The 52497-nt window shown below is 69.6% G+C and carries 60 protein-coding genes and 1 tRNA gene (1 of these 61 running past the window's edge); 25 read left to right on the forward strand and 36 right to left on the reverse strand.

Annotated features, from left to right (window positions below; all coding sequences use genetic code 11):
• A protein-coding gene (locus tag ACO2Q1_RS06275; protein ID WP_423328684.1) for a potassium channel family protein crosses the window boundary here: on the reverse strand, positions 1–654 show its 5' portion. It extends 162 nt beyond the left edge of the window; only the first 654 of its 816 coding nucleotides appear in the window; it begins with the start codon at positions 652–654; its stop codon lies beyond the left edge, outside the window.
• A gap of 60 nt (positions 655–714) precedes the next feature.
• On the opposite strand from ACO2Q1_RS06275, the gene dapF reads away from it, so the two are divergent.
• Complete coding sequence (gene dapF, locus ACO2Q1_RS06280; protein ID WP_423328685.1) at positions 715–1551, forward strand: diaminopimelate epimerase; 837 nt, start codon at positions 715–717, stop codon at positions 1549–1551.
• 185 nt (positions 1552–1736) lie between these two features.
• Here dapF and ACO2Q1_RS06285 read toward each other — a convergent pair whose 3' ends face one another.
• Positions 1737–2051: a hypothetical protein gene (locus ACO2Q1_RS06285; protein ID WP_423328686.1), complete on the reverse strand. Its 315-nt coding sequence runs from the start codon at positions 2049–2051 to the stop codon at positions 1737–1739.
• 138 nt (positions 2052–2189) lie between these two features.
• Positions 2190–2924: a ribonuclease PH gene (gene rph, locus ACO2Q1_RS06290; RefSeq protein WP_423328687.1), complete on the reverse strand. Its 735-nt coding sequence runs from the start codon at positions 2922–2924 to the stop codon at positions 2190–2192.
• A gap of 45 nt (positions 2925–2969) precedes the next feature.
• Between rph and ACO2Q1_RS06295 the strand changes: the two genes are divergently transcribed.
• From ACO2Q1_RS06295 to grpE, 3 genes are read left to right on the forward strand one after another with little or no spacing between them, the layout of a single operon-like run.
• Complete coding sequence (locus ACO2Q1_RS06295; RefSeq protein ID WP_423328688.1) at positions 2970–3527, forward strand: GNAT family N-acetyltransferase; 558 nt, start codon at positions 2970–2972, stop codon at positions 3525–3527.
• Positions 3524–4615, forward strand: coding sequence for a heat-inducible transcriptional repressor HrcA (gene hrcA / locus ACO2Q1_RS06300; protein WP_423328689.1), 1092 nt, complete (start codon positions 3524–3526; stop codon positions 4613–4615). The genes ACO2Q1_RS06295 and hrcA overlap by 4 nt, the downstream gene beginning before the upstream one ends.
• Before the next feature lie 53 nt (positions 4616–4668).
• On the forward strand, positions 4669–5280 hold the full coding sequence (gene grpE, locus ACO2Q1_RS06305; RefSeq protein ID WP_423328770.1) for a nucleotide exchange factor GrpE: 612 nt from the start codon (positions 4669–4671) through the stop codon (positions 5278–5280).
• Positions 5281–5287: 7 nt separating this feature from the next.
• On the opposite strand, the gene ACO2Q1_RS06310 is transcribed toward grpE, so the two are convergent.
• The 4 genes from ACO2Q1_RS06310 to ACO2Q1_RS06325 form a co-directional block, all read right to left on the reverse strand.
• A complete protein-coding gene (locus ACO2Q1_RS06310) occupies positions 5288–7540 on the reverse strand; it encodes a S8 family peptidase (RefSeq protein WP_423328690.1) in 2253 nt (750 codons plus the stop codon).
• 69 nt (positions 7541–7609) lie between these two features.
• On the reverse strand, positions 7610–8524 hold the full coding sequence (locus tag ACO2Q1_RS06315) for a dienelactone hydrolase family protein (RefSeq protein ID WP_423328691.1): 915 nt from the start codon (positions 8522–8524) through the stop codon (positions 7610–7612).
• A 58-nt stretch (positions 8525–8582) separates the two neighbouring features.
• Positions 8583–9227 carry an alpha-ketoglutarate-dependent dioxygenase AlkB gene (locus ACO2Q1_RS06320; protein ID WP_423328692.1) on the reverse strand — a complete coding sequence of 215 codons (645 nt, stop codon included), beginning with the start codon at positions 9225–9227 and terminating at the stop codon, positions 8583–8585.
• A gap of 17 nt (positions 9228–9244) precedes the next feature.
• Entirely contained in the window at positions 9245–9676 is a 432-nt protein-coding gene (locus tag ACO2Q1_RS06325) for a hypothetical protein (RefSeq protein ID WP_423328693.1), read from the reverse strand.
• A 359-nt stretch (positions 9677–10035) separates the two neighbouring features.
• Here ACO2Q1_RS06325 and dnaK point away from each other — a divergent pair, with 359 nt between their 5' ends.
• From dnaK to ACO2Q1_RS06345, 4 genes are all read left to right on the forward strand, one after another.
• Positions 10036–11940: a molecular chaperone DnaK gene (gene dnaK, locus ACO2Q1_RS06330; RefSeq protein WP_423328694.1), complete on the forward strand. Its 1905-nt coding sequence runs from the start codon at positions 10036–10038 to the stop codon at positions 11938–11940.
• A gap of 299 nt (positions 11941–12239) precedes the next feature.
• Positions 12240–13433 (forward strand): molecular chaperone DnaJ, encoded by a 1194-nt coding sequence (gene dnaJ / locus ACO2Q1_RS06335; protein WP_423328695.1) that lies wholly within the window; start codon positions 12240–12242, stop codon positions 13431–13433.
• Positions 13434–13452: 19 nt separating this feature from the next.
• Entirely contained in the window at positions 13453–14202 is a 750-nt protein-coding gene (dapB, locus tag ACO2Q1_RS06340) for a 4-hydroxy-tetrahydrodipicolinate reductase (RefSeq protein ID WP_423328696.1), read from the forward strand.
• Positions 14203–14378: 176 nt separating this feature from the next.
• The gene (locus ACO2Q1_RS06345; RefSeq protein WP_423328697.1) at positions 14379–15335 is read left to right on the forward strand and encodes a DMT family transporter; all 957 of its coding nucleotides are present in this window, start codon (positions 14379–14381) and stop codon (positions 15333–15335) included.
• Positions 15336–15339: 4 nt separating this feature from the next.
• Here the strand turns inward: ACO2Q1_RS06345 and dut are convergent, their stop codons facing one another.
• Together dut and coaBC are read right to left on the reverse strand one after the other, a co-directional pair.
• Positions 15340–15798, reverse strand: coding sequence for a dUTP diphosphatase (dut, locus tag ACO2Q1_RS06350; RefSeq protein ID WP_423328698.1), 459 nt, complete (start codon positions 15796–15798; stop codon positions 15340–15342).
• A 32-nt stretch (positions 15799–15830) separates the two neighbouring features.
• Positions 15831–17054, reverse strand: a complete 1224-nt coding sequence (gene coaBC, locus ACO2Q1_RS06355; protein ID WP_423328699.1) for a bifunctional phosphopantothenoylcysteine decarboxylase/phosphopantothenate--cysteine ligase CoaBC — start codon at positions 17052–17054, stop codon at positions 15831–15833.
• Positions 17055–17189: 135 nt separating this feature from the next.
• Here coaBC and ACO2Q1_RS06360 point away from each other — a divergent pair, with 135 nt between their 5' ends.
• A complete protein-coding gene (locus ACO2Q1_RS06360; RefSeq protein ID WP_423328700.1) occupies positions 17190–17714 on the forward strand; it encodes an S-type pyocin family protein in 525 nt (174 codons plus the stop codon).
• A gap of 133 nt (positions 17715–17847) precedes the next feature.
• Here ACO2Q1_RS06360 and ACO2Q1_RS06365 read toward each other — a convergent pair whose 3' ends face one another.
• The 12 genes from ACO2Q1_RS06365 to ACO2Q1_RS06420 all read right to left on the reverse strand — a co-directional run bounded on the left by ACO2Q1_RS06365 (position 17848) and on the right by ACO2Q1_RS06420 (position 26931).
• Positions 17848–18279 (reverse strand): helix-turn-helix domain-containing protein, encoded by a 432-nt coding sequence (locus tag ACO2Q1_RS06365; protein WP_423328701.1) that lies wholly within the window; start codon positions 18277–18279, stop codon positions 17848–17850.
• 197 nt (positions 18280–18476) lie between these two features.
• Positions 18477–18944: a helix-turn-helix domain-containing protein gene (locus ACO2Q1_RS06370; RefSeq protein WP_423328702.1), complete on the reverse strand. Its 468-nt coding sequence runs from the start codon at positions 18942–18944 to the stop codon at positions 18477–18479.
• A 14-nt stretch (positions 18945–18958) separates the two neighbouring features.
• Positions 18959–20608 (reverse strand): apolipoprotein N-acyltransferase, encoded by a 1650-nt coding sequence (gene lnt, locus ACO2Q1_RS06375; RefSeq protein ID WP_423328703.1) that lies wholly within the window; start codon positions 20606–20608, stop codon positions 18959–18961.
• Positions 20598–21089, reverse strand: coding sequence for an rRNA maturation RNase YbeY (gene ybeY, locus ACO2Q1_RS06380; protein ID WP_423328704.1), 492 nt, complete (start codon positions 21087–21089; stop codon positions 20598–20600). Before ybeY ends, lnt begins: the two co-directional genes overlap by 11 nt.
• Entirely contained in the window at positions 21086–22108 is a 1023-nt protein-coding gene (locus ACO2Q1_RS06385; protein ID WP_423328705.1) for a PhoH family protein, read from the reverse strand. Before ACO2Q1_RS06385 ends, ybeY begins: the two co-directional genes overlap by 4 nt.
• A gap of 2 nt (positions 22109–22110) precedes the next feature.
• Entirely contained in the window at positions 22111–23541 is a 1431-nt protein-coding gene (gene miaB / locus ACO2Q1_RS06390) for a tRNA (N6-isopentenyl adenosine(37)-C2)-methylthiotransferase MiaB (RefSeq protein ID WP_423328706.1), read from the reverse strand.
• A 55-nt stretch (positions 23542–23596) separates the two neighbouring features.
• Complete coding sequence (locus tag ACO2Q1_RS06395) at positions 23597–24064, reverse strand: Fur family transcriptional regulator (protein WP_423328771.1); 468 nt, start codon at positions 24062–24064, stop codon at positions 23597–23599.
• Positions 24065–24087: 23 nt separating this feature from the next.
• The gene (rimI, locus tag ACO2Q1_RS06400; RefSeq protein WP_423328707.1) at positions 24088–24552 is read right to left on the reverse strand and encodes a ribosomal protein S18-alanine N-acetyltransferase; all 465 of its coding nucleotides are present in this window, start codon (positions 24550–24552) and stop codon (positions 24088–24090) included.
• Positions 24553–24557: 5 nt separating this feature from the next.
• Positions 24558–25235, reverse strand: a complete 678-nt coding sequence (gene tsaB, locus ACO2Q1_RS06405) for a tRNA (adenosine(37)-N6)-threonylcarbamoyltransferase complex dimerization subunit type 1 TsaB (protein ID WP_423328708.1) — start codon at positions 25233–25235, stop codon at positions 24558–24560.
• 31 nt (positions 25236–25266) lie between these two features.
• Positions 25267–25608: a helix-turn-helix domain-containing protein gene (locus ACO2Q1_RS06410; RefSeq protein WP_423328709.1), complete on the reverse strand. Its 342-nt coding sequence runs from the start codon at positions 25606–25608 to the stop codon at positions 25267–25269.
• 82 nt (positions 25609–25690) lie between these two features.
• On the reverse strand, positions 25691–26329 hold the full coding sequence (locus ACO2Q1_RS06415) for a helix-turn-helix domain-containing protein (RefSeq protein WP_423328710.1): 639 nt from the start codon (positions 26327–26329) through the stop codon (positions 25691–25693).
• Between the two features lie 41 nt (positions 26330–26370).
• Entirely contained in the window at positions 26371–26931 is a 561-nt protein-coding gene (locus ACO2Q1_RS06420; protein WP_423328711.1) for a NifU family protein, read from the reverse strand.
• 119 nt (positions 26932–27050) lie between these two features.
• Here ACO2Q1_RS06420 and ACO2Q1_RS06425 point away from each other — a divergent pair, with 119 nt between their 5' ends.
• Positions 27051–27410 (forward strand): hypothetical protein, encoded by a 360-nt coding sequence (locus tag ACO2Q1_RS06425; RefSeq protein WP_423328712.1) that lies wholly within the window; start codon positions 27051–27053, stop codon positions 27408–27410.
• A gap of 3 nt (positions 27411–27413) precedes the next feature.
• Here ACO2Q1_RS06425 and ACO2Q1_RS06430 read toward each other — a convergent pair whose 3' ends face one another.
• Together ACO2Q1_RS06430 and clpB are read right to left on the reverse strand one after the other, a co-directional pair.
• Complete coding sequence (locus tag ACO2Q1_RS06430) at positions 27414–27755, reverse strand: GIY-YIG nuclease family protein (protein ID WP_423328713.1); 342 nt, start codon at positions 27753–27755, stop codon at positions 27414–27416.
• Positions 27756–28426: 671 nt separating this feature from the next.
• Entirely contained in the window at positions 28427–31012 is a 2586-nt protein-coding gene (gene clpB / locus ACO2Q1_RS06435; RefSeq protein ID WP_423328714.1) for an ATP-dependent chaperone ClpB, read from the reverse strand.
• A gap of 175 nt (positions 31013–31187) precedes the next feature.
• On the opposite strand from clpB, the gene ACO2Q1_RS06440 reads away from it, so the two are divergent.
• Positions 31188–31832 carry a LysE family translocator gene (locus ACO2Q1_RS06440; RefSeq protein WP_423328715.1) on the forward strand — a complete coding sequence of 215 codons (645 nt, stop codon included), beginning with the start codon at positions 31188–31190 and terminating at the stop codon, positions 31830–31832.
• A gap of 6 nt (positions 31833–31838) precedes the next feature.
• Here the strand turns inward: ACO2Q1_RS06440 and ACO2Q1_RS06445 are convergent, their stop codons facing one another.
• Positions 31839–34103, reverse strand: coding sequence for a TonB-dependent receptor domain-containing protein (locus tag ACO2Q1_RS06445; protein WP_423328716.1), 2265 nt, complete (start codon positions 34101–34103; stop codon positions 31839–31841).
• Between the two features lie 296 nt (positions 34104–34399).
• Here ACO2Q1_RS06445 and ACO2Q1_RS06450 point away from each other — a divergent pair, with 296 nt between their 5' ends.
• From ACO2Q1_RS06450 to ACO2Q1_RS06460, 3 genes are all read left to right on the forward strand, one after another.
• Entirely contained in the window at positions 34400–36061 is a 1662-nt protein-coding gene (locus ACO2Q1_RS06450) for a serine hydrolase (protein WP_423328717.1), read from the forward strand.
• 71 nt (positions 36062–36132) lie between these two features.
• Entirely contained in the window at positions 36133–37086 is a 954-nt protein-coding gene (gene ftsY, locus ACO2Q1_RS06455) for a signal recognition particle-docking protein FtsY (RefSeq protein ID WP_423328718.1), read from the forward strand.
• 2 nt (positions 37087–37088) lie between these two features.
• The gene (locus ACO2Q1_RS06460; RefSeq protein ID WP_423328719.1) at positions 37089–37775 is read left to right on the forward strand and encodes an inner membrane-spanning protein YciB; all 687 of its coding nucleotides are present in this window, start codon (positions 37089–37091) and stop codon (positions 37773–37775) included.
• Positions 37776–37790: 15 nt separating this feature from the next.
• On the opposite strand, the gene mazF is transcribed toward ACO2Q1_RS06460, so the two are convergent.
• The 4 genes from mazF to ACO2Q1_RS06480 form a co-directional block, all read right to left on the reverse strand.
• Entirely contained in the window at positions 37791–38126 is a 336-nt protein-coding gene (gene mazF, locus ACO2Q1_RS06465) for an endoribonuclease MazF (RefSeq protein ID WP_423328720.1), read from the reverse strand.
• Positions 38120–38362: an AbrB/MazE/SpoVT family DNA-binding domain-containing protein gene (locus ACO2Q1_RS06470; RefSeq protein ID WP_423328721.1), complete on the reverse strand. Its 243-nt coding sequence runs from the start codon at positions 38360–38362 to the stop codon at positions 38120–38122. Before ACO2Q1_RS06470 ends, mazF begins: the two co-directional genes overlap by 7 nt.
• 174 nt (positions 38363–38536) lie before the next feature.
• Positions 38537–38611, reverse strand: a tRNA-Gly gene (locus tag ACO2Q1_RS06475).
• A gap of 62 nt (positions 38612–38673) precedes the next feature.
• On the reverse strand, positions 38674–39456 hold the full coding sequence (locus ACO2Q1_RS06480; protein WP_423328722.1) for an SDR family NAD(P)-dependent oxidoreductase: 783 nt from the start codon (positions 39454–39456) through the stop codon (positions 38674–38676).
• Positions 39457–39504: 48 nt separating this feature from the next.
• Here ACO2Q1_RS06480 and ACO2Q1_RS06485 point away from each other — a divergent pair, with 48 nt between their 5' ends.
• Entirely contained in the window at positions 39505–39915 is a 411-nt protein-coding gene (locus ACO2Q1_RS06485; RefSeq protein WP_423328723.1) for a YkvA family protein, read from the forward strand.
• Here ACO2Q1_RS06485 and ACO2Q1_RS06490 read toward each other — a convergent pair.
• Both ACO2Q1_RS06490 and ACO2Q1_RS06495 read right to left on the reverse strand, forming a co-directional pair.
• A complete protein-coding gene (locus ACO2Q1_RS06490) occupies positions 39909–40661 on the reverse strand; it encodes a 2OG-Fe(II) oxygenase (RefSeq protein WP_423328724.1) in 753 nt (250 codons plus the stop codon). The genes ACO2Q1_RS06485 and ACO2Q1_RS06490 overlap by 7 nt on opposite strands.
• Before the next feature lie 8 nt (positions 40662–40669).
• On the reverse strand, positions 40670–41671 hold the full coding sequence (locus tag ACO2Q1_RS06495; protein ID WP_423328725.1) for an NADPH:quinone oxidoreductase family protein: 1002 nt from the start codon (positions 41669–41671) through the stop codon (positions 40670–40672).
• Positions 41672–41788: 117 nt separating this feature from the next.
• Between ACO2Q1_RS06495 and ACO2Q1_RS06500 the strand changes: the two genes are divergently transcribed.
• Entirely contained in the window at positions 41789–42658 is an 870-nt protein-coding gene (locus tag ACO2Q1_RS06500; protein WP_423328726.1) for an isoaspartyl peptidase/L-asparaginase family protein, read from the forward strand.
• A 3-nt stretch (positions 42659–42661) separates the two neighbouring features.
• On the opposite strand, the gene ACO2Q1_RS06505 is transcribed toward ACO2Q1_RS06500, so the two are convergent.
• Entirely contained in the window at positions 42662–43495 is an 834-nt protein-coding gene (locus tag ACO2Q1_RS06505) for a S1 family peptidase (RefSeq protein ID WP_423328727.1), read from the reverse strand.
• A 4-nt stretch (positions 43496–43499) separates the two neighbouring features.
• On the reverse strand, positions 43500–43943 hold the full coding sequence (locus ACO2Q1_RS06510; protein ID WP_423328728.1) for a DUF350 domain-containing protein: 444 nt from the start codon (positions 43941–43943) through the stop codon (positions 43500–43502).
• A gap of 119 nt (positions 43944–44062) precedes the next feature.
• On the opposite strand from ACO2Q1_RS06510, the gene ACO2Q1_RS06515 reads away from it, so the two are divergent.
• Both ACO2Q1_RS06515 and ACO2Q1_RS06520 read left to right on the forward strand, forming a co-directional pair.
• Positions 44063–44500, forward strand: coding sequence for a (deoxy)nucleoside triphosphate pyrophosphohydrolase (locus tag ACO2Q1_RS06515; protein WP_423328729.1), 438 nt, complete (start codon positions 44063–44065; stop codon positions 44498–44500).
• A gap of 24 nt (positions 44501–44524) precedes the next feature.
• Complete coding sequence (locus ACO2Q1_RS06520) at positions 44525–44701, forward strand: Flp family type IVb pilin (protein WP_423328730.1); 177 nt, start codon at positions 44525–44527, stop codon at positions 44699–44701.
• Positions 44702–44721: 20 nt separating this feature from the next.
• Here the strand turns inward: ACO2Q1_RS06520 and ACO2Q1_RS06525 are convergent, their stop codons facing one another.
• Positions 44722–45612 (reverse strand): methyltransferase domain-containing protein, encoded by an 891-nt coding sequence (locus ACO2Q1_RS06525; RefSeq protein ID WP_423328731.1) that lies wholly within the window; start codon positions 45610–45612, stop codon positions 44722–44724.
• Here ACO2Q1_RS06525 and ACO2Q1_RS06530 point away from each other — a divergent pair.
• The 7 genes from ACO2Q1_RS06530 to ACO2Q1_RS06560 all read left to right on the forward strand — a co-directional run bounded on the left by ACO2Q1_RS06530 (position 45611) and on the right by ACO2Q1_RS06560 (position 49814).
• Complete coding sequence (locus tag ACO2Q1_RS06530) at positions 45611–46396, forward strand: ComF family protein (protein ID WP_423328732.1); 786 nt, start codon at positions 45611–45613, stop codon at positions 46394–46396. The genes ACO2Q1_RS06525 and ACO2Q1_RS06530 overlap by 2 nt on opposite strands.
• A gap of 33 nt (positions 46397–46429) precedes the next feature.
• On the forward strand, positions 46430–46687 hold the full coding sequence (gene grxC, locus ACO2Q1_RS06535; protein WP_423328733.1) for a glutaredoxin 3: 258 nt from the start codon (positions 46430–46432) through the stop codon (positions 46685–46687).
• A gap of 15 nt (positions 46688–46702) precedes the next feature.
• Positions 46703–47551, forward strand: a complete 849-nt coding sequence (locus tag ACO2Q1_RS06540; protein ID WP_423328734.1) for a carbon-nitrogen hydrolase family protein — start codon at positions 46703–46705, stop codon at positions 47549–47551.
• Positions 47548–47982, forward strand: coding sequence for a DUF1178 family protein (locus ACO2Q1_RS06545; protein WP_423328735.1), 435 nt, complete (start codon positions 47548–47550; stop codon positions 47980–47982). The genes ACO2Q1_RS06540 and ACO2Q1_RS06545 overlap by 4 nt, the downstream gene beginning before the upstream one ends.
• Positions 47983–47989: 7 nt before the next feature.
• On the forward strand, positions 47990–48775 hold the full coding sequence (locus ACO2Q1_RS06550) for an AraC family transcriptional regulator (RefSeq protein ID WP_423328736.1): 786 nt from the start codon (positions 47990–47992) through the stop codon (positions 48773–48775).
• 86 nt (positions 48776–48861) lie between these two features.
• Positions 48862–49338: a DUF6265 family protein gene (locus ACO2Q1_RS06555; RefSeq protein ID WP_423328737.1), complete on the forward strand. Its 477-nt coding sequence runs from the start codon at positions 48862–48864 to the stop codon at positions 49336–49338.
• The gene (locus ACO2Q1_RS06560; protein ID WP_423328738.1) at positions 49338–49814 is read left to right on the forward strand and encodes a GNAT family N-acetyltransferase; all 477 of its coding nucleotides are present in this window, start codon (positions 49338–49340) and stop codon (positions 49812–49814) included. The genes ACO2Q1_RS06555 and ACO2Q1_RS06560 overlap by 1 nt, the downstream gene beginning before the upstream one ends.
• Here ACO2Q1_RS06560 and ACO2Q1_RS06565 read toward each other — a convergent pair.
• The 3 genes from ACO2Q1_RS06565 to ACO2Q1_RS06575 form a co-directional block, all read right to left on the reverse strand.
• Entirely contained in the window at positions 49811–51280 is a 1470-nt protein-coding gene (locus ACO2Q1_RS06565; protein WP_423328739.1) for a carotenoid oxygenase family protein, read from the reverse strand. The two genes, ACO2Q1_RS06560 and ACO2Q1_RS06565, sit on opposite strands and share 4 nt — an antisense overlap.
• 24 nt (positions 51281–51304) lie before the next feature.
• The gene (locus ACO2Q1_RS06570; protein ID WP_423328740.1) at positions 51305–51724 is read right to left on the reverse strand and encodes a DUF2141 domain-containing protein; all 420 of its coding nucleotides are present in this window, start codon (positions 51722–51724) and stop codon (positions 51305–51307) included.
• A 488-nt stretch (positions 51725–52212) separates the two neighbouring features.
• On the reverse strand, positions 52213–52449 hold the full coding sequence (locus ACO2Q1_RS06575; RefSeq protein WP_423328741.1) for a zinc-finger domain-containing protein: 237 nt from the start codon (positions 52447–52449) through the stop codon (positions 52213–52215).
• Between the last annotated feature and the right edge of the window lie 48 nt (positions 52450–52497).

A 52497-nucleotide genomic window follows, 5' to 3' on the forward strand; every position in this document is an offset into this window, starting at 1 on the left:
GATGGCGATCGACAGCATCTTGCCGACCGACCCCGGCAGGGTGATGTCGCCGAACCCCGTCGTGGTCAGGGTGGCCACGGTGAAATAGAGGGCGTCGACATAGCCGGCGATGCCGTCATGGCCGAGGAAGGTGGCGTAGACGAAGCCGGTGACCACAAAGACGAAGGTGACCAGGCCGGACAGCGCGCGCACGACCGCCTCGACCCGGGTGTCGTCGTACTTGTGGCCGATGGTCCGCCAGAAGAATTCGGAGTTCAGCAGGGTCCACAGGCGCAGGATCCGCAGGAAGCCGAGATTGGCCAGCCAGGCCGGGAACAGCAGGGTCGCCAGGATGAACAGGTCCAGCCAGACGATCGGCCGTTTCAGCCAGTCGCGAATGTTCGTCCAGGCATAGCCGCGCGCGGCCAGGTCCGCCGCCAGCAGGGCGGCGATCAGATAGTCGGCGACATAATAGGCCCAGCCCGCCTGCTTCAGGATCGGGGCGGCGATGAAGAAGGCCACGATCAGCAGATCGACGATGATGACCGTCAGACGGAACCGGACGGCCGGCGGCTGGGAGCCGTGATAGAGATAGCGCAGGCGCGCCCGGAGCCTGAGGCCGTCCTCCTTTTCGGGAGGAGACGTGTCTGCGGCGGCGTCGGTCTTTCGGCCCATTGGCCAGCGATAGCGCGCCCGGCTCGCGCAGGGAACACCGCTCCGCTATATGCACGCGCGATGTCCCGTCCCTTCGTCAAGATGAACGGCGCCGGCAACGACTTCGTCGTGGTCCATGCGCTCGACCGGCCCTTCGCGCCGACGCCGGATCAGGTGCGCGCCCTGGCGAACCGCGAGACGGGCGAGGGCTTCGACCAGCTGATCGCCATCGAGCCCTCGCGGGACGGCGGCGACGCCTTCATGCGGGTGTGGAACGCCGACGGGGGAACGGTGGAGACCTGCGGCAACGCCCTGCGCTGCGTCGGCTGGATGCTGATGCAGGCCTCGGGCGCCGATCGCGCCGCCATCGACACCCTGGGCGGGCCGACGGTGGCGACCCGCGCCGGCGAGCATCGGATCACGGTGGATATGGGCGCGCCGCGTCTGGACTGGACCGAGATTCCGCTGGCCGAGGAGATGGACACCCGCAATATCGAGCTGCAGGTCGGTCCGATCGACGCGCCGATCCTGCATACGCCCGGCGCGGTCTCGATGGGCAATCCGCATGTGGTCTTCTTCGTGCCCGAGACCCCGTCCGACGCCTTCGTCACGGCCAACGGCTCGCTGATCGAGCACCACCCGCTGTTTCCCGAGGCGGTCAATGTCGGCTTCGCCCATGTGATCGCGCGCGATCACATCCGGCTGAGGGTCTGGGAGCGGGGCGCCGGCCTCACCCGGGCCTGCGGCACCGGGGCCTGTGCGGCTCTGGTCGCCTGCGCCCGCCGGGGCCTGACCGACCGCGCCGCCCGGGTCGAGGTGGACGGGGGCGACCTGTTCATCGACTGGGACGAGGCCACCGGCCACGTTCTGATGACCGGCCCGGTCGAGGTGGAGCGGACGGGCGTGCTGAATTTCTGAGGCCCTGCGACACGCTTCGCCCTCGTCATCCTCGGGCTTGTCCCGAGGATCCACTTGTCAGCCGCACAAGCGGTTGAAGCTTCTACCCGTTTCCGCCGTCGCGCTTCACCCCCGGCGCGAACTGATGGAGCCATGGGTCCTCGGGACAAGCCCGAGGATGACGGGTTGAAGGGCGGTCGGTCGGACTATCCCGCGCACTCCGCCGGCTTGCCGTTCGCCGGATACTGGGCGCATGACCGGTCGATCTCGGACTGGATCAGGTCGCAGGGGTTGGCGGCGTTGCAGGGCGGGCGGGTGGCCGGGCTGACGGCGATGCAGCGCCGGACCAGTGTGGCCGAGGCCGCCTCTCCGATCGCCTGGCGACAGGGGGTTTCGCTGATCTGGACCTGGGCCGGCGGGGACGGCGGCGTGGGCAGGCGCGCCTCGGGCTCCGGCGCCGCGACCGGCGCCTGGCAGGCGGCGAGGAGCATCAGTCCCGCGGCGAGGATCATCGGGCGCATGTCAGGTCTCCAGATAGGTTCCGTGCACAATGCGCCCGGTCGCCCAGAGCGCAAGCTTCTGTGCCCGGCGATCCTGCGCTCAAGCAGCGAGGCTCCGCGAGCCGAGCGTAGCGCCCGTGCGTCGCGCCCCGGCGCCGATCACCCCTTCAGCGCCGCCTCGACCGCCGCGCGCTGCTTGACGAACAGTTCGGCGCAGGCGGCGTCGGCCAGCTGGAACAGGCGGTCGAACTCGGCCCGGCTGAAGCCGCGCTTCTCGCCCGTGGCCTGGATTTCGACGATGGTCCCGGCGCCGGTCAGGACGAAGTTGCCGTCGGCCTCGGCCGAGGAATCCTCTTCATAGTCGAGGTCGGCGACCGGGGTGTCGGCGAAGACGCCGCAGGAGACGGCCGCCACCTGATCCAGGATCGGATCGGCGCTCAGCACGCCCTCCTGCTTCAGGTAGCCGAGCGCAGAGGCCATCGCCACCCAGGCGCCGGTGATCGAGGCGGTGCGGGTGCCGCCGTCGGCCTGGATGACGTCGCAGTCGATCAGCACCTGACGCTCGCCCAGGGCCTTGAGATCGATCACAGCGCGCAGGGAGCGGCCGATCAGTCGCTGGATCTCCTGGGTGCGGCCCGACTGCTTGCCCGCCGCCGCCTCACGACGGCCGCGCGTGTGGGTGGCGCGCGGCAGCATGCCGTACTCGGCGGTGACCCAGCCCTGGCCGGTGTTGCGCATCCAGCCCGGCACCTTTTCCTCGACCGAGGCGGTGACGAGCACCTTCGTATGGCCGAACGACACCAGGCAGGAGCCCTCGGCATAGCGATTGACGCCGGTTTCCAGCGTCACGTCGCGGATCTGATCGGGGGTGCGGCCGGACGGGCGGACGGTCATGCGGAGACTCCTTGAAGCGTTCGGCGCGCTGCTTATCCTGAAACCATGAGCCTGTCCCCCTCCGCCTCCAGGGTGAGCCTGCGTCCCGCCACGGTCGCCGACGCGCCGATGCTGGCCGACTGGGACCGCCAGCCCCACGTCATCGCCTGTTCCAGCGACCGGCCGGACCTCGAGGTCGCCTTCGACGACCGCGACTGGGTCGAGGAGATCGCGGCATCTTCGGACGTCAGCTTCTACTGGATCGCCGAGGCGGAGGGCCGTCCGATCGGTGTGATGCAGGTCTGCGACCCCCATCGGGAGCCGACGCACTACTGGGGCGAGATCGAGCCGGGCCTGGTCGCCATCGACATCTGGATCGGTCCGGCCGAGGCGCTGAACCGGGGCTATGGGACGCAGATGATGGGTCTGGCGCTCGACGCCGCCTTTGCCGATCCGGCCGTGACCGCCTGTGTCATCGACCCCCTGAACAGCAATGCGGACGCCCACCGCTTCTATCAGCGGCTGGGGTTCACGGTGGTCGGGCGCCGGATGTTCGACGAGGACGACTGTCTGATTCACCGGCTGGAGCGCGCCGACTGGCAGGCGCGACGGGCGGCCGCATGAGGTCGCCCCTGCTCGGCTCCGCCTCGCCCGAAGCCCTGTCCGGCCTGGTCGGACTGGACGCCCGCGCCCGCGACATCTTTCGCCGCATCGTCGAGACCTATCTGCAGACGGGAGAGCCGGTGGGGTCGCGCACCCTGTCCCTGACCGGGGTGTCCCTGTCGCCGGCCTCGATCCGCAACACCATGCAGGACCTGACGCTGGCGGGTCTGCTGGCGTCGCCGCACGCCTCGGCCGGGCGGATCCCGACCCATGCGGGGCTGCGCCTGTTCGTCGACGGCCTGCTGGAGATCGGCGACCTGGGTCAGGAGGAGCGCCGCGAGATCGACGCCCGTCTGGTCGGCCGGGGGCGCAGTTTCGACGAGGCCCTGAACGAGGCCTCGGCCCTGCTGTCGGGTCTGGCCGGCGGGGCGGGGATCGTGGCCAGCCCGGTGCGGGACGTCGGGGTCAAGCATGTGGAGTTCGTGGCCCTGGGCCCCGATCAGGCCCTGGCGGTGCTGGTCGCCGAGGACGGGGCGGTCGAGAACCGGCTGATGAAGCTGTCGGCGGGGGTCACGCCGGCGACCCTGCGCGAGGCCTCCAACTTCCTCAACGCCCGGCTGCGGGGCCGGCCCCTGGCCGAGGCGGGGGTGGAGATGCGGGCCGAGCTGGACACGGCGCGGCGCGAACTGGACGCGGCGGCGGCCCGGCTGGTCGAGGACGGACTGGCGGCCTGGTCCGGCGGGGCGGAGCGCGAGCGCGCCCTGATCGTGCGCGGCCGGGCCAATCTGCTGCACGACCCCGAGACGGCGGCCGATTTGGAGCGGGTGCGGGTGCTGTTCGACGACCTGGAGCAGAAGGAACAGCTGATCGGCCTGCTGGACGGGGTCGGGTCGGCCGAGGGAGTGCGGATCTTCATCGGGGCGGAAACGCGCCTGTTTTCGCTTTCGGGTTCCGCTGTCGTCGCGGCGCCCTATATGAACGGCCGCCAGCGGGTGCTGGGCGCCGTCGGCGTCATCGGCCCCGCGCGTTTGAACTATGCCCGCATCATCCCGTTGGTGGACTACACCGCCCGGGTGCTGGGGCGACTGCTGGACGGAAACGAGACGTGAGCGACACCGAAAACCCCACCCCCAAGGATCTTGACCGGGCCGAACTCGACGCCATCGAAGCCGAAGCCGACGCCATCCTGGAGGCCGATGCGGCCGGGGGCGATCTGGCCCCGCTGGATCAGGTCATCGCCGAACGCGACGAGTGGAAGGATCGCGCCCTGCGCACCGCGGCCGAGCTCGAGAACCTGCGTCGTCGGGCCGAGACCCAGGCCAATGACGCCCGCGCCTACGCCATCCAGCGGTTCGCCAAGGACCTGCTGACCGTGGCCGATACGCTGGAGCGCGGCGTGCAGGCGGCGCCCAAGGGCCTGTCTCCCGAGCAGGGGGGAGAAGCGGTCGCCGGGGTGGTGACCGGCATGGAGCTGACGCTCAAGTCGCTGTTGTCGGCCTTCGAGGCCAACAATCTGCAGCGCGTCGCGCCCGAGGCGGGCGAGGCCTTCGACCCGCATGTGCATCAGGCGATGATGGAGCAGCCGTCGGAGACGGTGCAGGGCGGTCAGGTGATCCAGACGCTGCAGCCCGGCTACGCCCTGTTCGGCCGCACGGTGCGCCCGGCCATGGTGGTGGTCGCGGCCAAGGGCTCCGGCGCGGCGAAAGCCGCCGAGGCCGCCGCCGCCTACGCCCAGACCGGGGCCAACGGCGCCGCCTACGACGGCAAGGCCTGATCCAGCCTCAGAAGCCCCGGCGCCAGGCGCCGATCAGGGCGAACTCGGGCTCGGCGCCGACGATGTGGCGCGGCTGGCGGCTGGCCAGCGCCTGGACCGTCAGCCAGGCGCCGTCGCCCAGCGGGCGTTCCGTCGCCAGGACGAAGTCGATCTGGCGTCCGGTCGGGCTGGCGTTGAAGCGCCGCCGCGAGAAGGTCGGGGCGTCGAAATAGTCGGCCGGGACGTCCGCCAGAAGGGCGCCCAAAGTCCCGCTCTCAAGCCGTAGCGGCTGGGCGATCGAGGCGGTCAGCCGCGCGCAGCCAAACAGGCCGCCGCGCATCCAGGACGGGCAGTCGGCGCTGAAGGCCATGCGCCATGACCGGCTGATCAGGTCGCCCTCGCTGGACAGGAAACGACCGGTCACCCGGGTCTCGCCCTGGCTGACCTCGGCGCTGAGGCGGGCCGAGCGGCCGAGGCGCCAGTCGCCCGACAGGCCGTAGAAGACCGTCTGTGACGGCAGGGCCAGATCGGATCGCGACGGCATGTAGCCGCCGAGCGGCGCCAGGTCCTCCTCGAGTTCCCCCAGGCTGAAGGCCAGGCCGCCTTTGGCCCCGCGCCAGCCCAGGCTGGCCCGGCCATAGGAGGAGGCGTCGCGTTCGACCGTGCGCAGCAGGGCGCGGCGGTCGCCGCCTCCGGCCTCGGCCACCAGGGCCAGGCCGCGTCCCAGATCGACGACGCCCTGCAAGGCCCGGTCCGCCTGGGCCAGGGCCGTGAAGCCGTCCCCGGCGCCGGTGCGGAAGGGGGCGTCGGCCCCGCCCTGACCCTGCCAGGCGGCGAAGGCGAGGCGACCGGCCTGGACGCCGAACAGGGCCTCGCGCCGGGGTTCGTCGCCCAGCCAGGGGGCCTCGTTCAGGCCGCGCCGGGGAATGACCGCTTCGGGCAGCTCGACCGGCTGGGAAGCCGTCAGTTGCAGGCGGGCGCCGCCCGGCCCGGCGACCTCGGTGCTGACGCGTCGCATCGGCGCCTCGGCCGAGGGCTGGTGCGATCGGCTGGGGGCGGTCGGGAAGACGTCGCCCAGGTTGATCTGAAACAGGCGGTTGTAGTCGTCGTAGATGACGGTGTTCAGCGCCGTCTGCACGCGGAAGGCGTCGCCGAAGGCCGAACCGATGAAGGAGCCGGGCTCGGGGGTCGGAACCAGCATCCCGCCGGCGGCCGAGGGGGTGGAGCTGGACCCGACCGGGGCGAAGGCGCCGGCCATGTCCAGCAGCCCCCGGCCGTAGACGATGTCGGTGCCGGCGTCGCCCGCGTCACGCGCCGTCCGCAGCAGGATCTCGATCGCCTGACGTCCCGTCAGATTGGGGAAGGCCTGAAGCAGCAGGGCGATGGCGCCCGAGACGTGGGGGGCGGAGAAGGAGGTGCCGTTGACCCGCCAGCAGGAGCTGGTGTCGCAGGCGGTGATGACGTCCTTGCCTGGGGCCGAGATGTAGACATTGGCCGCGACCCCGGCCTTGTTGGAGAAGTCGGCCAGGGTGTTGGCGGAATCGTGGGCGCCGACGGCGATGATCGCGCCGGCGAAGCGGGGATCCAGGGCGTAACGGGCCGGCCATTCGGGATTTTCGCCGGACTCGTTGCCGGCCGACGCGATGATGACCGCTCCGGAGTTCACCGCGCGCAGCAGGGCGGCCTCGAAGGCCGAGCCCAGCGGCCCCTCTCCGCCCAGGGACATGTTGATGATCTTCACGCCCTGGTTGACGGCATAGTTGAGGGCCGAAACCAGGTCCGAGGACTTGAAGCAGGTGTCGTCGTCGGGATCGGTGCAGTCCGACACCTCAGCCCGGATCGACAGAATCGTGGCCTCATAGGCGACGCCCACCGTGCCGGTTCCGTTGAAGTTGGCGGCGATGATGGCGGCCGAATAGGTGCCGTGCCGGTCCGTGCCCTCCGGCGTGTTCCGGCCGACGACGACATCGGTCGACAGCGGGGATATCCGCCCGACCAGGTCGGCCTGGGCCATTTGGATGCCGGTGTCGATGACCGCGACCACCTGCCCCCGGCCGCTGGCCCCCGCGTCATAGGCGGCCGACGCCTTGATGTTGGTCAGGCCGTAGTTGCGCAGATACTCGGCCGAGGTCGCCGACGGACCGGGAGGAGGCGGAGGCGGCGGCGGCGGTGGAGGTGGCGGCGGGGGCGGCGGGGGCGGCGGGGGAGGCACGGGCGGCGGCGGGGTGGTGGTCCCTCCCGATCCTCCGCCCCCGCCGCACGCAGCCAGGGGGGCGAACATGAGGAGCGCCCCGAAAACAGCCAGAGGAACACTGCGCATACGCCTACCCTTCCCTTCAGGCGGGAATTCCTACGCCTTCAGGCGTGAATCAAACAGAGCGATCAACCGGCTCCAGCCGTCGGCGGCGTCGGTGGCGCTGTAGCTGGCCCTGTAGTCGGCGTGAAAGCCGTGCTGGGCGCCGGGATAGACGATGATCTCGCTGGCCCCCGCGGCGGGGGCGGGGGAGGCGGACAGGGCCGCGCGCATGGCCTCGACCGCCGTCAGGGGGATGCCCTGGTCCTTTTCGCCGTAGAGGCCCAGCACCGGCGCCTTGAGGTCGCGGGCGGCGTCGACCGGCCAGGGCGCGCCGGCGGCGGCCTGCTCCGGCGTGGCCGTTGCCGAGGCCGCGAGCTGGCCGTACCAGGCGACGCCGACGTCGATGGCGGGGAAGCGGGCGCAGGCCTGCCACACCACCTTGCCGCCCCAGCAGAAGCCGGTGATTCCGACCTTGTCCGTATCGGCCCACAGCTGGCCGCCGGCCCATTCCAGGGTGGCGGCGATGTCGCCCATCACCTGTTCATAGGTCGCCTTGCCGACGATCTGGCGGATTTCGGCGAAGTCGGTCAGAGGGGCGGGGTCGGCGACGCGCACGAAGAAGGCCGGGGCGATGGCGGCGTACCCCGCCCTGGCCAGGCGACGGCAGACGTCCTGGATGTAGGCGTGGACGCCGAAGATCTCCGATGCGACGATCACCACCGGAAAGGGGCCCTCGCCCTCCGGCCGGGCGACATAGGCCGGAAGGTCGAAGCCGTCCGGTGCGGGATAGCGCACGTCTTCTGTCCGCAGTCCCTGGGCGTCGGTGACCACCGGCGTCGCCGCCTGGGCCAGGGCCGCCGTGGCGTACTGGCTGAAGAACAGGCCGCCGGCCGTCGCCGCCGCCAGCGATCGCCGGGACAGATTCAGGTCGCCGGGCGCATTGCCTTCCGGACGGGTCAGGACGGTCATCGAAATCTCCCAGGGAATGCTTTGGACGACAGTGGCCCGGCCGCCCGCCGCCGTCGAGTCACGATGGCGCGTTTGTCGCGGCGATGGGGCCGGCGCGGCGCAGGGTCAGGTTGAGCCGTCCTCCGTTCGGGATCAGGCTGGAAGATCCGGCCAGAACCCGGTCCACGCCGTGGCGGGCCAGCCGGGCGGGTCCGGTCAGGGCGCAGACGTCGCCGGAGGCCAGTCGCACGGTTACGCCGCGCCTGCCCTCGGCCGGGGCGACGCGGAACACGGCCGTGTCACCGAGCGACACCGACAGGACCGGGGCGGTCAGATCGGCCTCGTCCCGATCCTGGTGCAGGCCCATGCGCGCCGTTTCGTCGTAGAGATTGACCAGACAGGCGTCCGGCGGATCGGGCCAGGCCGTCAGTTCGCGCCAGAGGTCCAGCAGTTGCGACGGGATCGGGGGCCAGGGGCGGCGAGTGTCGGGGTGGACGGGCTGATAGCGATAGCCGCCGCGATCAGAGACCCAGCCGAGGTCGCCCAGATTGGTCATGCGGACCGAGAACGGCCGGCCGCCGGGGGTCACGGGCCGGTACAGGGGCGCGGCGGCCACGGCCTGAAGCACGTCCCTCAGCAGTTCGGCCTGTTCGTCGGCGGACAGGGCGGCCGGCCACAGGCGGAAACCGTCGAAGCCGGTGGCGATCTCGCGGCGCGCGCTCATCGGGCCGTGATAGGGCCTCAGCGGGTATAGTAGAAGTCGGCGATGCGGCAGACGTTGACGTCAGGCCGGACGAGGGCCTGGCCATTGGCGAACTCGGCGTGCAGATCGTAGACGCAGCCGCCGGAGCCGTCGTCCATGTCGATCGCCAGACTGTCGCCGGGGCGCAGGGCGGCGTTCAGCAGCCGGTCGCGCCCGGCGGCGCGCGTCCCCCGGCCGACGGCGATCAGGCGCGTCATCGTCCAGCCCGTCTGATTGTGGATGCGCAGCTGGCGGTCCTGCCCGTCGCCGGAACGACCGGCGAGGGCGTCCTTGGTCACGGCGGCGCGCGGCTGGATCGGCGCCGAGGCCAGGGCGGACGGGCCGGTCAGGATCAGGCCGAGGATCGCGGTCGCGGCGAGGCCCGACGGGCGGGGCGTCGGCGGTTTTCGGCCGGGTGTCGGGTGGGTCATGCGTTCGTCCCTGATCCTGGGCGGCCCCCGTCCGCTCCATCGACCACCCTAGGGCAGGGGCGGGACGGGGCGCGCCTGACGGAGCCTGACGCGCGGCGCCGTGTCGGCCGCAGCCGTGATGGACCGATGCGGCGAATCTTGCGCTTGCCCGCGATCAGGGCTTGCGACGCCCCCCCGCCTTCCCATATCCGCTCCCGAACGGAGAAACCCCGGAACATCTGGGGCCTTTTCCCTCGCTCACCGGAAACGGCCCGCGACGGCGGGGCGGCTCCATAGACCAGAACAGGGGGCGGTCACGCGCGGCGCTTAGCTTTGAAAGGCCGCCGCATCGCCCGCCAGACGGAGAGACAGTAAAGCCCATGGGCAAGATCATCGGCATCGACCTCGGCACGACCAACTCGTGCGTCGCCGTCATGGACGGCAAGAACCCCAAGGTCATCGAAAACGCCGAGGGCGCGCGCACGACCCCCTCGGTCGTCGCCATCCAGGACGGCGGCGAGACCCTGGTGGGCCAGCCGGCCAAGCGCCAGGCCGTGACCAATCCGGCCAACACATTCTTCGCCATCAAGCGCCTGATCGGCCGCAACTTCGACGATCCCGTCGTGGCGAAGGACAAGGGGATGGTCCCCTACGAAATCGTCAAGGGTCCGAACGGCGACGCCTGGGTCAAGGCCCACGGCAAGGACTATTCCCCGCAGCAGATCTCGGCCTTCACCCTGACCAAGATGAAGGAGGCCGCCGAGGCCTATCTGGGCGAGAAGGTGACGCAAGCCGTCATCACCGTTCCGGCCTATTTCAACGACAGCCAGCGTCAGGCCACCAAGGACGCCGGCAAGATCGCCGGCCTGGAAGTCCTGCGCATCATCAACGAGCCGACCGCGGCGGCCCTGGCCTATGGTCTGGACAAGAACGACGGCCAGAAGATCGCCGTCTATGACCTGGGCGGCGGCACCTTCGACGTCTCGATCTTGGAGATCGGCGACGGCGTGTTCGAGGTGAAGTCGACCAACGGCGACACCTTCCTGGGCGGCGAGGACTTCGACCTGCGTCTGGTCGACTATCTGGCCGACGAGTTCAAGAAGGAGCAGTCCGTCGACCTGCGTCAGGACAAGCTGGCCCTGCAGCGCCTTAAGGAAGAGGCCGAAAAGGCCAAGAAGGAGCTGTCCTCGACGGCCCAGTACGAGGTCAACCTGCCGTTCATCACCATGAACGCCTCGGGCCCGCTGCACCTGAACATCAAGCTGTCGCGCGCCAAGCTGGAAAGCCTGGTCGAGGACCTGGTCCAGCGCACCATCGAGCCGTGCAAGAAGGCCCTGGCCGACGCCGGCATGAAGGCGGCGGACATCGACGAGGTGGTTCTGGTCGGCGGCATGACCCGCATGCCGATGGTCCAGGAAGCGGTGAAGAAGTTCTTCGGCAAGGAGCCGCACAAGGGCGTGAACCCCGACGAGGTCGTGGCCCTGGGCGCCGCGGTCCAGGCCGGCGTGCTGCAAGGCGACGTCAAGGACGTGCTGCTGCTGGACGTGACGCCTCTGACCCTGGGCATCGAGACCCTGGGCGGGGTCTTCACTCCGCTGATCGAGCGCAACACGACGATCCCGACCAAGAAGAGCCAGGTGTTCTCGACCGCCGACGACAACCAGTCGGCCGTGACCATCCGGGTGTTCCAGGGCGAGCGCCCGATGGCCAACGACAACAAGGTGCTGGGTCAGTTCGACCTGATGGGCATTCCGCCGGCCCCGCGCGGCATGCCCCAGATCGAGGTCGCCTTCGACATCGACGCCAACGGCATCGTCCATGTCACCGCCAAGGACAAGGCGACCAACAAGGAACAGTCGATCCGCATCCAGGCCAACGGCGGCCTGTCGGACGCCGACATCGAGAAGATGGTCAAGGAAGCCGAGGCCAACGCTTCGGCGGACAAGGCCCGCAAGGACCTGGTGGAGGCCCAGAACGCGGCCGACAGCCTGATCCATTCGACCGAGAAGGCCCTGGCCGAGCATGGCGACAAGGTCGGGGCGGACGAGAAGTCGGCCATCGAGACCGGCCTGGCCGATCTGAAGGCCGCCCGTGACGGAACCGACCCCGAGGACATCCGCGCCAAGACCAACACCCTGGTCCAGGCGTCGATGAAGCTGGGCGAGGCCATGTATTCGGCCCAGGCCGGGTCGGGCGAGGGCGACGCCGCCCCGGCCGACGACGGCGTGGTCGATGCGGAGTTCGAGGAAGTCTCGGACGCCGACGACGACAAGAAGAGCGCATAACTATTCCTCCCCCATCGGGGGAGGGGGACCGCGCCTTCGCGGTGGAGGGGGCTGACCGAACACGCCGGTGTCTGGATCGGCCCCCCACCACCCCAGCGCAAGCGCGCTGCGGTCCCCCTCCCCCGGCGCTTCGCTTGGGGGAGGAATAGAACGGCCCCGCTTGTCCTCTGGCGAGCGGGGCCGTTTCATGAGGTTGCATCATCGGACCCGATCCCCATGTCGGACGGGTCGGGCTTTTCGGTCAGCGTCCGGACAAGAGGCGGAACCGAGCAGCTCAAGGATTAGAGGGCCAACGCCAGATGGCGCGTGACTATTACGAGGTTCTGGGCGTCGAGCGGACGATCGACGCCGCCGGTCTGAAGGCCGCCTATCGCAAGCTGGCCATGGTGCATCACCCCGACCGCAACGGCGGCTCGGAAGACTCGATGGCCAAGTTCAAGGAGATCTCCGAAGCCTACTCGGTGCTGTCGGACGATCAGAAGCGCGCTCACTACGACCGCTTCGGCCATGCCGGCCAACCGGGCGGGGGACAGGGCCCGTTCGGCGGCGGGGGCTTCCACGACGTCAACGACATCTTCAGCCAGGTGTTCGGCGACGCCTTCGGCGACGTGTTCGGCGGCGGCGGACGCCAGCGCCAGCAGGGCCCGCGCCGCGGCTCGGACCTGCGCTACGATCTCGAGATCACCCTGGAGCAGGCCTACAAGGGCGCGGACGTCGAGATCGCCGTCCCCTCGACCCTGACCTGCGACACCTGTGACGGTTCGGGCGCCAAGGCGGGGGCCAAGCCCCAGACCTGTTCGACGTGTCAGGGCGCCGGCCGGGTGCGCCAGGCCAATGGCTTCTTCCAGGTGGAGCGGACCTGCCCGTCCTGCGGCGGCGCCGGCCAGCGGCTGGACGCCGCCGATGTGTGCAAGAGCTGTCACGGCCACGGCCAGGTGCGGAAGACCCGCAACCTCAGCCTCAAGATTCCCGCCGGCGTCGACGACGGCTCTCGCATCCGTCTGACGGGCGAGGGCGACGCCGGAACCCGGGGCGGTCCGCGCGGCGACCTGTATGTGTTCCTGTCGGTCGCGCCACACGAATTGTTCGAGCGCGACAATCTGGATCTGCTGGTGACAGTGCCTGTGCCGATGACCGTCGCGGCCCTCGGCGGCGAGGTGGACGCCCCCTGCCTGGTGTCCGACGCCTGCGACGGTCGCTGCAAGGCCTCGGTCGAGGTGCCCGCCGGCGCCCAGACCGGCAAGACCGTCCGCATCAAGGGCAAGGGCATGCCCCACCTGAACGGCCGCCAGCGCGGCGATCTGGTGGTCGAGCTGTTCGTCGAGACCCCGACCGACCTGACCGCCCGCCAGAAGGAATTGATGCAGGAGCTTGCCCAATCGTTCGGCGAGAGCCAGAACCCCCGCAACACTTCGTTCGCCGGGAAGGCCCGCCGGTTCTGGGCCGACATTCTGGGCGACGAAGGCGGCAAGTCGCGGGAGACCATGTCTTGAGCCTGATCGAGCCGGCGGAATGAGCGCCATCTTCCACGTCGGCATCGCCGGCGCCCGGGGCCGGATGGGCCGCACCGTGGATCAGGTCCTGGACGGCCGGAGCGACATCGTCGTCTCCGCCCGGTTCGACTGGGGCGAAACGCCGGACCTGAGCCTATGCGACGTGGTCATCGACTTTTCGACGCCGGACGCCTCGGTCGCCCTGGCGCGGCTGGCGGCCGAGCGGGGCGGACCGGCGCTGGTGGTGGGGTCGACCGGATTTTCGCCCGAACAGGAGGCCGAACTGATGGCCGCCGCCGAGAAGGTGGCCGTCGTCCGCAGCGGCAACTTCTCCCTGGGCGTCAACATCCTGATCGGTCTGGTCGAACACGCGGCCCAGCGGCTGGACCCGCGCGACTGGGACATCGAGGTCATCGAGGCCCATCACCGGCTGAAGATCGACGCGCCGTCGGGCACCGCCCTGATGCTGGGCGAGGCGGCCGCCGACGGCCGCGGCCATGATCTGGCCGACGTACGCTCCGCCCCCTATGACGGCATCACCGGCGAGCGCGAGATCGGAAAGATCGGCTTCTCCTCCATCCGCGCGGGCGGCATCGTCGGCGAACACACCGTCCTGTTCGCCTCGTCGTCCGAGACCCTGTCGCTCAGCCATTCGGCCATCGATCGCAGCCTGTTCGCCAAGGGCGCCGTGGCCGCCGCCGCCTGGGTGCGCACCCGTCGCCCCGGCCTCTATGACATGCAGGACGTCCTGGGCTTCCGCCAGGCATGATGCCTGGTGTCGCTTCGCGCCGCGCTATGCTCGGCTCGCGGAGCCTCGCGACTTGAGCGCATTCTGTCTTTGATCGCTTCGCGGCGCGCTATGTTCGCGACGCGGTCGCTCACGACTTGAGCGCGGGACGGCTCAATCCAGGTTGAGTGGGCGCATCGTATGGGCGATGGAACGGCATGGCTCCCGCCTCTCCGCCCCATCACGACGCCATTCTCATCGGCATCAGCCAGCGCATCTGCGCGGCCGGTTCGTTTTCCGTCATGGCGGCGTTGCTCAAACTCTCGACCCTGGACGGCGTCTCCGCGCCCGAGATGGTCTTCTACCGCGCCTTTTTCGGTCTGCCGGTCGTGGTGGCCTGGGTGGTGATGACCCAGGGCGGGCTGAAGGGCGCTATCCGGGCGTTGAGGCCGAACAACCCGTGGGCCCATGTCCTGCGCTGCGTGATCGGCGTCTCGTCCATCTTCTGCGTGTTTCAGGCCCTCAGCCTGCTGCCGCTGGCCGACGCCACCACCCTCAGTTTCACGGCGCCGATCTTCGCCACCATCCTGTCCTTCCTGCTGCTGAAGGAACAGGTCGGGATCCGACGGTGGAGCGCGGTGGCGGTCGGCTTCGTCGGCGTCCTGATCGTGACCCGGCCTCTGGAGGCCCTGTCGGCCGCCGCCGAACACGCCCTGCCGCTCGCCGGGATCGCCGTCGGCCTGCTGGCCGCGCTCCTGACCGCCGGGGTGACGATCACCCTGCGCCAGCTGGGCCGGACAGAGCATGTGGCGGCCATCGTCTTCTGGTTCTTCGTGGCCTGTTCGATCGTCGGCGCCCTGACCCTGCCGGTCTTCGGCCGGATGCATGAACCCCAGACCTTCGCCCTGCTGGTCGGGGCGGGCGCGGCCGGGGGCCTGGGCCAGCTGTTCATGACCAGCTCGCTGCAGAACGCGCCGGTGTCGGTTGTCGCCCCATTCGACTATCTGCAGATCGTCGGGGCGGTGATCTTCGGCTGGTGGCTGCTGCACACGCCCCCGACCGTCAGCACCCTGACCGGCGCCGCCCTCATCTCCGCTGGCGGCCTCTACACCGCCTGGCGCGAACACGTCCGCCGACGCCAGGCCCTGATCCAGCCGACGCCGCCGCCGGTGTAGAGCCTCAGCGCCCCGTCGATCCGAACCCGCCCGCCCCGCGCGCCGTGTCGTCGAGGGTCTCGACCTCGACCCACGCGGCCTGTTCATGACGGGCGATGACCAGTTGGGCGACGCGTTCGCCGCGACGGATTTCGAACGGCTGGTCGCCGATATTGGCCAGCAGAACCCCGACCTCGCCACGATAGTCGCTGTCGATCGTGCCGGGCGCATTGGGGCAGATCAGGCCGTGCTTCAGCGCCAGACCCGAGCGGGCGCGCACCTGGGCCTCGTAGCCCAGCGGCAGGGCGATCTTCAGCCCGGTGGGCACCACCGTCCGCTTGCCGGGCTCCAGCAGGATGGGCTGGTCCTCCGGCACGGCGGCCCGAAGGTCCATGCCGGCCGAACCGATCGTCTCATAGGCGGGCAGGGGCATACCCTCGCTGTTCGGCAGGCGTACGAGCTGGACGGAGACGGTTTCGGTCATGGCGGATCAGAAATGGAGGGAGGAGAAAGGAGTCAGTCGGCCAGGTGTTCGGCGATGCGCGTCGCCAGCCGCCGGGCGATGGCGGTCTTCGACTGGCGCGGCCAGGTCTCGGCGCCGTCGCGGGTGACCAGCATGACCGTGTTGCCGTCCGATCCGAAGACATCGTCCGACACGTCATTGCCGACGATCCAGTCGCAGCCCTTGCGCGACAGCTTGGCGCGCGCGTTGGCCTCCAGATCGGAGGTCTCGGCGGCGAAGCCGATCACCAGCTTCGGTCGCATCGGGCCCGGCGCGGCCACCCCGGCCAGGATGTCCGGGTTTTCGATCAGGGCCAGGGTCGGCGGGCCGCCCGGACCCTTCTTGATCTTGCCCGACGCCACCCCGTCCACGCGCCAGTCGGCCACGGCGGCCGACAAGACGGCGATGTCTGCCGGAAGGGCGTCGCGCACGGCCGCCTGCATCTGGACCGCCGCCTCGACGGCGACGCCGGTCACCCCCGTCGGAATCGACAGGGCGGTCGGGCCGGTGACCAGGGTCACCTCGGCGCCGAGCTCGGCGAGGGCGGCGGCGATGGCGTAGCCCTGTTTGCCGCTGGACCGGTTGGTCAGGCCGCGCACGGGGTCGATCGGCTCGAAGGTCGGGCCCGCCGTGACCACGGCCCGCCTGCCCGTCAGGGGGCGTCCGGCGGCCCCGGCCAACAGGCCCTCGATCGCCTCGAGGATCGCCGCAGGCTCGGCCATCCGGCCCGGTCCGTACTCGCCGCAGGCCATTTCGCCGTCGTCGGGCCCCACGACCGCAACGCCATGCAGGCCGTCGAAGCCCTTGAGCCGTTCGACATTGGCCTGGACCGCCGGATGCAGCCACATGCGGACATTCATCGCCGGGGCCAGCAGCACCCTCTTGTCCGTGGCCAGCAGGGTGGTCGAGGCCAGGTCGTCGGCCATGCCGTTGGCCGCCTTGGCGATCAGTCCCGCCGTCGCCGGCGCCACGACCACCAGGTCGGCCCAGCGCGACAGCTCGATGTGGCCCATGGTGGTTTCATCGTCGGGATGGAACAGGCCCTGGCGTACGGGATGACCGGTCAGGGCGGCCAGCGACAGGGGGGTGACGAACTCCGCCCCCGCCCCGGTCAGGATCGCCCGCGTCTCATGGCCCGCCTTCTTCAGCAGCCGCACGAGCTCCAGCGACTTATAGGCCGCGATGCCGCCGCCCACGATCAGCAGGATTCTTCGCATGGTCGGGACCGCCTCGCTCATGACCTTTCCTAGCGGCGGCGAGACCGAACGTCGACCTCGGAGCGATGACGAAAAAAGAACATTGCATGAACGACAGCTTAATATATAACGACGATCGTTGAAATCCGGATAAGGAGGGTCGCGATGTGGGGTCGGATGTCGGAGACGGTTGCGGCGGCCGTCGGGTTCGCGGCGGCGGGGGCGGCGGCCTTGGGGCTGGCCGCCTGTGACAATGGGCCGAGCGCGGTGCAGACGCGGGATCGGGCGGCCGAGGCGGCGCCGAACCTGCTGTCGCTGAGCGACGCCGGGACGGCGTCGGCCGCGCCGGTCGCGGCCGAGGTCCAGACGCCCGCGGCGGTCACCGCCAATCGCCGCGAGACGGCCGACGTCAAGATCCAGCGGTTGTTCGAGCGAAACGGCGCGGCGTTCGGCGCGCGGACGGCCGAGGACTATATGGATCGGGTCAAGGCCTTCACTTCGCGCCCGCCGACGGACGTGGATCGTGCGACCCGGCCGAACGGCGACGTGCTGCTGTACCAGGCCTCGACCAACACCTTCGCGGTGGTGTCGCGCGACGGGACGCCCCGGACCATGTTCAAGCCGGACGATGGGGCGCGTTACTGGGCCGAGCAGAAGGCCCGTGCGCCCAGCTTCGGCCAGAGGCGCGCCTCGGCTGAATAGGGCGCCTGGGCTGGATCATCGGCGGTTCGAAGGGGGCCCCGTCCGAACCGGGACCCGGCGCTCCGCCTCCATCCGGCGAGCGGAATCCGGGTTCGACGCGACGGCGTCCGGGACGATTTCGCCGGGCCTGAATTCAGTCCGCGGCGGGTTCGGGATCCGATTCGTCGTGCTTTTCCAGCATTTCGCGCAGCAGCTCCAGAGCAAGCTTCTGCTGGCGAGGAGCCAGCCGGGGCGCCAGGCGGGAAATCTCGATGCTGTAGCGGGTCGAGGGGTAGTCGTGGTCGAAGGCCGCCTCGCCTTCGGCGACTCCGGCCTGGGCGTTGGGCCCGAGACCCTCGAAGAAATAGCCGATGTCGACCTTGAAGAAGCGGGCGATGTCCCAGAGCTTGGACGCCGAGATGCGGTTGGCGCCCTTTTCGTATTTCTGAATCTGCTGGAACGTCAGGCCGAGCGCCCGTCCCAGGTCGCTCTGGTTATAGCCCAGGCCGATGCGTTTCTCGCTGACCCGTCGCCCCACATGGCGATCGACCGGATGCGGCCCGTCTTCCTTCACGCCTCTACCCATTCCGCCGCCCCCACGATCAGCAAGAACAAAACAAAGGCCGTCCTCCACCCTTTTTCGCAACTGCGAGAGGTTGGATCGCCGCCCTGACACTTACGCTCTCGCTTCACGCCCCGAATCCGCCAAGAGCTTGATTCTGCGACGTGGAATTTTGAGCATGGTCCTTTTCGTCCCATGGCGCGTCTTTGTCAAAGTCGGGCCTATTTTCGGCGGGCCTGCGCATCCAAAAGGAGCCTGAGCAGGACCAGTTGCTCAAGTCCGCTCAGCCCGCTAGCTGCTCGCGCAATCTCGGACGGGAGCGCGGAGATCACGTCGGGCGCCGTGGTCGCGTCCCTGCCCGGTCGTGGGTCGTCCCAGATGAAGGACGCCGCGCTTGCGACGTCGGCCATCCCGTCCGTCGGCGCGACGGGCCCGATGGTCTGTGGAATCCCTGCGAACACGTCGGTTACGTCGATGCCGAACAGTCCGCAGAACTGCCACAGGCGTGACGCGGGAATTCTCTCGCCCGCCTCCATCTGGCCGATCCGCTCGGCGGAGACGCCCAGGCCGGCGCCAACTTGAGCCTGGCTCCATCCTCGAAGATCCCGCAGGTCTCTCAATCTGCGACCGATCAGGAGGTCGATGTGATGGGTCCGCTCCCTTCCGGCTCGCGCTGTCTTTGTCGACATGGGCCCGCCCTCGGTCATGGGCGGGTCCGACGCCTGGCCGCCGACGCGGTGCGAACGGCCAAGCCAGCGCCCAGGCTGACCAAGATCAGCAGGGCGAAGGCGCCATCGCCCCACCGCCCGTACAAGGTCGCAGGACCCGCCTCGGGCAGGACCACGTCGACCACTCCGGCGACGCCGGGGTCCAGCCGGGTCCCCTCGACCACCCGGCCGTAGGGATCGATCAGGGCGCTGATGCCGGTCGGCGTCGCCCGCGCCATGGGCAGGCCCGTTTCGATGGCGCGGTAGGAGGCCAGGTTCAGATGCTGGCGCGGCCCGGACGTCCGGCCGAACCAGGCGTCGTTGGACACGTTTGCGATCCATTGCGGCCGTCCGGCGCCGCCGGGCGTGAAGCCGGGATAGAGGCTTTCATAGCAGATCAGCGGCTGGACGTCGGGCCGGCCGGGCAGCCGCAGCGGCGCCGGCGTCGGTCCGGCGCTGAAATCGGCGGGCATGTGCACCAGGCTGCGGACGCCCAGGGCGCTCATCAATCCGCCCAGCGGCAGATACTCGCCGAACGGGACCAGCCGGTGCTTGTCATAGACGGCCGCGACCCTGAGCCCCGGCCCGCCTTCGTCGGCCAGGGCGAACAGGCTGTTGTAGTACCGAGCGCCGTCGGGCTCGGCGGGATCGGGCTCGCCGCGCGCCAGGCCCATCAGCAGGATCTGGCCGGGCTGCAGGGCGTCGGCGATGGCCTGCCCCTCCCAGGCGCCGGGGGCGAAGGCCAGATTGGCGCTGGTCGGCAGGGCGCCTTCGGGCCACAGGACGATGTCGGGCCGTCGGTTCGCCGGTCCGGCCGGCGCCTGGGCCGTCAATCGCACATAGCGATCGACGATGCTGCGATAGGCCTCGGCCGTCCATTTGGATTCCTGGTCCACATTGGCCTGGACCAGCCGGATCACTGTGTCCGACGCTTCGACGCGGGCCGTCGACAGGCGATGCGCTCCCCATCCCCACAACAGGACCAATGTCGCCAGCCCGGCCGCTGCGGCCGCGCCCCGCGATCGGCGAGAGCCCGGCCCGCGCAGGACCGCCAGGCTCGAGACGGCCGCGACCGTGATGAAGCCCAGGCCATAGACGCCGACCACCGACGCCGCCTGAGACATCGCCGATCCGGCCCGCCAGCTGGCGCCGGCCGGGTTCCACGGAAAGCCGGTCAGCATGTGGCCGCGCAGCCATTCGGAGACGGCGAAAAGCACGGCGAAGATCAGCACTCTGGCGACGCCCTTCGGAGCTAGCCGTCGATACAGGGCCGTCGCCCCCGCCCAGAACAGGCCGACGCCGGCCGGCAGCAGGCAAGCGGCGAAGGGGGCCATCCAGGCCTGGGCCGGATTGACCAGAAAGGCCTCCGCCACCCACCAGCAGCCGATCAGGAAATAGGCGAACCCCGCCAGCCACCCCATCCACAGGGCGCCGCGCACCGTCGCCGAGCGCTCGGTCAGCACCATCAGCAGCGGATAGCCGATCAGGCCGGGCAGGAAGCCGAACGGCGGATGCGCCAGCGCCGCCAGGGCGCCCGCCGCCAGGGCCAGGACGATGCGAAACCAGCGTCCGTGGGCGCTTCGTCCGGAAACGGCCCGCGCGAACGCGTCTGTTGCATATGCATCAGAACTCGCTTCAGCCGTCATCGATCACCTCATAGGGGTCCGAGACCCCCAGTTCGGCCAGGATCGCCCGTTCCTCCGCCTCCATGGCCTCGGCCTCGGCCTCGACCATGTGGTCGCGCCCCAGAAGGTGCAGCACGCCGTGGACCACCAGATGGGTCAGGTGGTTCTGGACCGACTTGCCCTGATCCGCCGCCTCGCGCCCGCAGACGCCCGAGGCCAGGACGATGTCGCCCAGGGGGCCGGGCGGAAAGCCCGGCGGCGTGTCCGGCGCGGGGAAGGACAGGACATTGGTCGGCCGGTCCTTGTCGCGGAACCGGGCGTTCAGATCGCGCACGGCCTCGTCGTCGGCCAGCAGGATGACCAGTTCGCGATCGCATGGAGCTTCCGCCGAAACCGCCGACAGGGCGGCGCGGGCCGCGCGATCGACCACGCTTTCGACATCGGCGACCGCGTCTCGCCAGGTTTCGTCCTCGACCTCGATCTCGATGAGGGCGTCCGTCAAGCGGCGGGGTCCTCGAGGTCGGGCCGGGGCCGCGACCCGGCCGCATCGGCGTCATAGGCGCGCACGATCCGCTCGACCATGGCGTGGCGGACGACGTCGGAGGCCGAGAACTCCAGCACCCCGACGCCCTCGACCCCGCGCAGGATGCGCAGGGCGTGGCCCAGGCCGCTGTCGCGTGGGTTCAACAGGTCGATCTGGGACGGATCGCCGGTCACCACCATGCGCGCGCCCTCGCCCAATCGGGTCAGGACCATCTTCATCTGCAGCCGCGAGGTGTTCTGGGCCTCGTCGACGATGATGAAGGCGTGGGCCAGGGTGCGGCCGCGCATGAAGGCGATCGGCGCGGCCTCGATCTCGCCCTTGTCCCTGCGTCGCTGGACGTCCTCGGGGCCGAGAATGTCGTTCAGCGCCTCCCAGATCGGGGCCAGATAGGGGTCGACCTTCTCGTTCAGGTCGCCGGGGAGAAAGCCCAGCTTTTCGCCCGCCTCGACCGCCGGTCGGGTGATGACCAGCCGGTCCACCTCGCCGCGACGCAGCAGGGAGGCGCCGTAGGCGGCGGCGAGGAAGGTCTTGCCGGTGCCCGCCGGTCCGACGCCGAAGGTCAGTTCATGCCGCGCCAGCGCGTCCAGATAGGCGGCCTGGGCCCCGGTCTTGGGCACGATGGCCCCGCGACGCCCGACGGGCAGGGCGATGGGCGAGGTTCCGCCCGCCGGACTGGTCGGACGCCCGTTGCCGGTCGTTCCCGCCGTCCGGTCGCCGGAACGAACGCCCGCGACCACGGCGCGGACATCGGCCTCGGTCACCTGGGCGCCGCGCTCGGCCCGGTCGGCGAGGGCCTGGATCGCCTGGCGGGCGTCGGCCCGGTCGCGGGTTCCCCCGTCGATCGACACCCCGCCCCCCGGCGCCTCGATCAGAACCTTGAAGGCGTCCTCGATCAGGGCGAGGTGACGGCTGCCCGGCCCGATCACGGCGCGCAGGGCGTCATCGTCCAGGGCCAGGAATTCGGAACTGCGCGCCATGCTCAGGCGGCTCCGATCTTCAGCCGGCCGGTCAGGCTGTTTTGCTGGCCGCTGACGATCTCGACCGGCACCAGACGCCCGATCAGATGGTCGGCGTCCTCGACGTGGACCGACTGCAGGTAGGGCGAGCGGCCGATGGCCTGGCGCCCGTGGCGGCCCTTCTTCTGGAACAGGACGTCGAACGTCCGTCCCGCCTGGGCGGCGTTGAAGGCGACCTGCTGTTCCAGCAGCAGGGCCTGAAGGGCGTGCAGCCGCGCCTTGGCGACCTCGGCCGGAACCTGGGCGGCCATGGTGGCGGCCGGCGTGCCGGGACGCGGCGAATAGATGAAGGAGAAGGCCGAGGCGTAGTTCACCCGGCGCACCAGATCCAGGGTGTCCTCGAAGTCGCGATCGGTCTCGCCGGGGAAACCGACGATGAAGTCGCCGGACAGGGCCATGTCCGGCCGGGCCGCGCGGATGCGGTCGATCAGGTCGAAGTATTTCTGACGCCCGTGCTTGCGGTTCATCAGGCGCAGGATGCGGTCCGACCCCGACTGCACCGGCAGGTGCAGATAGGGCATCAGGGCGTCCAGATCGCCATGGGCGGCGATCAGGTCATCCGACATGTCGTTGGGGTGGCTGGTCGTATAGCGGATGCGCTGGATGCCGGGGATCTCGGCCAGGGCGTAGGCCAGGCGCGCCAGGGTCGAAGCGTTTCCGGCCGAATCCAGCCCGTCATAGGCGTTGACGTTCTGGCCCAGCAGGGTGACCTCGCGCACGCCCTTGTCGGCCAGGGCCCGCGCCTCGGCCAGGATGTCGGCGACCGGCCGCGACCATTCGGCCCCACGCGTATAGGGCACCACGCAGAAGGTGCAGAACTTGTCGCAGCCCTCCTGCACGGTCAGGAAGGCGGTCGGCCCGTCCACCCCGCGGGCGGCGGCGCCGTCGGCCGACAGGGCGTCGAACTTGTCCACGGCCGCGAAGTCCGCGCCGATCCGCTCGCCCCGCGCCCGCGCGGTGCGGGTCAGAAGTTCGGGCAGTTGGTGATAGGCCTGGGGGCCGACGACCAGATCGACGGCGGGCTGACGGCGCATGATCTCCTCGCCCTCGGCCTGGGCCACGCAGCCCGCCACGGCGATGGTCATGGCGGCGCCCGAGGCCCGCGCCTTCTCCTCTTTCAACTCCCGCAACTTGCCGAGCTCGGAATAGACCTTTTCGGCCGCCTTTTCGCGGATGTGGCAGGTGTTGAGGATGACGAAGTCGGCGTCGTCGGGGGTGTCGGTCGGGGCATAGCCCAGCGGACGCAGGACGTCGGCCATGCGTTCGGAATCATAGACGTTCATCTGGCACCCGTAGGTCTTGATGAACAGCCGCTTGGGCGCGCCGGCTTCAGCGGCGGGCGCGGGGGAAATCGAGAGATCGGGGGCCGCGTCGCGGGCCAAGGTGTCGGTCATGGGGGCCTTTTACTGTGCGACGCCGGTCCGCGCCACTCGCCCCCGAGCCGCGCGATCAGCTGTCGTGACGATGGCTGTAGCGTTTGAAGATCAGGCCTTCGCGGTCGGTCGCCTCGGCGCCCGGGATGGCCTTGCCGTAAAGCTCCAGCTTGTGGCCGACCAGTTCGAAGCCCAGCCGCTTGGCGATCTCGGTCTTCAGACGTTCAATCTCGGCGTCGAAGAACTCGATGACCTCGCCCGTGCGGGTGTCGATCAGGTGATCGTGGTGATCGTCGCCGGCCTCTTCATAGCGGCTGCGGCCATCGCCGAAGTCATGTTTCTCGACCACGCCCGCCTCTTCGAACAGGCGCACGGTGCGGTAGACGGTGGCGATGGAGATGTGCGGGTCGATGGCCGAGGCGCGGCGGTACAGCTCCTCCACATCGGGGTGGTCCTCGGCGTTGGATAGAACGCGGGCGATCACGCGCCGCTGTTCGGTCATGCGCATGCCGCGCTCGGCGCAAAGCTTCTCGATCCGGTCCATGGCGCGGGACAATAGGCGTCCGTTCACGCGGAGGGAAGATGCGCCGGACAGGCGAACGCCAGGATCAGGGCGTCCACGGCCGCGCCGTCCGGTCGCGGGTAGTAGCCGCGCCGTCGGCCCACGGTCCGGAAGCCCGCCCGATCGTACAGCTTGAGGGCCGGGGCGTTGTCCTCGGCGACCTCCAGGAACAGACGGGCGGCGCCGGCGGCGGCGGCGTGATCGGCGGCGCGTCTGACCAAGCCGAGGCCGAGGCCGCTTCGCCGGGCGTCCGGCCGGACGGCCAGGGTCAGGACCTCCGCCTCGTCCGCGACGACACGACACAGGATGAAGCCGTCGCGACCGGCCGCCAGGGCGAAGACGCCGGATTGGTCCAGCAGGTCGGCGAAGGTCGCAGAGGCCCAGGGCGCGGCGAAGGCTTGGGCGTGGATCCCGGCCAGAACCGGCGCGTTGGCGGGGCCGATCGGGGCCGGGTCGGGGTCGGCGGTCATGGGGATCAGGTCTCGGCCGGTTTGCGGCGCGCCTGACCGGGCAGACGGGTAGGCGGCGTGGCGTCGGGCGCGCGAAGATAGAGGGGGCGAGCCGGGTTTGCGGCCGGATCGGCCTCGGCCGTCAGTCGGGCCAGGGCGGCCAGATCGGCGGCGGCCCTGTCGACGACCTGGGCGTCAGGCGGGGCGACCAGGGCCGCACCGCCGCCGACGACGCGCCAGCGGCCGCCGACGGACAGCAGAGCGCGGGCCGCCTCCAGATCCATGGGCGCGGGCCCGCGATCCGGCGCGCCGTCGAAGAAGGTCCGCAGATAGACCTGTCCCCGGCGGGCGTCGATCACGGCGGCGACCGGGCCGTCCGACGGCGCAGAGGCGGCCAGGCCGTCCAGCGTCGAGAGGCCGATCACGGGGCGGTCCAGGGCCGCGCCGAGACCGAGGGCGAAGGCCAGGCCCACGCGCAAGCCGGTGAAGGAGCCCGGCCCGGCGGTGACGCCGATCCGGTCCAGGCCGTCGAAACCGCCCGAGGCGGCGACGACATCGCGCACCAGAGGGCCGATGCGTTCCTGATGACCGCGCGCCATCGGCTCAACCGCCTGGGCGCAGCAGCGCCAGACGCCGTCGTCGCCGCGTTCGAAAACCCCCGCGGCGCAGACGTCGAGGGCGGTGTCGATGACGAGCACCTTCATGAGCCGACGGTCCGGTCGCAGACGGCGGCGATCAGGCGGCGAGGGCCGTGGCCAGCCGCGTCAGAGCCGAGCGCACCTCGGCGTCGCCGATGCGGGCGAAGGCGGTCGTCAGCCGGGCCAGGTCCGGATCCGGCGGCGTTCCGCCGGACGGAGGTTCGGGCAGGAAGTCCGACACCGGAGCGCCCAGCAGGGCGGCGATCCGCACCAACCGCGAGGCCGAAACCCGGTTGGTCCCCGATTCGTATTTCTGGACCTGCTGGAAGCTGAGACCCAGCCGCTGGGCCAGACCGCCCTGGGTCAGGCCGAGGGCCGCCCGACGCTGGGCGATGCGACGGCCGATGTGGGCGTCGGTCTGGTCTGGGGAACGGCTCATGGGCGTCGGCTCGCGCAGAAAGAGGCGAGCGAGACCGTTTCATGAAACGGCCCGATATGCAACGATTTCGTTTCATCGATGTCTATTCCCGGCGCGCCACGACCGCGGCGAGGCGTCTGACTCGGCGGCGGTCCAGCGTCGTCTGATGATCCAGCCCGGCCGATCCGCCGCGCAGATACAGGCGATCGGCGTCGGCGCGGTCGTACAGCCGAATCCAGCGCGTCCCGTCGTCCAGGTCGATGACGCAGCCCTGGCCGTTGCGCGGCCAACGCTCGAAGTCGAACTCCAGCGTCACGCCCGAGGCGGCCCAGGGCGCCAGATCGTCGTTGGATAGCTGAAGGGTTTCGGTCGCGGGAAGGGGCGTCGGATCGACGGGTCGCCAGTCGCGACCGCCCGACCGCACGCCGTCGGCGGCCGGCGCCGGCGCGGCCGCCTCGGCGGGGGTCAAGGAAGGCGTCAGCGACAGCGCATGGGCCAGGGTCTCCGGCGTGGCGTCCAGCGCCCCGGTCAGGCGACGTTGCACATCGGGGCGGAACAGGCCTGCGCGACGGCCGGATTCATACAGGCCCCAGCCCTGGCTGGTCATGCCGATGCGCGCTCCGGCCTCGGCCTGGCTGAGGCCCCGGTCGCGACGCAGGGCGGCCAGGGCCGCGCCCAGCCGTTCGGCCTCGGCGCGATCACGCGCCGCTTCCGGTCCGGGGTCGGCGAGCGGGGGGGACATGGGCCTATGATGGCGCGGTTCGGCTTCGGCCTCCAGCCGCCTCAGAGCACCTGTTCGACCCGGGTCACCTCGGGGACATAGTGGCGCATCATCTGTTCGACCCCCTGTTTCAGGGTGGCGGAGGACGACGGACAGCCGGCGCAGGCGCCGCGCATGCGCAGGGACAGGACGCCGGTCGCCTCGTCAAAGGCGTCGAACAGGATGTCGCCGCCGTCCTGGGCCACGGCCGGACGGATGCGGCTGTCCAGCAGGGCCTTGATTTCGGACACGATCTCGCTGTCGTCGGCGTCGGGCGCGGCGTCGGCGTCCACGCCGTCGCGCAACAGGGGCGCGCCAGAGACATAGGCGTCCATGATGGCGGCCAGAACCGGCGGCTTCAGCTCCGCCCAGTCCGGGCCGCCGCCCTGGCGGGTGACTGCGACATAGTCGGCGCCGAAGAAGACCCCGGCCACGCCCTCCAGCTCGAACAGGGCCTCGGCCAGGGGCGAGGCCGTCGCCTGGTCGATGTCGCGGAACTCGCGCGCGCCGGCCGGGGCGACGTCGCGGCCGGGCAGGAACTTCATGACGTCCGGATTGGGCGTGGGTTCGGTCTGGATGAACATGGCCGACAGATGAGGCCGACACGCCGCCGACGCAAGACGCGGGACGGCGACGGCGGCGGGCCTTGTCGCCCGGTCGATCCGCCGCCTACCCTCGCCGGGAGAACATCAGGGAGGGAGCCATGGCCCGGGACGCGCGCTATCTGGCGGTGTTCACCAGCGACAAGACCGGCCCCCGATGGGCGGCCTGGCGCGCCATGACGCCGGAACAGCAGGACGAAACCGCCGCGCGCGGCGTCGCCGCCGTCAAGGCCTGGGAAGAGGCGCACCGGGACGACATCCTCTATGTCGGCGGGCCGCTGGGGCCGACGAAGCGGATCTCGGATGCGGGTCAGGTGACCGACATGGTCAACCTGCTGACCGTCTTCATGGTGGTGAAGGCCCCCTCGCACGAGGCGGCGGTGCGGCTGTTCGACGACCACCCCCATATGTCGATCTTCGTCTGCGATGGGGTGGAGGTGATGCCGGTGCTGGGGGATTAGCGGTTAGTCGGCTTCCGGTGGCGGAACCCAATTTGGATCGGTCCGGGGATACCAGTCGGCCGCGAGGTCCAGCCATTGCGGATTGGCGTCCTCGATCAGCTTCAGCTTCCAGTCGCGCTTCCAGCCCTTGATCCGCTTTTCGCGCGCGATGGCGTCGACGACCCACGCATGGGTTTCGAACCACACCAGCTGCGTGCAGCCCTTCGTTTTCGAATGCCCCTCGAAGGCGCCGGTCTTGTGCTTCCACACCCGCGCATGAAGGTTCGACGTCATCCCCGTATAGATCGCGCCGTTCCGCCCATTGGCCATGATGTAGGTGGCGATGAAGGTGCGATGGGACGGCATATAACGACGTTACTGCGTTCTCTTCCTTTCGTCATTCCGGGCGAAGGCGCGCTTGCGCCGGAGACCCGGAACAGGGCGGCGCCGCAGCGAAGCGAAGGCGATGGGTCCAAGCGCCGCGTCCGCGACAGTTTCGCGCTCCCGCGCGCCGCCCTGTTCCGGGTCTCCCCCCGGCTTTCGCCGGGGTACGCCCGGAATGACGAAAGGGAGAGCAAGGATTTGGTTCAGACGCCGAAGGCGACCTGTTCAACCCCGATGCCGTAGCGCCGCAGCCGCGGCAGGGTCCTGCTCCCGCAGGCCGCTGGGACCCCCGGTCCGCGCGGCGAAGACGCGGCTTGCCGGAGGATGACGAAAGGCGAGAGTTTAGCTCGGCCAGCTTCTGAGCCTGATTCGGTCAGAAAGTGATCGTCAATGGACTCGCATTGATTGCGAATCGGCGTTCTAAACAACGTGCACGTTCGCCTCCCGATTCGTCGGGAGATCGTAGGGCGGCCTCTTTGACCCCTGCACGGGTCAGCTGGGCTGGCAGTCGCTATATCGCTTGCGGCATCCTCTGGAGCGGCCCGGCCGATGGCTGGGCCGCTTCGTCATCTGTATAGCCACAGCGGAATCCGCCTGTCCATCGTTCGTGCGATGTTCGCGATCTCGCCCGCAGCGCCGCTCTTGCGCCCCTCCTAATGCACCCGCGCCTTCCCGATCTCCAGTCCGTCCGCGCCCGCTGACACGGCCACCACCGAGCCGTCCTCGATCTCGCCGGCCAGCAGTTTCCTGGCCATGGGGTCGACAAGCTCCTTCTGGATCACCCGTTTCAGCGGCCGGGCGCCGTAGGCCGGGTCGTAGCCCTTGTCGGCGAGCCAGGCGGTGGCGCTGTCGTCGAGGGCGAGGGTCAGGCGGCGGTCGGCCATCAGCTTTTCGAGGCGGGCCAGCTGGATGCGGACGATGCCGCCCATCTGGTCGCGGCCCAGGCGGTGGAACAGGATGATCTCGTCGATGCGGTTCAGGAACTCGGGGCGGAAGTGGCCGCGCACCTGTTCCATGACCATGGGGCGGACGGCCTCGACGTCCTCGCCCTCGGCCTGATCCGCCAGATACTGGCTGCCCAGGTTGGAGGTCATGATGATGAGGGTGTTCTTGAAATCGACCACCCGGCCCTGGCCGTCGGTCAGACGGCCGTCGTCCAGCACCTGAAGCAGGACGTTGAAGACATCGGGGTGGGCCTTTTCCACCTCGTCGAACAGGACGACCTGATAGGGGCGACGACGCACCGCCTCGGTCAGGGCGCCGCCCTCGTCATAGCCGACATAGCCGGGAGGGGCGCCGATCAGGCGGGAGACGCTGTGCTTCTCCATATATTCCGACATGTCCATGCGGGTGATGGCGGCCTCGTCGTCGAACAGGAAGGCGGCCAGGGCCTTGGTCAGTTCGGTCTTGCCGACGCCCGTGGGGCCGAGGAACAGGAAGGAGCCCAGCGGCCGATTGGGGTCGTTCAGCCCGGCCCGGGCGCGGCGGACGGCGTCGGACACGGCCTGAAGCGCCTCGTCCTGGCCGACGACGCGGGCGCCGAGGGCGTCCTCCATGCGCAGCAGTTTCTCGCGCTCGCCCTCCAGCATCTTGTCGACCGGGACGCCGGTCCAGCGGGAGACGACGGCGGCGATCTGTTCGGCGTCGACGACCTCGGGGGTGAGGGGCGAGGCGGCGGTTTCGGCGGCCTCGGCCTCGGCCAGCTGCTTCTCGATCTGGGGGATCTGGCCGTAGGCGATCTCGGACGCGCGGCCGAGGTCGCCCTGGCGCTGGGCGGCGGCCAGTTCGGCGCGCAGGCGGTCCAGCGTCTCACGCAGCTGGGCGCCCTGGCCTACCTTGTCCTTTTCGGCCTTCCACCGGGCGGTCAGGTCGGCGGATTCGATCTCGAGATCGGAGATGTCGTCCTCGAGTTTTTCGAGGCGGCGCACGGAAGCGTCGTCCGTCTCCTTCTTCAGGGCCTCGCGCTCGATCTTCAGCTGGACCAGACGGCGGTCGATCTCGTCCAGGGCCTCAGGCTTGGAATCGACGGCCATGCGGACGCGCGAGCCGGCTTCGTCGATCAGGTCGATGGCCTTGTCGGGCAGGAAGCGGTCGGTGATGTAGCGGTTGCTCAGCGTGGCGGCGGCGACGATGGCGCTGTCGCTGATGCGGACCCCGTGGTGGACCTCGTACTTCTCCTTCAGACCGCGCAGGATGGAGACGGTGTCCTCCACCGTCGGCTCGTCGACGAAGACCGACTGGAAGCGCCGGGCCAGGGCCGGGTCCTTCTCGATATATTTGCGGTACTCATCCAGCGTCGTGGCGCCGACGCAGTGCAGTTCGCCGCGCGCCAGGGCGGGCTTGAGCAGGTTGGAGGCGTCCATGGCGCCGTCGCCCTTACCGGCGCCGACCAGGGTGTGCATCTCGTCGATGAAGAGGATGATCTGGCCCTCGGCGGCCGTGACCTCGTTGAGGACGGATTTCAGCCGCTCCTCGAACTCGCCGCGGTATTTCGCCCCGGCGATCAGGGCTCCCATGTCGAGGCCCATGACGGTCTTGTCCTTGAGGCTCTCGGGCACGTCGCCGTTGACGATGCGCAGGGCGAGGCCCTCGACGATGGCGGTCTTGCCGACGCCGGGCTCGCCGATCAGGACGGGGTTGTTCTTGGTGCGCCGGGCCAGAACCTGAATGGTGCGGCGGATCTCCTCGTCGCGGCCGATGACCGGGTCGATCTTCTGGTCGCGGGCGGCCTGGGTCAGGTCGCGGGCGTAGCGTTTCAGGGCGTCATAGCTGTCCTCGGCGCCGGCCGAGTCGGCCGTCTTGCCCTTGCGGACATCGGCCACGGCGGCGTCCAGCTTGTCGGCCGTGACGCCCGAGGATTTCAGGATTTCGGCCGCGACCCCGCCTTCGCGCGCCAGGGCGGACAGCAGGCGTTCGGTGGTGACGAAGGCGTCGCCGCTCTTCTTTGCGGCCTCCTCGGCGTTTGCGAAGACGCGGGCGGTGGCGCCGTCCAGATAGAGCTGGCCGGAGCCGCCCTCGACCTGGGCGCGCTTGCGCAGGGCGGTTTCCGCGCCCTCAGCGGCCTTTGCGGCGTCGCCGCCGGCGGTGGTGATCAGGTTGCGGGCGAGCCCGTCGCGCTCTTCCAGCAGCACCTTCAGCAGGTGTTCGGGGGCGAAATGCTGATGACGGCGGGCCAGAGCCAGGGTCTGGGCCGACTGGACCGCCTGTTTGGCGCGGTCGGAATAGAGGTCGAGATTCACTTTTGGCATCCCCTGTCAGGCGGACTGAATTCTCATAGGCGTCCTTTCTGGAAGCCACGCCTTGAGATGTCGCAAACTTGGGTGTGTCGGGCTGGCCACACAAGAGGCCGCCATCCACACAAAGACCGCGACGCGTAGGTGACGGGCGGCGTAGGTTTTGAGCGGAGGTTTCCGAATGCCCCATTCCGCCTGGCCGGTTGATCCCGGCGTGATCCTGCCGTTCCTGGTCGCCGTCAGCCTGGTCGAGTTGACGCCTGGGCCGAACATGGGATGGCTGGCGCTTGTGTCTTTGGAAAAGGGTCGACGAGCCGGATCGGCTGCGGTCGCGGGCGTGACCCTCGGGCTGACGGTATGGATGATGGCGGCCGTCTTTGGCCTGACCCAGGTGCTGATGGCCTGGCCGCCTCTGTTTCAGATTGTGCGCTGGTCGGGGGTGCTGTTCCTGCTCTGGTTAGCCTGGGAGGCATGGCGGGCCGTGCCGACGAACGTCGGCGGAGCAGAGATGAAAGAGGCGCGGTGGCGGGGGCTGTTCATGCGCGGCCTGACCGGCAATCTGTTGAACCCCAAGGCGGCGGTCTTCTACGTCGCCCTTTTGCCGACCTTCATTCGACCTGATCACGGTTCGCCGTTGCAGCAGGCGCTGGCGCTGGGAACGCTGCATCTGGCGGTGGCGGTCGTCGTCCACATGGCCATCGTCCTGGGCGCCGCCCACGCCCGCATTCTTTTGGGGGTTCGGGTTCAAGGGGCGGCGCTTCGGGCGCTGATGGTGGGCGGGCTGGTCGTCGTCGCCCTCTGGATGGCTTGGGAGACCCGGGCCTAGCGGTCGTCAGCCGCCGGTCTGGGGACCGGAGAAGTCGAACTGCGGGTCGCGCGGCTGACGCGGCGTGGCGCCGAAGGTGTAGGTCAGGCCGATGAAGGCGGCGCGCAGGCCGATGCGGACATCGGTGCGGTCGCGGAAGTTGGCGGTATCGTAGCTGATGCTGTTCTCGAACGTGTCGAAGATGTCGCGTGCGGTGAACTGCAGCGCCCATTTCGGCGTCAGGGTGCGGCGATAGCCGAGGTTGACCATGCCGCCGGAGGCGCGCGTGCCCTGGGCCAGCAGCTGGTCGCCCTGCCAGAAGCCCGACAGCTGGACGAAGTCGGCGGTCGTCGGCTGCCAGTTCAGAGCCAGGCGGCCGGAGACGATCTCGCCCTCGCGATCGGCGGCGCCGGGCAGGCCTGCGGCGTCGATCTCCTGACGATAGACATTGACCGCCGCATTGTAGCGCAGGGTCGGGTGCAGACGGCCGTTGGCGACCAGTTCAAGCCCCAGGTCGCGTCGCGCCCCCAGGTTCTCGGGCCGGGTCAGCAGGACGCCGCCGCCGATGTCGCGTTGGACGTCCGAGAAGGCGCCGGTCGTGTCGCGGTAGTAGAGCGTGGCCTGGTAGAAGCTCTGGCCCTTGCGCACCTGCCACAGGGCCTCGAAGCTGTCGGTTTCCTGCGGCGCCAGATCCGGATTGCCGGAGCGGAGGTTCAGCGGGTCCTGATAGGTGACGAAGGGGTTCAGTTGGAAAGGCTGCGGCCGCTGGATGCGACGCGAATAGCTGGCGCGCAGCAGCTGGGTCTCGGTCAGCTGATACTGGAGGTGGGTGGTCGGATAGGCCTTGAAATAGTCCTGGCTGGCCGTCGCGCCGGTCGTGGTCTGGTTGAAGTCGACATAGGCCTGTTCCAGGCGCAGGCCGAACTGGGCGGACAGTTTCGGGGTGAAGGGCTTTTCATAGGTGATGTAGCCCGCGTGAACGGTCTGTTCGGCCTCGAAGCGGTTGGTCAGGCCGGGGATGACCGTGGCGGCGCCTTCCGAAGGACCGCGCAGCAGCTGGTTGGCGACCTCGGGCCGGCGGCTGTCGAGTTCATAGCCGAGGCGCAGTCGGCCGCCGTCGGAAAGCGGCCGGACATAGGCGCTGGTCAGGCCGAGGATGGTGAAATCAACCTCTCCTGTCGTGCCTTCGAACGACGCGGGGCCTGCAGGCAGGGTCGGGGTCACCAGGGCGCGAGTGACGTTGTCGTTCGAACCGCGATCGACGCGCAATTCGTTTGACCATTCATGGCCCTGGTCGTCGAACCGGCGCAGCAGGCGCGCGGTGACGCCCAGCCCCCGGTTCTCGTACAAGCCTGAGCCGTCGCGGCGATAGGCCCCGACGCGGGCTCCGCTGGCGTCATAGCTGTCGAACAGCTCGATGGCATCGCCGTGGTAGTCAAACGCGTTGCCGCGCAGTTCACCCGTCAGGATGGTCTTGTCGTCCAGCTTGTATTCGGCGGTCACCCGACCGTTGACGCCCTCGGACACGGCCGGGTCGATGGTGCGGAGCTGGTTGACGCCCCCCGTGACCGCGCCGGTGGTCGGATTGAGGAATTCGCGGAAGGTGTCGATCTCTTGGACGATGGTGTCGTGGCGCACGCCCAGGTCGCCCGACAGGGTCAGCCTGTCCTTCTGCCAGGAGCCGCTGACGCCGGCGTTCCACTTGTCGCCCGTGCCGACGTTGACCCGCACCGACCCGGTGTAGGTCTGGCCGGGGCGCGGCGCGGTCGGCTTGGTGATCAGGTTGATGACACCGCCCGAGCCCTCGGGCGAATAGGCGGCGGACGGATTGGTCATGACCTCGATGCGGGCGTACTGGTCCGCCGGCAGTTGCAGGATGGCCTGGCCGCGGCCCTCGCCCTGCAGCATGCCGGACGGACGGCCGTCGACCAGGATGGTGACATTGCCGTCGCCGCGCAGGGTGACGTTGCCCTGAGGGTCGACATCGACCGAGGGCACGTTGCGCAGGGCGTCGGCCAGCGAACCCGTACGGGCCTGGAGGTCGTTGGCCAGGTTGTAGGAGACCGAGTCGATCGAGGTCCTGACCTCCTGGACGCGACCGGTCACGACGACATCGCCGACGGTGGCGGGCTGCTGATCCTCGGCGGGCGGCGTCTGGGGAGCCGGCGTCTGGGTCTGGGCCGGAGCGGGGGTCTGGGGCGGCGAAGCTGGAGGGGTCTGGGCCCAGGCGGTTCCCGCGGTCGTCGCGGTGAGCGCAGCGCCGAGGAGGAGGGCGATTTTGGAGGACGTCATGGCGTCGCGGATCCTGGAGGTCGAAGAGGGCTTGCGGGCGTCATAGGCGCGCCCGTCAAGTCTCCTTGACTATCAGCGGCGCCTCGCAACTTCGAGTTACATCTTCTTCATGTCATTACCGATCGGTCATGATCGACCTCGGCACGATGCGCGTAAGGGCTGTATCGTGCGTTGCGAGGAGCGGTGACGCAGGCCCATGCCCGGCGTAGAAGTCCTGATCGAGGCGCTGGGCGGGTTTGCAATCGCATTCGGACCGATCTCGCTCTAGCGTCGCCGCAAGCTTCCGGAGACCGTTCGTGACCGTTCTTTCCCGCCGCGCCGCCCTCGCCGGCCTCGCTCCGTTCGGCGTCGCCGCCTTCCTGCCCGGCACCGCCGCCCACGCCTGGGCCCAGACGCCGGGCGGGACGACGCCGGTCGACGCCGATCTGGCCGAGGCCGCCGACGCCTATGTGAAGGCCGCCATGGCCGCCTGGCCGGACCAGCCGGCGGTGGGGATCGCCATTGTGCGCGGCGGGCGTGACGTCCTGATCAAGGGCTATGGCGTCAGGAAGATGGGCGCCGCCGACCCGGCCGACGCGCGCACCTTGTTCGCCATCGCGTCCAACACCAAGAACGTCACCGCCGCCGCCCTGGCCATTCTGGTCGACGAGGGCAGGGTGAAGTGGGACGAACCGGTGAAGACCTATCTGCCGGGGTTCCGCCTGTCGGATCCGTTCGTCGGCGAGCGGATCACGGTGCGCGATACGCTGAGCCACCGCGCAGGGTTCGGCCTGGGGGCGGGCGATCTGCTGTTCTGGCCCAACTCGGATCGGACGCGGGCCGAGATTCTGGCGGCGGTTCCGCATGTGCCGATCGAGGACGGGTTCCGGGCAGCCTATCACTATTGCAACCTGATGTTCGTGGTCGCCGGGGCGGTGATCGAGGCGGTCTCGGGCCAGACCTGGGAATCCTTCGTCCAGACCCGCATCCTGGACAAGGTCGGCATGACAGAGACCGCGCCCCTGATGGGCGGCGCCGAGCCGGCGAAGTCGGCCCTGCCGCACGGGCGGGTCGGGCCGCCGCTGCGCTATCAGGGGCCGATGACCCTGTTGAGCGACAGCATCGTCGGCATCTGGGACTGGCAGGCGGCGGCCGCTGCGGGCGGTTTCTGCTCCACGCCCGCCGACTGGGCCAAATGGATGAAGCTGCGCCTGGCCATGGGGCGGCTGCCGGACGGGTCGCGCCTGTTCTCCGAGGCGGCGGCGCGCGAGATGTGGCGGCCCAACATCATCAGCGGCTCCTCGCCGGGGCCGACGGCGGAATTGCCTGGCCGGGCCATCGCCACGACCTACGCCATGGGGTTCGCGGTTCAGGACTATCGCGGCGAGCGGATGATCAGCCACGGCGGCGGATCGCCGGGCGGCATCTCGGCGACCATACTGATCCCCGGCCGTGACGCGGGAATCGCGATCTTCACCAACGCCGAGGAGAGCCTGCTGCTGCGTGCGCTCAGGTCTGGCCTGACCGACATAGTACTGGGCAAGACTGGCTTCGACTGGATCGCCGATTCCAAGCGGATCGAGACGGAAGGAACGGCGCGGTCTCTGGCCGCCGCCGCCGAGATCGACGCCAGACAGAAGGCGGGCGCCGCCCCGGCCCATCCGCTGGAAGCCTATGCCGGAACCTGGCGCGACCCCTGGTATGGCGACATCGTCATCGAGACACGCACCACCGGCCGGGGACGTAACCGCAAGACCGGCCTGTGGCTGGCGTTCAGCCGCACCCCGGCGCTGAAGGGGCCGCTGGAGCCCTATGACGGGGAGACGATGCGGACCCGTTTCCCCGACACGCGCGAGGAAGACCTGTTCATCACCTTCGACCTCACGGCGGACGGCGCGGCTGTGGCGACGATGAAGGGGGTCAGTCCCGACATCGACTTCAGCTACGACTATCAGGACCTGAGGCTGACGCGGGTATGAGCGCGCGGCGTCAGCCGGCGCGACGTTTCCGAACGTGACCTTTGGCGCGGGCGTGGCTAAAGCCTGAACGCATGAACGATACGCCCAAGAAAGGCTGGTTCCAGCGGCTGAGCGACGGCCTGTCGCGCTCCTCGAAGCAGATGACCGACCAGGTCGTCTCGACCTTCGTCAAGGAGCCTTTGGGCGAAGAGGCGCTGGAGCGGCTGGAGGAGCATCTGCTGGAAAGCGATCTGGGTCCGGCCGCGACGGACCGGATCGTGGAGCGGTTCCGCGAGCTGAGATTCGGCAAGGGGGCGTCCGAGATCGAGGTCAAGGAGGCCCTGGCCGAGGCCGTGGCCGCCGAACTGGTCCATCGCCAGGCGACCTTCGATCCGCTGGGGACCGAGGGGGTGGCCGGGGGGATCAAGCCCTTCGTCGTCCTGTTCGTCGGGGTCAACGGATCGGGCAAGACCACGACCCTGGGCAAGATCGCCGCCGATCTGACCGGCAAGGGCGCCAAGGTCATGATCGTGGCCGCCGACACCTTCCGCGCCGCCGCCCGCGAGCAGCTGAAGGTCTGGGCGGAGCGGGCCGGGGCGCATTTCGAGAGCCGGAAAGACGGCGCCGACGCGGCCGGTCTGGCCTTCGACGCCTATCAGAAGGCGCGGACCGAGGGATTCGACGTCGTGCTGATCGACACGGCCGGACGGTTGCAGAACAAGTCGGCCCTGATGGACGAGCTGCTGAAGATCGTGCGGGTGCTGAAGAAGATCGATCCGGATGCGCCGCACGAAACCCTGCTGGTGCTGGACGCCACGGTCGGCCGCAACGCCCTGGAGCAGGAGCGGATCTTCGGCCGGACCGCCTTCGTCACCGGGGTGGTGATGACCAAGCTGGACGGCACGGCGCGCGGCGGCGTCCTGGTGCCTGTGGCCCAGGCGTCGGATGCGCCGCTGAAGCTGATCGGGGTGGGCGAAGGGGTCGAGGACCTGCAGCCGTTCGACGCCCGCGCCTTTTCGCGCTCTCTCGTCGGACTGGAGGATTGACCATGACCGAGGACGAGACCCCCGCCGCCGGTCGGCGCAACACCAACATCCGCCAGGCCGTGGATTTCGGCGCCCTGGTCGCCTTTCTGGTCGGCTATGTGATCAACCGCTTCATCCGGGGTCTGGACGGTCAGGAGGCCCTGGTCCAGGCGACCTGGGTGCTGGTGGGCGCGTCGCTGCTGGCCCTGATCGTCGGCTATGTGGTCGAGAAACGCGTGGCGCCCCTGCCCCTGCTGACCGGAGGGTTTGCCCTGCTGTTCGGTGTCCTGACCCTGGTGTTCCACGATCCGCGCCTGCTGCAGATCAAGATCACGGTGCAGAACGCGCTTCTGGCCGCTGTGCTGCTGGGGTCGCTGCCGCTGGGCCGCTATCCGTTCAAATATCTGCTGGGCGAGGCGATCAGGATCACCGATCGGGGGTGGCGCGGCCTGACCCTGCGCTACGGCCTGTATTTCGCCGGGGTGGCGGTGCTGAACGAACTGGTGCGCAACCCGGATGTCGTTCAGACGACGCTCGCGGCGCTGAACCGGCCGCCGGCCGATCCCTATGACGTCTGGATGAGCTTCCGGGGCGGACTGTGGATGGCCTCGGCCGCCTTCGGAATCTGGCAGGTCTTCTTCATCATGAAGCACCTGATCAAGGATGAGGCGGAGGAGCCGGCGCCGGTCTCGCCCGACACCGGGCTTTAGCGGCCAAGTCGCCCGTCACAGGCCGAGCAGGGCCCTGATTTTCGCCCGGACCTCGGCCAGGGCGGTGGTGGAGGCCTTGCCCTTGCGGACGGCGTTTCGCGCCCGCCAGTCCAGACTCTTGACCTGATCGGCCAGCACGGCGCTCGGCGGCCGCTCGCTGACGATGACCTCGAAAGGATATCCCTTGATACGCGAGGTCATCGGGCAGCAGATCATCATGCCCCTGGCCTGGTTGTATCGCGCCGGCGACAGCACCAGCGCCGGACGATGACCGGCCTGCTCGTGTCCGGCCTGCGGATCGAACTCGAGCCAGACGATGTCCCCGCTGTCGGGAATGTAGCGGCTCACCATGCCTCGTCGCCGACGGGGCCGCCGAACTCGACGTCGTCGGGAAAGGTTTCGGGCGTCATCTGGGTCAGAAGATCGTCGAGATCGTAGCTTGGCCCGGTCACCGGCTCGATGATGACCCGGCCGCCTTCCTCCCGCACGTCCACCGCCTGATCCAGGCGCAAGGACGCCGCCGCCATCACCGAGGCGGGGATACGCACCGAGGCGCTATTGCCCCACTTCTTGACCTGAACACGCATGATGGGTCTCGTGTATCGACATCCGTAATACATGCGCCGGGGGCGCCGCCCTGTAAAGGAGGCGGCGCTAATTTCGCGACCGACCACCATCGTCTCGAGAGTCCGGCCGGCCCGACCGGGACCGCGAAATGCAAAAAGGCCCGATCCGAAGACCGGGCCCTTTAGGACTTCAGCTGGAGCGGGCGAGGCGATTCGAACGCCCGACCCTCACCTTGGCAAGGTGATGCTCTACCCCTGAGCTACGCCCGCGCTTCAGCTGAGGGCGGGCGTATAGCGGACGCGCTCGACATCCCGCAAGCCCCCTTTTCAAATTATCTCGGCGCGAGGCGGATGGCGCCGTCCAGGCGGATGCATTCGCCGTTGATGTAGACGTTGCGGGCCAGCTCCAGCACCAGGGAGGCGTAGTCGGCCGGCATGCCCAGGCGGCTGGGGAAGGGGATGGCGGCGGCCAGGCTGTCCTGAACCTTCTGGTCCATGCCGGCCATCATCGGCGTCCACATGATGCCGGGCAGGATGGTGTTCACCCGCACCCCCTCCTGCGCCAGGTCGCGGGCGATCGGCAGGGTCATGGCGTAGACCCCGCCCTTGGACGCCGAATAGGCGGCCTGGCCGATCTGGCCGTCCTGGGCGGCCACGGAGGCGGTGTTGACCACCAGGCCGCGCTCGCCGTCGGCCATGGGGTCCAGGGTGACCATGCCGAGCGCCGATTGCGACAGGACGCGGAAGGTGCCGAACAGGTTGATGCGGACGGTGCGTTCGAACGACGCCATGTCGTGGGCGCGGATCTCGCCGGTGTCCTTCTTGCGCGAGACGGTCTTCTGGCCGGTGGCGATGCCGGCGCAGTTGACGGTCAGACGTTCCTGGCCGTGGGCGGCCCGGGCCTTGGCGAAGGCGGCGGCGACCTGATCGTCATCGGTGACGTCGACCTTGCAGAAGACGCCTCCGATCTCGGCGGCGACGGCCTGGCCCTTTTCCTCGTTCATGTCGAACAGGGCGACCCTGGCGCCGGTGGCGGCGATGGCCCGCGCGGTTCCCTCGCCGAGGCCCGAGGCCCCCCCGGTGACGACCGCGGCGATCGAGCTGTCGAGTTTCATGGAGACTTCCCTATATTGAAGGCCGGTTTGCCGATGGCGAAGGGTTTAATGGCGATGGCCTCACGATCACAACCCGTTACAGAGGCGGAGGCGCTGGATCCGTCGCGGGCGCTGGTCCCGTCTGTGGTCCAGGCCAATGAGGTGCGGGTCAAGCGCGGCTTCTGGCCCAAGATCACGCGCACCGCCGCGCGCATCCCCTTCGCCGACCAGGCCCTGGCGGCCTGGTACGCCGCCCGCGACCCGGCGACACCGATGGCGGCCAAGGGGATGATTTTCGCGGGTCTGGCCTATTTCGTCATGCCGATCGACGCCATTCCCGACGTGTTCGCCGGCATCGGCTTCACCGACGACGCGGCGGTGATCGCCGCCCTGCTGGCCACCCTGGGCGCGAACGTCAAACGCCGCCATCGGGAGGCGGCCGAGGCGGCGCTGGAGCGGTTGAAGGCCAGAGATCAGTAGGCGCTGGTCGTCTCTTCCCGGGTCTGGGGTCCGACCTTGGCGTGAGATCGCAACCAGCCGACGATCGACAGGCGATCGCGCGGGGCGAAGTCGGCGACCTGGGTCACCGCGTGACGCGTCGGCACGGAGAAGAGGTTGAGGGCGTTGAAGGCCGGCGTCCAACCCTGCTCGATGTGGCCGTCGGCGCCATAGAAGACGAGGTTGCCGCCCCAGTCCGCCCGCCATTCCCTGGTGAAGTTCAGCACATAGCCATAGAGGCGATTCTTGCCGGCGGAGGCGTCGTTGTGCGCCGTCAGCACATGTCCCGGCCGATAGCGACTGGCCTGGGCGTCGGCCAGGTCGATGCGCTCATCGCCCGTCAGTCGGCGCGCGAAGGCGAGGAAGGCGGGAGAGTTGAGGAAGTCGAGCACGGCGTCGGCCGCATCGCGCGGACCTTCATGGTCGCGACCCAGTCTGCGGGTGTCGAAAACATACTGGGTGGTCGGTCGGCAGCCGTCCACGCGTGCGCCGTCCAGCCAGGCCTGTTTGGACGGGTCGGCCGCGACCCGGCCGTCGAGCGGCAGTTCGAAGAAGTCGCCGCCCGCAGCCACGGTCGTTTTCCAGCGCGTCTCCGCCTCCAGCGTGTCAGCGACGGCGTCGGCCGCCTCCGGCGTCAGGATCGCCGGGATGTGAAGGCGGCGTCGCTCGGCGAAGGTGGCCGCCAGCGTCTTCACATCCAGCGCGGTCGAAAGACGAACCTCTGTCATGAGCGGGATCAGTCCTCGATCGTCACCACCACCTTGCCCATGACGGCCCGATCGCCGAGAGCCCTGATGGCTTCGTGGGCCTGATCAAGGGGATAGGTGCGGGAGATGCGCGGCTTGATCTTGCCGTCCTTCCAGAACTGGAACAGGTCGGCCATATTGGCGGCGTGGCCAGCCGGATCACGCGCCACGGCGGCGCCCCAGAACACCCCGATCACCGACACCGACTTCAGCAGGGTAAGGTTCAGCGGCAGGGAGGGGATGCCGGCCGGGAATCCGACGACCAGATAGCGCCCGTTCCAGTCCATGGCGCGCAAGGCCGGCTCGCAGTAATCGCCGCCGACCGCGTCATAGACCACGTCTGGGCCATCACGGCCCGAGGCCAGCTTGAACTCGCCGGCCAGGGCCTTCTGCGCCGCCTTGTCCATCTTTCCGGCCGGATAGATCAGCCCGTTGTCGGCGCCGAGGTCCAGGGCGAACTGGACCTTTTCATTGGTGGAGGCGGCGGCCACGACGTCGGCCCCCATGGCCTTGCCCAGCTCCACCGCGGCGGCCCCGACCCCGCCGGCGGCGCCCAGCACCAGAAGGCGCTCGTTCGGCTGAAGCTGGGCCCGGTCCTTCAGGGCGTAGTAGGAGGTGCCGTAGGTCATCACCAGGGCGGCGGCTTCATCGAACGGCATGTCGTCGGGAATCTTGATGACGTTGCGCGCCGGAACCGCCAGCCGTTCCACCAGCCCGCCCCAGCCCGGCACGGCGATGACCCGATCGCCCTTGAACAGACCCTTGACGTCCTCGCCTACGGCCTCGATCACCCCGGCCACCTCGCCGCCCGGCGAGAAGGGGCGTTCCGGCTTGAACTGGTATTTGTCCTCGATGATCAGGGTGTCGGGGAAGTTGATCCCGACGGCGCGGACCTCGATCACCACCTCGCCCTTTCCGGGGGTCGGGTCCAGAACATCCTCGACGACGAGGGTTTCGGGACCACCGGGGGCCTTGGACAACACAGCGCGCATTCGGGTTCTCTCGGATTGCAGGGGCCGCCGCCCCATGGCGCGCGTCAGGCGGTCACGCTAATCAGCCGCACGCCCGATTCAAGAGGCGACATGAACAATGATCAGGAGACGACAGGCATGACCGCCCTCATTCTTCACGGCGGCGCCGGCGCCCGACGCGAGGTCAACTATGACGCCGAGGCGGTCCATATGCGTGAGACGGTCGAGGCGATGAAGGCGCGGCTGGACGCCGGCGCCTCGGCTCTGGACGTGGCGATCGAGACGGTCGTGCGGCTGGAGGATTCCGGCCTCTATGTCGCCGGGCGGGGCGCGTCGCCGAACCTGGCCGGCGCCTACGAGCTGGACGCCAGCCTGATGGACGGGGCCAGCCGCCGCGCCGGCGCGGTCGCGGCGCTTCAGGGGTTCCGCAATCCGATCCTGGCCGCCAGGGCGGTGATGGAGACCACGCCCCATGTGATGCTGGCGGGCGAGGGGGCGGCCCTGTTCGCCCATGACCGGGGGCTGGAGCCGATCGGCGACGAGGCGGCCTGGTTCACCCATGCCGGGCAGGGCGACGACAATCACCCGCCGGGAACCCTGGCCCATGGCACGGTGGGATGTTGCGTGCTGGACGCCGAAGGACGTCTGGCGGCCGCGACATCGACGGCTGGCGTGTTCGGCAAGGCGCCGGGGCGCGTCGGCGATACGCCCCTGATCGCCTGCGGGACTTGGGCCGACGACCGGGCCGCCGTCTCCTGCACCGGACAGGGGGAGTATTTCATCCGCACGGCCGCCGCCGCCCAGGTCGCCTGGCGGGTCGAGGCCGGACAGTCCCTGGGCGAGGCCGGTCGGGCGGTCATCGACCAGATCGGCGCCCTGGGCGGCGATGGCGGACTGATCGCCCTGGATCGAACCGGGGCGATCGCCGATCCGTTCAACAGCCAAGGCATGAAGCGCGCCTGGCTTACGACCTCGGGGGAGGTTCGCGTGGAGGTCTTCGGCCGTTGAGGTTCAGCCGGGGAGGCAGACCGCCTGGGCGACGCGCAGATTGCGGCGCAGATCGTCGGCCGCCCGGCCGTAGTTCTCGACCGTGACGGCCCCACCGGGGCGAACATCAGCGTCGGCCTGGCCCGAGACGGCCAGCGCCAGATCGTGCGGCGTCGTGGTGTAGATGCGGCCGCGCCGGGGCGCCTCGGCGACGGTCACGCCGATGACCCGGCCTTGCTCGTCCAGGGCCGGGGCGCCGGACAGGCCGGCCAGCGAGCCTTCCAGGCCCGTCGTGCGGCCGACTTCGGCCCAGACCAGGACGCGCTCGGCCCCATGACCCCGGCCGTGATGTCGAAAGACGGTTTCGCCGATCAGGCGGCTTGAGATCTCGCCCGCCGATCCCCGGGGATAGCCCGGGTGGAAGGCCAGGGCGTCCTTGCGGAGCCGCGACGGCGGCCGAAGGGGGACGGCGGGCGGTCCGCCGTGGGTGATCAGCAGGGCCAGATCGGCATGGGGCGCCAGCCGCACGTCAGCCGCCACCGCCCGGGCGCCGCCCACCATCAGAGCCGGGCGGCGACAGCCTTCGACGACGTGGCGCGCCGTGATCCAGCGGCCCTCGGCGGCGATCGAGAAGGCGGTGCCGGCCTGGGGCGGGGCAGAATCGGTCGGGGCGTCGACGACGACGGCCGGATCGAACGGGGTGACAGGACCCAGCAGGGCGGCTTCGACAGCCCCTGGGGCGGCCGGCGCGGGCGGCGCGTCGGCGTTCTCGTCCAACCAGACGGCGGCGACGACCAGGGCCGCCAGGCCGCCCGCGTAGAGCGCCCAGTCCGGCGGTCCGCGAAAACGTCGGGCCATCGGCTCAGCCCGTCAGCGCGGCGGCCAGGATCAGGGACACAGCCAGCCGTCCGGCCGCCAGCAGGACGGCCGCCGGGATGTCGCCGTCCTTGACCCTTTGCGGCAGGCCGGTCAGGGCGACATCGACCAGACGGAATCCCAGCAGCTGGATGACCAGGGCGATGCCGCCCCACAACAGGATCTCGGCCGCCGAGGTCGACACGGACAAGGACACCGCGAGCGGCGCCGCGAGACCGAGCAGCACGCCGGAAAAGGCCACGCAGGCGGCAGCGTTGCCGTCGCGGATCTGGGCGATCTCCTTCCACGGCGACAGCAAGGCGTAGATCACGGCGCCGGCGGCCAGAAGGAACAGCGAGGCGCCGGCATGCATCAGCATGACGGGAAGGCCGGTGGCGAAGGCCTGGACCTCGGGGCTGGACAGGGGGGAAGAGACGAGAGAGGGCGACATGGCGGTTCCGACGCCGTCATTGCCGTATTGCCGCCTCAATCCGCAAGCGCATGCGAGCCACACTTTGTGACCGATCGTTGCGAACGACATTTCGCCTTCGGCAGGTTAGAACGCCCCCCATGTCTGAGATCGCCGCCCCTGCGCCCTCTTCGTCCGACCTGCCGATGGTTCTGGTGGTGGCCGTCGCCCTGGTCGATGTCGATGGTCGGGTGCTGATCGCGCAGCGGCCGCAGGGCAAGCAACTGGCCGGGCTCTGGGAATTTCCGGGCGGCAAGGTCGAGTCGGGAGAGCGGCCCGAAGCCGCCCTGATCCGCGAACTGCGCGAGGAGCTGGGCATCGAGGTGAACGAGGCCTGTCTGGCGCCGTTCGTTTTTGCCTCGCACGCTTACGATTCATTTCACCTGTTGATGCCATTGTATCTGTGCCGACGCTGGTCGGGGACCGTGGTCGCCCGCGAACACGACGCCCTGGCCTGGGTGAAGCCGAGCCGACTTTCGGACTATCCCATGCCGCCCGCCGACGCCCCACTGGTCGCCTGGTTGCGCGATCTGATCTGAGCATCGCTCGCGAAGGAGGACGGGATGAAAGACCTGACGACCCGTTTCTTCCGCGACGAATCCGGCGCGACGGCGATCGAATACGGCCTGATCATCTCCCTGATCTTCCTGGCGATCGTCACGGCCCTGACGGCCTTCGGCAATCATTCGTCGGGCGTGTTCAATACGGCGATGAACGCGATCCGCGCGGCGATGGGCTGAACCAGGGGCCCGGCTCGGCCCTACTCGCCTTCCTTGACCCCGAGCGCGTCGGCCAGGCGCATGCGCGCCGAACCGGGACGAAGCGGCATGGGCTGGGTCTCGCTGGGCGCCCAACCGGCCAGATTGACGATTTCGAAGGTCGCCGGGATGCGGCCGTCCGCATCGCCGAATCTTTCCGTATAGAGGGCGGCCGCGCGCGCCGCGATCGTTCGGGTCAGCGGCCGGACCGGACCGAAGGGGACGCCGGTCTCGCCCATGGCGCGCAGGTCGCGGATCAGGGCGAAGAGGTCGGGATAGCGCACGACGACCCGATCGACGTCGGACACAGGCAGGGCGAAGCCCGCCCTCTGCAGCAGCCCGGCCCCGTCGAAGCCGTCGGCGAAGGGCGACACCCGCGCCTGGGCGCCTCCGCGCTCGGCCAGCTCGGCCTCGGCAAGGACGGCGCGAAGCTCCTTCAGCGTCCCGGCGCCGAGCAGGGTGCCCAGGAACAGCCCGTCCGGCCGCAGCGCCCGTCGAATCTGGCTGAGCGCGCCGGGCAGGTCATTGGCCCAGTGCAGGGTCATCAGGGAGACGATCAGGTCGGTGGAGGCGTCGTCCAGGGGCAGAACGGCGGAACCGGGGTCGATGCGGGCGTGCGTGATCCGGGCGACCGGACCGATCCGTGGCGCCGCGTCGCTGTCGGCGAGAAGGGCGGCGAAGGGCTCCGGGAAGGCCGAAAGGTCGACCGCGGCCGGAAAATCCCGCAGGATCGCCTCCAGACTGTCGATCGCGCCCTGGGCCGCTCGGCGGTGCAGGAAGTCGGCGTCCGGGAAACGGACGGCGGCGCGCTCAAGTCGCAGCGCCCGTCGCCGGGGGTCGAACAACCGGGGCGGTCCGCTGTTTTGGGACGGGTCGAGGGGGGAAGCGGCCATGGACGTTCAGGATGGGGGCTGGGGGCGGACTTGGAAAGCCCGGGGCCGGGAGATGGCGCGGGGCCTGGCCGATCTGATCCTGCCGCCGCTGGCGCATGACAGTCGGGAGGCGACGGCGGCCGCGGGTCTGACTCCGAACGCCTGGAGCCGGGTCACCTTTCTGGAGGCGCCGGTGTGCGACGGCTGCGGAGCGGCGTTCGAACATGACGGCGGGGTGTTCAGAGCCGAACGCTGCGCCGCCTGCCTGGCCTCGCCCTATGCTTTCGGCCGGGCCCGCGCGGCCTGTGTCTATGACGAGCATTCGCGTGCGCTGATCCTGCGGTTCAAGCACGCCGATCAGCCGCAGTTCGGCCGGCTGTTCGCCCGTTGGATCGGACGGGCGGCCAGCGACCTGATCGCGGAGGCCGACGCGGTGGTCCCCACGCCGCTGCATCCGATGCGGCTGCTGGCGCGGCGGTTCAACCAGGCGGCCGAGGTCGCGCGGCCGCTGGCGCGGGACGCCGGGCTCGCCTATCTGGCCGACGCCCTGACGCGGGTCGAGCGCACGGCCAGCCAGGGCGGCAAGAGCGCGCGGGGACGGCGGCTGAACGTCAAGTCCGCCTTCGCCGTGACCGAGGCCGGGCGGCGCGAGGTCCGAGGGCGCCGCCTTCTGTTGATCGATGACGTCCTGACGACCGGGGCCACGGCGGAGGCCTGCGCCCGCGCCCTTCTGGAGGCCGGGGCGCGGTCTGTGGATCTGGCCGTCATCGCGAGGGTGCGAAACGGCCGTGAACCGACTATCTAGGGCGATATCCCAGTTCTGATTGGAGACCCCGCCTTGGCCGAGATCGTCGTCTACACCAAGCCCGGCTGCCCCTATTGCTTCGCGGCTCTCGGCCTGCTGAAGCGCAAGGGGGCGGACTACACCGAGATCGTCGCGTCGAACGATCCGGACAAGAAGGCCGAAATGGTCGAACGGTCGGGCGGTCGGGCGACCTTCCCCCAGATCTTCATCGACGGAAAACACGTCGGCGGGTCGGACGACCTGCACGCCCTGGACCGCGCAGGCGAACTGGATCCGCTGCTGGCGGCCTGACGTCCTGATACGCGCATGACGACTCTGTCCATCGCCCTGATCCAGACCTGCACCCCGGCCGACCAGAGGGCGTCCCTGGCCGAACTGGAGCCGCTGGTCCGTCGTGCGGCCGCCGGCGGCGCCCGGCTGATCCTGACGCCCGAGGGGTCGAACGTGCTGGAGCAGCGCCGCGACCGCCGCGAGGCCGTGATCGTCGACCAGGATCACGACGCGGCCGTGCTGGGCCTGCGTCGGCTGGCGGCGGAACTGAAGGTCTGGATCCTGATCGGTTCGGCCATCGTCGCCTCTGGTCACGCGGGAGACGGGCGGGCGGCCAACCGCTCGATCCTGGTCGACGACGGGGGCGAGGTGGTCGCGACCTATGACAAGATGCATGTCTTCGACGTCAGTCTGGCGAACGGCGAGACCTATCGCGAGAGCGCGACGGTTCGTCCGGGCGAAGCCGCCGTCGTCGCGGCCACCCCGTGGGGCGGACTGGGCCTGACCATCTGCTACGATGTGCGCTTTCCGTATCTTCACCGCGCCCTGGCCCAGGCGGGGGCGGTGATGATCGCGGTCCCCGCCGCCTTCACCGTGCCGACCGGGGAGGCGCACTGGGAGACCCTGCTGCGCGCGCGCGCCATCGAGACCGGCGCCTTCGTCCTGGCCCCGGCCCAGGGCGGGACGCATGAGGATGGGCGCAAGACCTGGGGCCGGTCGATCGTGGTCGGCCCCTGGGGCGAGGTCATCGCCCGACTGGATCACGACCGGCCAGACGTCCTGTTCGCCGAGCTGGACCTGGGCGCCGTGGATCGCGCCCGCTCGGCCGTGCCCGCCCTGACCCACGACCGTGCCTTCGCCGCACCGAACGGCGTCGGCGCATGATCCGCTACGCCCTGGCCTGCGAGCAGGCGCACGCCTTCGAGGCCTGGTTCGCCTCCTCCTCTGACTATGACGATCAGGCGGCGAGGGGCCTGGTGGAATGCCCCTTCTGCGGCTCACGCCGGGTCGAGAAGCAGGTCATGGCGCCGGCCGTGGCGGGGACGAAGCGCGCCGCTCCGCCCGACGAGGTGCGCCAGAAGATGCAGACCATGATGATGGAGGCCGCGCGCGAGGTGCGCGCCCATGTCGAACAGAACTTCGACTATGTCGGCGACGCCTTCGCCCGGGAGGCGCGAGACATCCACGAGGGCCGTTCCGAGAAGCGGGAGATCTACGGCGAGGCCACGCCCGCCGAGGTGAAGAAGCTGAAGGAGGACGGGGTGCCCTGCGCGCCGCTGCCCGCCCTGCCGCCTGACCCGTCCAAGGCCAACTGAGGCGAGGATGGGCGCCGAGCGATATGAGGAGTTCGCGCCGCCCGAGGGACTCGCGCCCTGGGTCAAGGTCATCTGGACCTATGCGGCGCCGGACCCGTCTCCTGTGGTGCAGCGTATTGCGCCGGACGGATGCCCCGAGTTGATCCTCGATCTCGGCGCGCCCTATGAGGAGCTGGGCGAGGACGGCGTGTGGCGTCTTCAGCCCCCGGCCCTCTTCGCCGGTCAGATGACCCGGCCCATCGCCATCCGTCCGGTGGGGCCGGTCGAACTGGTCGCCTTGCGGTTCCATCCGGACGGCGCGCGGGACTGGTTGAAGGCGCCCCTGGCGATCGCCACGGATCGCAGGCTGGACATGGGCGACCGACTGAAGGGGCTGACCCCGCCGCCCGGGGATCCGGCGGGACAGGCGGCCTATATGGCGGACTGGCTGGACGGGGTGCGGTGCGAGGACGCCTGGACGATCGACGCCGAGGTTAGGGCCGAGGTCGCGGCGATCGGCGACGATCGGCCTGGCCCGGTGAGGGACGCGGCCCGGCAGCGCGCCCTGCAGAGGCGATTCCTGGACCGGGTCGGGGTGTCTTCGCGGGAATTGCGATCAGTGTTTCGTTTCCGGCGCGTCTTCGACCATGCCCTGGGGTCGGATGCGGAAAGCTGGCTGGAGGCCGGGCTGTCAGCCGGCTATTTCGACCAGCCGCAGATGGCGCGCGACTTCCGGCGGTTTCTCGGCTGCACGGCCAGCGAATGGGCGCGCGAACAGGTCGAACTGGCCCGGGCCCTGGCCCGGCCGGGCTGATATCGGCCAACCGAACTGTCGTAATCCTACAAGCGGAGCCGTGAGGCAGCGGATAAGGTTGCGGCCGCATCCGAGGAGAGCCCGTCATGATCCTGTCAGCTGTCGCCGCCCTGTTGCTCCAGACCGCTACGCCGGCCGCCGCGCCGCCCGACCTGTCGTGGATGAGCGGCTACTGGCTGGACTGTTCGAACGGGCGAGAGGCAGCCGAGGCCTGGAGCGACGAACGGGCGGGGTTGCGGGTCGGCTGGAACCTGACTGTGTCGCGATCGGGTCGTCCCGGTTTCGAGGTGTCTCACATCGCCGCCCTGCCCCAGGGTTTCGCCTATGTCGCCCAGCCGTCGGGGGCGCCGCCGACGGTGTTCGTCATGTCCGACAGCGGCTCGAACCATGTCGTCTTCTCCAACGCCGAAAACGACTTTCCGAATCATATTCGCTATGAACGCGACGGCGACGCGCTCAAGGCCCGCATCGATGGAACGATCGACGGCCAGGCGCGCAGCGTCTCATGGAGCTTCACATCCCGACCCCTGAACACTCGTTGCCCGACCTCCGCTGGAGGCTGATGACGCCCGCGGATCTTGACGGCGTCGTCGAGGTCGCCCGCGTCGCCTTTCCCGACCATTTCGAGGACCAGACCTGTTTCGCGAACCGGCTGAATCTGCATCCGGCCGGCTGTTTCAGCCTGGCGGAGCCGGACGGTCCGGTCATGGGATATCTGGTCGGCTATCCGTGGCGTGGGACGGCGGCGCCGGCGCTCAACACCCTGATCGACGGCCTGCCTTCCCATCCGGACCGCCTGTATCTGCACGACCTGGCGCTGAAGCCCGAGGCGCGGGGCGGCGGCCGTACGCGAGCGGCGGTCGAGGCCCTGGCCGATCACGCCCGCGCCCTGGGCCTGCCGTTGATGGCCCTGGTCGCCGTCAATGACGCCGTCCGTTTCTGGGAGGGTCAGGGCTTCGCCGTGGTCGATGCGCCGGACATCCGGGCCAAGCTGGCCGGCTACGGCCCGGACGCCCGATATATGGAGCGGTCTCTCTAGCCCTTCCACGATCCGTGGAAGGCGGCCGGGAGGGCGACGTCGGCGCGCCAGGTCGCGACCGGGCCGTCCTCGATCCGCGCCAGGTCCAGGACATGCAGCTCCGTGACCCCGGCCTTCAGATTGATCGTCGGTCCGACCAGCCAGGCCTGATCCTCGGCCGTGGCGCCGGGCTTGGGGACATAGACCATTTCGTCCGGCACATGGCCGGGGCCGAAGATGAAGCTGCGGTCCCGACCCGTCGCCCAGTCGAACACGCCCACGCCGTCCGCCAGCGGTCGTTCTGGCGTGTCGCCGGTGGTGTGCAGGCTGTAGCGGCGGGCGAGACCCGCGCGACGGGCGTCGCCGCGCGGAAACTCGGCGATGACGCCGGTGCGTTCCAGGCGGCCCTTCCCGTCCGGCCCCAGAGCCACCAGGGCCAGATGAGCAGGCGAACCGCCGACCGGCACGCCGTTCAGAATTTGCTGGGCGCCTGAAGCGGCGAAACTCATGTCGTCGTGAGCGCAGACGTCAAAGCGGATCGTGCCGTCGGTCTCCTCCCAGGCGTCGCCCAGGTGGAAGAAGCCGAACGTCGGCAGGTCGAAGACGCGCGTCTTCGTCAGATCGGCCTTGTCGACCACCAGCACCTGGGTACCGGCGTCCTGCCTCCACTCGAAACCGGCCGAGAAGGGCATGACGTTCCGGGTCTTGATCCAGGGCTGGAGGACGATGACCAAATGCCGCGCCGTGGCGGTGAAATCGTGGACATAGCTGGCGCGGGGCAAGGGGATGACACGCGCGTCCTCCAGATCCCCGGCCGGCGACAGCCGCCAGACGATCGCCTGGGCGCCGCCCATGCCCAGGTTCCAGATGCGGCCGTCGGGCTCGATCCGCGGATGCGCCAGGAAGGGCATCTGCTTCAGGTCCGGGCTGAGGGTGACGAACCCCTCGCTGGCCAGGGTCTCGGCGTCCATGGCCATGGGCGAGCCGCCCTCCCAAAGGGCCCAGACCTTGTCGCCCACCGGGATGACCGAGGTGTTGGCCGGACTGGCGTCGTCGGCCGACTGAATCTCGGCGCGCGGGTCGGGCAGGGTGCCGAAACCGGGCATCAGCATGGCGTCGGCGCGACTTTCCTGACGGCGCTTTTCGGTGTCGGCGAAGCGGGCGGCCAGGGCGGCGCGGCCATCGGCGATGCGGAAGCGGCGGATCAGGCCGTCGCCGTCGAACCAGTGCTGGGCCGAGCCGCCGGGCCGCCGGAACTTGGCCGGTCCGTTGCGATACAGGCTTCCCGCCAGGCCCTCGGGGGCGCGGCCGTGAACCAGGGTCAGGGCGCGAGGGGCGATGTCGGCCTCGACGTCCCGGGTGGCCAAGGCCCAGCCGTCGGTCGCGGCCAGGGCGCGGGCCGCGTAGGCGAGGTCCGGCGAGGCGAGGAGGGCGCCCGAAGCGGTGGCGATCGTTCCGGTCAGGAAGGCGCGGCGGGTGGCGGGCATGGCTGTGTCTCCGGCGTGGCGTGATCAGCGGATGGCGACGGTCTGGGCGACCTCGCCGGACACGGAAAAGCGGGCCCGATCCCAGGACGCCGGGCCCATGTTGCCGCGCGCATTGTTGGAGAAGGCGAAGGGCTCGGTCGGCATGCCGAAGGGGTTGGTGTCCATCCGGCCGTTGCCGTTGACGTCATGGAACGCCTTCATGGCGTAGTCGCCGGCCGGCAGATCGCCGAAGTCGGCCCGGGTCTGGCCGTTCGCGACGTCGACCTGGGCCTGCCGCACCGGGGCGCCGCCCGAATAGGCCTCGGCCGTGTCGTACAGGGCGACCATGATCTTGCCGGTCGCGGCGCCGGTCTCAAAGTCGAAACGGATCGAGGCGGCGGGCTCCGCCAGGGCCGGGGCCGCGACGGTCAGGGCGAGGAGGGAGGCGAAAGCGGCGATGCGCATGGCGGGCGTCCTTCTGAGAGACAGGCCCGACGACCGGGCCTTGATGACCCGACCCTGATCGCCGCACCGCCGTGTCGCCACACGATCTGCGGGCTTGACCGTCATCCATTCGCCAACGACCACCCCTGTTCACTCACGAAGCGCGAATGAACAGGCGGTCGGCGCAACACTGCGCTCAAGTCATGAACGACCGCGTAGCGAACATAGCGCGTCGCGTCAGCGACCTGAGGCCCCATGCGCTCAAGTGGTGAGCGACCGCGTCGCGAACATAGCGCGTCGCGTCAGCGACCTGAGGCCCCATGCGCTCAAGTGGTGAGCGATCGCGTCGCGAACATAGCGCGTCGCGCAGCGACCAGAGGCTCAATGCGCTCAAGTCGCGAGGCTCCGCGAGCCGAGTGTAGCGCATCGCACAGCGACCCAAGGCCCCCAGCGCTCAAGTGGTGAGCGACCGCGTCGCGAACATAGCGCGTCGCGAAGCGACCTGTTGCTTAATGCGCCTCGGGCGGCCGGGCGGCGGGATCCAGGTATTCGCTCTCGGCGTGAGGGTGGGCCGAGAGGACGAAGCGCCGGTCGCAATAGCCGCACTCGACGAAGTCGTCCTCGCCCATGTCCATATAGACCAGCGGATGGCCGAGCGCGCCGCCGCCGTCGCAGGCCACGCGCTTGGTGGCGACCACGATCTCTTCGGGCGGCGGGAAGTGGGCGACGGTCGATTGCGAGGACATGGAGAGGTCCAAAGAGGAGTTCGGTTCGCCGAACCTCTAGACCATATT

The sequence above is a fragment of the Brevundimonas sp. VNH65 genome (assembly GCF_049445955.1).
GTDB lineage: Bacteria > Pseudomonadota > Alphaproteobacteria > Caulobacterales > Caulobacteraceae > Brevundimonas.

Coding starts and splice junctions, on each gene's coding strand:
- dapF (WP_423328685.1), top strand. CDS start 715: ATGTCCCGTCCCTTCGTCAAGATGAACGGCGCCGGCAACGACTTCGTC.
- ACO2Q1_RS06285 (WP_423328686.1), bottom strand. CDS start 2,051: ATGCGCCCGATGATCCTCGCCGCGGGACTGATGCTCCTCGCCGCCTGC.
- rph (WP_423328687.1), bottom strand. CDS start 2,924: ATGACCGTCCGCCCGTCCGGCCGCACCCCCGATCAGATCCGCGACGTG.
- ACO2Q1_RS06295 (WP_423328688.1), top strand. CDS start 2,970: ATGAGCCTGTCCCCCTCCGCCTCCAGGGTGAGCCTGCGTCCCGCCACG.
- hrcA (WP_423328689.1), top strand. CDS start 3,524: ATGAGGTCGCCCCTGCTCGGCTCCGCCTCGCCCGAAGCCCTGTCCGGC.
- ACO2Q1_RS06310 (WP_423328690.1), bottom strand. CDS start 7,540: ATGTTCGCCCCCCTGGCTGCGTGCGGCGGGGGCGGAGGATCGGGAGGG.
- ACO2Q1_RS06315 (WP_423328691.1), bottom strand. CDS start 8,524: ATGACCGTCCTGACCCGTCCGGAAGGCAATGCGCCCGGCGACCTGAAT.
- ACO2Q1_RS06320 (WP_423328692.1), bottom strand. CDS start 9,227: ATGAGCGCGCGCCGCGAGATCGCCACCGGCTTCGACGGTTTCCGCCTG.
- ACO2Q1_RS06325 (WP_423328693.1), bottom strand. CDS start 9,676: ATGACCCACCCGACACCCGGCCGAAAACCGCCGACGCCCCGCCCGTCG.
- dnaK (WP_423328694.1), top strand. CDS start 10,036: ATGGGCAAGATCATCGGCATCGACCTCGGCACGACCAACTCGTGCGTC.
- dnaJ (WP_423328695.1), top strand. CDS start 12,240: ATGGCGCGTGACTATTACGAGGTTCTGGGCGTCGAGCGGACGATCGAC.
- dapB (WP_423328696.1), top strand. CDS start 13,453: ATGAGCGCCATCTTCCACGTCGGCATCGCCGGCGCCCGGGGCCGGATG.
- ACO2Q1_RS06345 (WP_423328697.1), top strand. CDS start 14,379: ATGGCTCCCGCCTCTCCGCCCCATCACGACGCCATTCTCATCGGCATC.
- dut (WP_423328698.1), bottom strand. CDS start 15,798: ATGACCGAAACCGTCTCCGTCCAGCTCGTACGCCTGCCGAACAGCGAG.
- coaBC (WP_423328699.1), bottom strand. CDS start 17,054: ATGAGCGAGGCGGTCCCGACCATGCGAAGAATCCTGCTGATCGTGGGC.
- ACO2Q1_RS06360 (WP_423328700.1), top strand. CDS start 17,190: ATGTCGGAGACGGTTGCGGCGGCCGTCGGGTTCGCGGCGGCGGGGGCG.
- ACO2Q1_RS06365 (WP_423328701.1), bottom strand. CDS start 18,279: ATGGGTAGAGGCGTGAAGGAAGACGGGCCGCATCCGGTCGATCGCCAT.
- ACO2Q1_RS06370 (WP_423328702.1), bottom strand. CDS start 18,944: ATGTCGACAAAGACAGCGCGAGCCGGAAGGGAGCGGACCCATCACATC.
- lnt (WP_423328703.1), bottom strand. CDS start 20,608: ATGACGGCTGAAGCGAGTTCTGATGCATATGCAACAGACGCGTTCGCG.
- ACO2Q1_RS06385 (WP_423328705.1), bottom strand. CDS start 22,108: ATGGCGCGCAGTTCCGAATTCCTGGCCCTGGACGATGACGCCCTGCGC.
- miaB (WP_423328706.1), bottom strand. CDS start 23,541: ATGACCGACACCTTGGCCCGCGACGCGGCCCCCGATCTCTCGATTTCC.
- ACO2Q1_RS06395 (WP_423328771.1), bottom strand. CDS start 24,064: ATGGACCGGATCGAGAAGCTTTGCGCCGAGCGCGGCATGCGCATGACC.
- rimI (WP_423328707.1), bottom strand. CDS start 24,552: ATGACCGCCGACCCCGACCCGGCCCCGATCGGCCCCGCCAACGCGCCG.
- tsaB (WP_423328708.1), bottom strand. CDS start 25,235: ATGAAGGTGCTCGTCATCGACACCGCCCTCGACGTCTGCGCCGCGGGG.
- ACO2Q1_RS06410 (WP_423328709.1), bottom strand. CDS start 25,608: ATGAGCCGTTCCCCAGACCAGACCGACGCCCACATCGGCCGTCGCATC.
- ACO2Q1_RS06415 (WP_423328710.1), bottom strand. CDS start 26,329: ATGTCCCCCCCGCTCGCCGACCCCGGACCGGAAGCGGCGCGTGATCGC.
- ACO2Q1_RS06420 (WP_423328711.1), bottom strand. CDS start 26,931: ATGTTCATCCAGACCGAACCCACGCCCAATCCGGACGTCATGAAGTTC.
- ACO2Q1_RS06425 (WP_423328712.1), top strand. CDS start 27,051: ATGGCCCGGGACGCGCGCTATCTGGCGGTGTTCACCAGCGACAAGACC.
- ACO2Q1_RS06430 (WP_423328713.1), bottom strand. CDS start 27,755: ATGCCGTCCCATCGCACCTTCATCGCCACCTACATCATGGCCAATGGG.
- ACO2Q1_RS06440 (WP_423328715.1), top strand. CDS start 31,188: ATGCCCCATTCCGCCTGGCCGGTTGATCCCGGCGTGATCCTGCCGTTC.
- ACO2Q1_RS06445 (WP_423328716.1), bottom strand. CDS start 34,103: ATGACGTCCTCCAAAATCGCCCTCCTCCTCGGCGCTGCGCTCACCGCG.
- ftsY (WP_423328718.1), top strand. CDS start 36,133: ATGAACGATACGCCCAAGAAAGGCTGGTTCCAGCGGCTGAGCGACGGC.
- ACO2Q1_RS06460 (WP_423328719.1), top strand. CDS start 37,089: ATGACCGAGGACGAGACCCCCGCCGCCGGTCGGCGCAACACCAACATC.
- mazF (WP_423328720.1), bottom strand. CDS start 38,126: ATGGTGAGCCGCTACATTCCCGACAGCGGGGACATCGTCTGGCTCGAG.
- ACO2Q1_RS06470 (WP_423328721.1), bottom strand. CDS start 38,362: ATGCGTGTTCAGGTCAAGAAGTGGGGCAATAGCGCCTCGGTGCGTATC.
- ACO2Q1_RS06480 (WP_423328722.1), bottom strand. CDS start 39,456: ATGAAACTCGACAGCTCGATCGCCGCGGTCGTCACCGGGGGGGCCTCG.
- ACO2Q1_RS06485 (WP_423328723.1), top strand. CDS start 39,505: ATGGCGATGGCCTCACGATCACAACCCGTTACAGAGGCGGAGGCGCTG.
- ACO2Q1_RS06490 (WP_423328724.1), bottom strand. CDS start 40,661: ATGACAGAGGTTCGTCTTTCGACCGCGCTGGATGTGAAGACGCTGGCG.
- ACO2Q1_RS06495 (WP_423328725.1), bottom strand. CDS start 41,671: ATGCGCGCTGTGTTGTCCAAGGCCCCCGGTGGTCCCGAAACCCTCGTC.
- ACO2Q1_RS06500 (WP_423328726.1), top strand. CDS start 41,789: ATGACCGCCCTCATTCTTCACGGCGGCGCCGGCGCCCGACGCGAGGTC.
- ACO2Q1_RS06505 (WP_423328727.1), bottom strand. CDS start 43,495: ATGGCCCGACGTTTTCGCGGACCGCCGGACTGGGCGCTCTACGCGGGC.
- ACO2Q1_RS06510 (WP_423328728.1), bottom strand. CDS start 43,943: ATGTCGCCCTCTCTCGTCTCTTCCCCCCTGTCCAGCCCCGAGGTCCAG.
- ACO2Q1_RS06515 (WP_423328729.1), top strand. CDS start 44,063: ATGTCTGAGATCGCCGCCCCTGCGCCCTCTTCGTCCGACCTGCCGATG.
- ACO2Q1_RS06520 (WP_423328730.1), top strand. CDS start 44,525: ATGAAAGACCTGACGACCCGTTTCTTCCGCGACGAATCCGGCGCGACG.
- ACO2Q1_RS06530 (WP_423328732.1), top strand. CDS start 45,611: ATGGACGTTCAGGATGGGGGCTGGGGGCGGACTTGGAAAGCCCGGGGC.
- ACO2Q1_RS06525 (WP_423328731.1), bottom strand. CDS start 45,612: ATGGCCGCTTCCCCCCTCGACCCGTCCCAAAACAGCGGACCGCCCCGG.
- ACO2Q1_RS06540 (WP_423328734.1), top strand. CDS start 46,703: ATGACGACTCTGTCCATCGCCCTGATCCAGACCTGCACCCCGGCCGAC.
- ACO2Q1_RS06545 (WP_423328735.1), top strand. CDS start 47,548: ATGATCCGCTACGCCCTGGCCTGCGAGCAGGCGCACGCCTTCGAGGCC.
- ACO2Q1_RS06550 (WP_423328736.1), top strand. CDS start 47,990: ATGGGCGCCGAGCGATATGAGGAGTTCGCGCCGCCCGAGGGACTCGCG.
- ACO2Q1_RS06555 (WP_423328737.1), top strand. CDS start 48,862: ATGATCCTGTCAGCTGTCGCCGCCCTGTTGCTCCAGACCGCTACGCCG.
- ACO2Q1_RS06560 (WP_423328738.1), top strand. CDS start 49,338: ATGACGCCCGCGGATCTTGACGGCGTCGTCGAGGTCGCCCGCGTCGCC.
- ACO2Q1_RS06565 (WP_423328739.1), bottom strand. CDS start 51,280: ATGCCCGCCACCCGCCGCGCCTTCCTGACCGGAACGATCGCCACCGCT.
- ACO2Q1_RS06570 (WP_423328740.1), bottom strand. CDS start 51,724: ATGCGCATCGCCGCTTTCGCCTCCCTCCTCGCCCTGACCGTCGCGGCC.
- ACO2Q1_RS06575 (WP_423328741.1), bottom strand. CDS start 52,449: ATGTCCTCGCAATCGACCGTCGCCCACTTCCCGCCGCCCGAAGAGATC.